The sequence below is a fragment of the Dysgonomonas sp. Marseille-P4361 genome (assembly GCF_900343125.1).
In the GTDB taxonomy this organism is placed as follows: domain Bacteria; phylum Bacteroidota; class Bacteroidia; order Bacteroidales; family Dysgonomonadaceae; genus Dysgonomonas.
The window spans coordinates 1-57,671 of record NZ_OPYL01000002.1 but is presented as its reverse complement, the minus strand read 5'-3'; the positions used below and the strand labels follow the sequence as shown (position 1 = coordinate 57,671).

The 57,671-nt window shown below is 39.3% G+C and carries 54 protein-coding genes, 1 tRNA gene and 2 pseudogenes (1 of these 57 running past the window's edge); 30 read left to right on the top strand and 27 right to left on the bottom strand.

Going from position 1 to position 57,671, the window contains the following annotated elements; all coding sequences use genetic code 11:
* The 9 genes from DHU68_RS04055 to DHU68_RS04015 all read left to right on the top strand — a co-directional run.
* Positions 1-415: the 3' portion of a glycosyltransferase family 2 protein gene (locus tag DHU68_RS04055; RefSeq protein WP_108821708.1), read on the top strand. The gene continues 650 nt to the left of window position 1, outside the view; 415 of the gene's 1,065 nt are visible here — the last part of the coding sequence; the start codon falls outside the window, past its left edge; it ends in the stop codon at positions 413-415.
* A 6-nt stretch (positions 416-421) separates the two neighbouring features.
* Entirely contained in the window at positions 422-1,702 is a 1,281-nt protein-coding gene (locus tag DHU68_RS04050; protein ID WP_108821707.1) for a hypothetical protein, read from the top strand.
* Complete coding sequence (locus DHU68_RS04045; protein ID WP_108821706.1) at positions 1,699-2,403, top strand: nucleotidyltransferase family protein; 705 nt, start codon at positions 1,699-1,701, stop codon at positions 2,401-2,403. Before DHU68_RS04050 ends, DHU68_RS04045 begins: the two co-directional genes overlap by 4 nt.
* The gene (locus DHU68_RS04040; protein ID WP_108821705.1) at positions 2,400-2,939 is read left to right on the top strand and encodes an HAD-IIIA family hydrolase; all 540 of its coding nucleotides are present in this window, start codon (positions 2,400-2,402) and stop codon (positions 2,937-2,939) included. Before DHU68_RS04045 ends, DHU68_RS04040 begins: the two co-directional genes overlap by 4 nt.
* Positions 2,940-2,961: 22 nt before the next feature.
* A complete protein-coding gene (locus DHU68_RS04035) occupies positions 2,962-3,990 on the top strand; it encodes a dehydrogenase (protein WP_108821704.1) in 1,029 nt (342 codons plus the stop codon).
* 5 nt (positions 3,991-3,995) lie between these two features.
* Positions 3,996-4,832: a glycosyltransferase family 2 protein gene (locus DHU68_RS04030; protein WP_108821703.1), complete on the top strand. Its 837-nt coding sequence runs from the start codon at positions 3,996-3,998 to the stop codon at positions 4,830-4,832.
* An 82-nt stretch (positions 4,833-4,914) separates the two neighbouring features.
* Positions 4,915-6,282, top strand: a complete 1,368-nt coding sequence (locus DHU68_RS04025) for an MBOAT family protein (protein ID WP_255412442.1) — start codon at positions 4,915-4,917, stop codon at positions 6,280-6,282.
* A 5-nt stretch (positions 6,283-6,287) separates the two neighbouring features.
* Positions 6,288-7,394 carry a hypothetical protein gene (locus DHU68_RS04020; protein ID WP_108821701.1) on the top strand — a complete coding sequence of 369 codons (1,107 nt, stop codon included), beginning with the start codon at positions 6,288-6,290 and terminating at the stop codon, positions 7,392-7,394.
* Positions 7,395-7,396: 2 nt separating this feature from the next.
* Positions 7,397-8,458, top strand: a complete 1,062-nt coding sequence (locus DHU68_RS04015; RefSeq protein ID WP_108821700.1) for a glycosyltransferase family 1 protein — start codon at positions 7,397-7,399, stop codon at positions 8,456-8,458.
* A gap of 69 nt (positions 8,459-8,527) precedes the next feature.
* Here the strand turns inward: DHU68_RS04015 and DHU68_RS04010 are convergent, their stop codons facing one another.
* From DHU68_RS04010 to rfbB, 5 genes are read right to left on the bottom strand one after another with little or no spacing between them, the layout of a single operon-like run.
* The gene (locus tag DHU68_RS04010) at positions 8,528-9,169 is read right to left on the bottom strand and encodes a hypothetical protein (RefSeq protein WP_108821699.1); all 642 of its coding nucleotides are present in this window, start codon (positions 9,167-9,169) and stop codon (positions 8,528-8,530) included.
* 48 nt (positions 9,170-9,217) lie between these two features.
* The gene (murA, locus tag DHU68_RS04005) at positions 9,218-10,522 is read right to left on the bottom strand and encodes a UDP-N-acetylglucosamine 1-carboxyvinyltransferase (protein ID WP_108821698.1); all 1,305 of its coding nucleotides are present in this window, start codon (positions 10,520-10,522) and stop codon (positions 9,218-9,220) included.
* A 26-nt stretch (positions 10,523-10,548) separates the two neighbouring features.
* Positions 10,549-11,556: a UDP-N-acetylmuramate dehydrogenase gene (murB, locus tag DHU68_RS04000; RefSeq protein WP_108821697.1), complete on the bottom strand. Its 1,008-nt coding sequence runs from the start codon at positions 11,554-11,556 to the stop codon at positions 10,549-10,551.
* Between the two features lie 32 nt (positions 11,557-11,588).
* Positions 11,589-12,197, bottom strand: a complete 609-nt coding sequence (locus DHU68_RS03995; RefSeq protein WP_108821696.1) for a hypothetical protein — start codon at positions 12,195-12,197, stop codon at positions 11,589-11,591.
* A gap of 12 nt (positions 12,198-12,209) precedes the next feature.
* Positions 12,210-13,346, bottom strand: coding sequence for a dTDP-glucose 4,6-dehydratase (gene rfbB, locus DHU68_RS03990; protein WP_108821695.1), 1,137 nt, complete (start codon positions 13,344-13,346; stop codon positions 12,210-12,212).
* A gap of 305 nt (positions 13,347-13,651) precedes the next feature.
* Between rfbB and DHU68_RS03985 the strand changes: the two genes are divergently transcribed.
* Complete coding sequence (locus DHU68_RS03985) at positions 13,652-14,986, top strand: NADP-specific glutamate dehydrogenase (RefSeq protein ID WP_108821694.1); 1,335 nt, start codon at positions 13,652-13,654, stop codon at positions 14,984-14,986.
* 78 nt (positions 14,987-15,064) lie between these two features.
* Here DHU68_RS03985 and DHU68_RS03980 read toward each other — a convergent pair whose 3' ends face one another.
* From DHU68_RS03980 to DHU68_RS03970, 3 genes are all read right to left on the bottom strand, one after another.
* Positions 15,065-16,033, bottom strand: a complete 969-nt coding sequence (locus DHU68_RS03980; protein ID WP_108821693.1) for a TraB/GumN family protein — start codon at positions 16,031-16,033, stop codon at positions 15,065-15,067.
* A 7-nt stretch (positions 16,034-16,040) separates the two neighbouring features.
* On the bottom strand, positions 16,041-17,285 hold the full coding sequence (locus DHU68_RS03975; RefSeq protein WP_108821692.1) for a DUF1015 domain-containing protein: 1,245 nt from the start codon (positions 17,283-17,285) through the stop codon (positions 16,041-16,043).
* A 131-nt stretch (positions 17,286-17,416) separates the two neighbouring features.
* A complete protein-coding gene (locus tag DHU68_RS03970; RefSeq protein ID WP_108821691.1) occupies positions 17,417-18,487 on the bottom strand; it encodes an Sb-PDE family phosphodiesterase in 1,071 nt (356 codons plus the stop codon).
* Between the two features lie 311 nt (positions 18,488-18,798).
* On the opposite strand from DHU68_RS03970, the gene DHU68_RS03965 reads away from it, so the two are divergent.
* The 3 genes from DHU68_RS03965 to DHU68_RS03955 all read left to right on the top strand — a co-directional run bounded on the left by DHU68_RS03965 (position 18,799) and on the right by DHU68_RS03955 (position 21,877).
* The gene (locus tag DHU68_RS03965) at positions 18,799-19,620 is read left to right on the top strand and encodes a glycerophosphodiester phosphodiesterase (RefSeq protein ID WP_108821690.1); all 822 of its coding nucleotides are present in this window, start codon (positions 18,799-18,801) and stop codon (positions 19,618-19,620) included.
* A 184-nt stretch (positions 19,621-19,804) separates the two neighbouring features.
* Entirely contained in the window at positions 19,805-20,878 is a 1,074-nt protein-coding gene (gene serC, locus DHU68_RS03960; protein ID WP_108821689.1) for a 3-phosphoserine/phosphohydroxythreonine transaminase, read from the top strand.
* A 75-nt stretch (positions 20,879-20,953) separates the two neighbouring features.
* The gene (locus DHU68_RS03955; RefSeq protein ID WP_108822130.1) at positions 20,954-21,877 is read left to right on the top strand and encodes a 3-phosphoglycerate dehydrogenase; all 924 of its coding nucleotides are present in this window, start codon (positions 20,954-20,956) and stop codon (positions 21,875-21,877) included.
* Between the two features lie 53 nt (positions 21,878-21,930).
* On the opposite strand, the gene DHU68_RS03950 is transcribed toward DHU68_RS03955, so the two are convergent.
* Complete coding sequence (locus DHU68_RS03950; RefSeq protein ID WP_108821688.1) at positions 21,931-22,854, bottom strand: putative 2-dehydropantoate 2-reductase; 924 nt, start codon at positions 22,852-22,854, stop codon at positions 21,931-21,933.
* A 70-nt stretch (positions 22,855-22,924) separates the two neighbouring features.
* On the opposite strand from DHU68_RS03950, the gene DHU68_RS03945 reads away from it, so the two are divergent.
* From DHU68_RS03945 to DHU68_RS14335, 3 genes and pseudogenes are all read left to right on the top strand, one after another.
* Positions 22,925-23,866: a hypothetical protein gene (locus DHU68_RS03945; RefSeq protein ID WP_108821687.1), complete on the top strand. Its 942-nt coding sequence runs from the start codon at positions 22,925-22,927 to the stop codon at positions 23,864-23,866.
* Positions 23,867-23,986: 120 nt separating this feature from the next.
* Positions 23,987-24,979 (top strand): annotated as a pseudogene (locus DHU68_RS14340) (alpha-L-fucosidase); the annotation flags it as partial.
* Between the two features lie 6 nt (positions 24,980-24,985).
* Positions 24,986-25,774 carry a discoidin domain-containing protein gene (locus DHU68_RS14335; protein ID WP_255412462.1) on the top strand — a complete coding sequence of 263 codons (789 nt, stop codon included), beginning with the start codon at positions 24,986-24,988 and terminating at the stop codon, positions 25,772-25,774.
* Between the two features lie 78 nt (positions 25,775-25,852).
* On the opposite strand, the gene DHU68_RS03935 is transcribed toward DHU68_RS14335, so the two are convergent.
* Genes DHU68_RS03935 through DHU68_RS03925 form a run of 3 tightly spaced genes read right to left on the bottom strand, consistent with a single transcriptional unit; the run spans position 25,853 to position 29,340 of the window.
* Complete coding sequence (locus DHU68_RS03935; RefSeq protein ID WP_108821686.1) at positions 25,853-26,608, bottom strand: succinate dehydrogenase/fumarate reductase iron-sulfur subunit; 756 nt, start codon at positions 26,606-26,608, stop codon at positions 25,853-25,855.
* Positions 26,609-26,620: 12 nt separating this feature from the next.
* Positions 26,621-28,594, bottom strand: coding sequence for a fumarate reductase/succinate dehydrogenase flavoprotein subunit (locus DHU68_RS03930; RefSeq protein WP_108821685.1), 1,974 nt, complete (start codon positions 28,592-28,594; stop codon positions 26,621-26,623).
* Between the two features lie 50 nt (positions 28,595-28,644).
* Complete coding sequence (locus tag DHU68_RS03925; protein WP_108821684.1) at positions 28,645-29,340, bottom strand: succinate dehydrogenase cytochrome b subunit; 696 nt, start codon at positions 29,338-29,340, stop codon at positions 28,645-28,647.
* A 365-nt stretch (positions 29,341-29,705) separates the two neighbouring features.
* On the opposite strand from DHU68_RS03925, the gene DHU68_RS03920 reads away from it, so the two are divergent.
* The 7 genes and pseudogenes from DHU68_RS03920 to DHU68_RS03890 all read left to right on the top strand — a co-directional run bounded on the left by DHU68_RS03920 (position 29,706) and on the right by DHU68_RS03890 (position 38,090).
* Complete coding sequence (locus tag DHU68_RS03920; RefSeq protein ID WP_108821683.1) at positions 29,706-31,304, top strand: sulfatase; 1,599 nt, start codon at positions 29,706-29,708, stop codon at positions 31,302-31,304.
* 113 nt (positions 31,305-31,417) lie between these two features.
* A complete protein-coding gene (locus DHU68_RS03915; RefSeq protein ID WP_108821682.1) occupies positions 31,418-32,167 on the top strand; it encodes a DUF3667 domain-containing protein in 750 nt (249 codons plus the stop codon).
* Positions 32,168-32,244: 77 nt separating this feature from the next.
* Positions 32,245-33,357 (top strand): thioredoxin-like domain-containing protein, encoded by a 1,113-nt coding sequence (locus DHU68_RS03910; protein ID WP_108821681.1) that lies wholly within the window; start codon positions 32,245-32,247, stop codon positions 33,355-33,357.
* Between the two features lie 9 nt (positions 33,358-33,366).
* A complete protein-coding gene (locus DHU68_RS03905) occupies positions 33,367-34,557 on the top strand; it encodes an anaerobic sulfatase-maturation protein (protein WP_108821680.1) in 1,191 nt (396 codons plus the stop codon).
* A gap of 515 nt (positions 34,558-35,072) precedes the next feature.
* Positions 35,073-36,239, top strand: a pseudogene (gene pncB / locus DHU68_RS03900) (nicotinate phosphoribosyltransferase); the annotation flags it as partial.
* Between the two features lie 112 nt (positions 36,240-36,351).
* A complete protein-coding gene (locus DHU68_RS03895) occupies positions 36,352-37,626 on the top strand; it encodes a peptidase U32 family protein (RefSeq protein WP_108821678.1) in 1,275 nt (424 codons plus the stop codon).
* A gap of 53 nt (positions 37,627-37,679) precedes the next feature.
* Positions 37,680-38,090 carry a hypothetical protein gene (locus DHU68_RS03890; protein ID WP_108821677.1) on the top strand — a complete coding sequence of 137 codons (411 nt, stop codon included), beginning with the start codon at positions 37,680-37,682 and terminating at the stop codon, positions 38,088-38,090.
* 26 nt (positions 38,091-38,116) lie between these two features.
* Here the strand turns inward: DHU68_RS03890 and DHU68_RS03885 are convergent, their stop codons facing one another.
* The 10 genes from DHU68_RS03885 to DHU68_RS03840 form a co-directional block, all read right to left on the bottom strand.
* A complete protein-coding gene (locus DHU68_RS03885) occupies positions 38,117-38,362 on the bottom strand; it encodes a hypothetical protein (RefSeq protein ID WP_108821676.1) in 246 nt (81 codons plus the stop codon).
* A gap of 17 nt (positions 38,363-38,379) precedes the next feature.
* Positions 38,380-40,050 (bottom strand): M56 family metallopeptidase, encoded by a 1,671-nt coding sequence (locus tag DHU68_RS03880; protein ID WP_108821675.1) that lies wholly within the window; start codon positions 40,048-40,050, stop codon positions 38,380-38,382.
* Positions 40,051-40,061: 11 nt separating this feature from the next.
* Positions 40,062-40,424: a BlaI/MecI/CopY family transcriptional regulator gene (locus DHU68_RS03875; protein ID WP_108821674.1), complete on the bottom strand. Its 363-nt coding sequence runs from the start codon at positions 40,422-40,424 to the stop codon at positions 40,062-40,064.
* A 146-nt stretch (positions 40,425-40,570) separates the two neighbouring features.
* Entirely contained in the window at positions 40,571-41,611 is a 1,041-nt protein-coding gene (gene gldN / locus DHU68_RS03870) for a gliding motility protein GldN (RefSeq protein WP_108821673.1), read from the bottom strand.
* Between the two features lie 7 nt (positions 41,612-41,618).
* On the bottom strand, positions 41,619-43,031 hold the full coding sequence (locus tag DHU68_RS03865) for an SUMF1/EgtB/PvdO family nonheme iron enzyme (RefSeq protein ID WP_108821672.1): 1,413 nt from the start codon (positions 43,029-43,031) through the stop codon (positions 41,619-41,621).
* Positions 43,032-43,124: 93 nt separating this feature from the next.
* Positions 43,125-44,072: a type IX secretion system membrane protein PorP/SprF gene (locus tag DHU68_RS03860; protein WP_108821671.1), complete on the bottom strand. Its 948-nt coding sequence runs from the start codon at positions 44,070-44,072 to the stop codon at positions 43,125-43,127.
* 197 nt (positions 44,073-44,269) lie between these two features.
* Positions 44,270-44,764 carry a hypothetical protein gene (locus DHU68_RS03855; protein ID WP_108821670.1) on the bottom strand — a complete coding sequence of 165 codons (495 nt, stop codon included), beginning with the start codon at positions 44,762-44,764 and terminating at the stop codon, positions 44,270-44,272.
* Positions 44,765-44,843: 79 nt separating this feature from the next.
* Positions 44,844-45,746 (bottom strand): tRNA (adenosine(37)-N6)-dimethylallyltransferase MiaA, encoded by a 903-nt coding sequence (gene miaA / locus DHU68_RS03850; RefSeq protein ID WP_108821669.1) that lies wholly within the window; start codon positions 45,744-45,746, stop codon positions 44,844-44,846.
* Positions 45,746-46,297 carry a hypothetical protein gene (locus DHU68_RS03845; protein WP_108821668.1) on the bottom strand — a complete coding sequence of 184 codons (552 nt, stop codon included), beginning with the start codon at positions 46,295-46,297 and terminating at the stop codon, positions 45,746-45,748. Before DHU68_RS03845 ends, miaA begins: the two co-directional genes overlap by 1 nt.
* Before the next feature lie 86 nt (positions 46,298-46,383).
* The gene (locus DHU68_RS03840) at positions 46,384-47,847 is read right to left on the bottom strand and encodes an ATP-binding cassette domain-containing protein (RefSeq protein ID WP_108821667.1); all 1,464 of its coding nucleotides are present in this window, start codon (positions 47,845-47,847) and stop codon (positions 46,384-46,386) included.
* A gap of 205 nt (positions 47,848-48,052) precedes the next feature.
* On the opposite strand from DHU68_RS03840, the gene DHU68_RS03835 reads away from it, so the two are divergent.
* Entirely contained in the window at positions 48,053-48,718 is a 666-nt protein-coding gene (locus DHU68_RS03835) for an OmpA family protein (RefSeq protein WP_108821666.1), read from the top strand.
* A gap of 147 nt (positions 48,719-48,865) precedes the next feature.
* Here DHU68_RS03835 and DHU68_RS03830 read toward each other — a convergent pair whose 3' ends face one another.
* Positions 48,866-49,891, bottom strand: coding sequence for an energy transducer TonB (locus DHU68_RS03830; RefSeq protein WP_108821665.1), 1,026 nt, complete (start codon positions 49,889-49,891; stop codon positions 48,866-48,868).
* 153 nt (positions 49,892-50,044) lie between these two features.
* Between DHU68_RS03830 and DHU68_RS03825 the strand changes: the two genes are divergently transcribed.
* Genes DHU68_RS03825 through lipB form a run of 3 tightly spaced genes read left to right on the top strand, consistent with a single transcriptional unit; the run spans position 50,045 to position 51,596 of the window.
* Positions 50,045-50,353 carry a DUF4286 family protein gene (locus DHU68_RS03825; protein WP_108821664.1) on the top strand — a complete coding sequence of 103 codons (309 nt, stop codon included), beginning with the start codon at positions 50,045-50,047 and terminating at the stop codon, positions 50,351-50,353.
* Between the two features lie 4 nt (positions 50,354-50,357).
* Positions 50,358-50,921, top strand: a complete 564-nt coding sequence (gene ruvC / locus DHU68_RS03820; RefSeq protein WP_108821663.1) for a crossover junction endodeoxyribonuclease RuvC — start codon at positions 50,358-50,360, stop codon at positions 50,919-50,921.
* A gap of 6 nt (positions 50,922-50,927) precedes the next feature.
* A complete protein-coding gene (gene lipB, locus DHU68_RS03815) occupies positions 50,928-51,596 on the top strand; it encodes a lipoyl(octanoyl) transferase LipB (RefSeq protein ID WP_108821662.1) in 669 nt (222 codons plus the stop codon).
* 9 nt (positions 51,597-51,605) lie between these two features.
* Here the strand turns inward: lipB and DHU68_RS03810 are convergent, their stop codons facing one another.
* On the bottom strand, positions 51,606-52,826 hold the full coding sequence (locus DHU68_RS03810) for a thioredoxin-like domain-containing protein (protein WP_108821661.1): 1,221 nt from the start codon (positions 52,824-52,826) through the stop codon (positions 51,606-51,608).
* 200 nt (positions 52,827-53,026) lie between these two features.
* Positions 53,027-53,653: a biopolymer transporter ExbD gene (locus DHU68_RS03805; protein WP_108821660.1), complete on the bottom strand. Its 627-nt coding sequence runs from the start codon at positions 53,651-53,653 to the stop codon at positions 53,027-53,029.
* Between the two features lie 146 nt (positions 53,654-53,799).
* Here DHU68_RS03805 and DHU68_RS03800 point away from each other — a divergent pair, with 146 nt between their 5' ends.
* Positions 53,800-55,620, top strand: a complete 1,821-nt coding sequence (locus DHU68_RS03800; protein ID WP_108821659.1) for an LTA synthase family protein — start codon at positions 53,800-53,802, stop codon at positions 55,618-55,620.
* 9 nt (positions 55,621-55,629) lie between these two features.
* On the opposite strand, the gene DHU68_RS03795 is transcribed toward DHU68_RS03800, so the two are convergent.
* Together DHU68_RS03795 and DHU68_RS03790 are read right to left on the bottom strand one after the other, a co-directional pair.
* Entirely contained in the window at positions 55,630-55,839 is a 210-nt protein-coding gene (locus DHU68_RS03795; RefSeq protein ID WP_108821658.1) for a hypothetical protein, read from the bottom strand.
* Positions 55,836-56,729, bottom strand: a complete 894-nt coding sequence (locus tag DHU68_RS03790; RefSeq protein WP_160111072.1) for a retropepsin-like aspartic protease — start codon at positions 56,727-56,729, stop codon at positions 55,836-55,838. The genes DHU68_RS03795 and DHU68_RS03790 overlap by 4 nt, the downstream gene beginning before the upstream one ends.
* A gap of 91 nt (positions 56,730-56,820) precedes the next feature.
* Between DHU68_RS03790 and DHU68_RS03785 the strand changes: the two genes are divergently transcribed.
* Positions 56,821-56,892 (top strand) — tRNA-Arg (locus tag DHU68_RS03785).
* 523 nt (positions 56,893-57,415) lie between these two features.
* The coding region (locus DHU68_RS03780; protein ID WP_160111090.1) for an Arm DNA-binding domain-containing protein at positions 57,416-57,671 on the top strand (256 nt) is incomplete at its 3' end.

The window sequence follows — 57,671 nt, the reverse complement described above, 5'->3', positions numbered from 1 at the left end:
TGAAGATCTTCAAACTGAGAATAAGAAAAAAGTTTTCAAAATACATTGCAAACAGCTAGGCTTCCCTACCGACGAAGATTTTATCAATGTATATGCTTCGGTAGCAGAGTGCGTTCCTCTTCATCCTACGTTTGAATATCTTAACAAGTGTGAAGAATTTATACTTCAACTTATCGACCTGAATAAGAGATCTCCTTTTTGTGACAAAGCTTACCTCCAACGAATGCTGTCTATTCATTGGTTACGCTTATGTGCAAACTCGCGCATAGGGCTGAAGGTTATAAATAGGCTAAAGGCTTCCCCGCTTTATATGGAAGAGAATTATACATCCAGAGATTTGGCTATTTTTTACACAAAGTGTACTTTTAAGCTTCGATACAAAAAGTCGCTTATTTACAAACTTGTGTTTAGATAATTCCGTATGCAAAAGATAAAAGAAACAATCCCAATGCTTCTGCCTATGATAGTCACATTCTATCATATATATCCTCAGGCACTGAATGTAGCTGGCTCCTCTTTTATTTTATTATCAGGACCTCTCGGACTGGCACTGTATGCCTATCATCGGTTTCCATTCAAAGAAGCGATACTATTACTTGCCGGACTGGCTATTATGTTTCTTACGTTTTATATGTCCGGATGGATCAACAACACCACTACCCATATGATGTTTGGTTACCCCAGAAGTCAGGTTGCGTGGTTCTTCTCTTCCTACTTGATAGTATTCCTCATTTTCGCTATACACAAAAGACCTACTATAAATACAGTCTTGCTCTATATATCGGCTGCAGTCGGACTACAAGCACTGATTGCTTTAGGGATGAATACCAATGAGGCTATACATGACTTTTTCTTCTCGCTTCAGATGCAGGTAGAATATACCGAAGCCATTATGGAAGAAGGAGGTAGTCAACGGGTTATGGGATATGGTATCGGCTTCTTCGGAGCAGGGGCTCTAAGTGGACTCGGACTTGTCACAATATCTTACCTATTGATACGAATGGATCTCAAACCAATCGGTTTCTTCTTGCTAGTTACAACTTATGTACTAATTTTCTATATCGGAGTATTTATGGCCAGAACTACCATTGTAGGGATGGCTGTAGGACTAGGACTTATAGGAATTCTATACCTCTGGGATAACAAGGCAAATATAAAACAAGCAAAAACATTCTTCCTTTCTTCCATATTCTTGATGATAGGTGGATATTTCTTCGTTATGGCCACTTTCCCTCACTTTGCTGATTGGGCTTTTGAGTTATTTATCAACTTTGTTGAAAGAGGAGAGCTTACAACCACTTCATCTCAAGGTCTGTCGGGAATGTTTAGAATACCCAAAGATGTACACACCATACTATACGGAACTGGATCAATGGACTTCCAAGGTACCGATGTTGGCTATTCGCGTATGATGTATTGGGTAGGAATACCCGGAGCTTTGTATTTTTACCTATATCAATTCTACATTGCTAAATTATCTTTCACCAAAGATTGGGGAATTAATTCCATATCAATAGCTATTTTCCTTTATGCTTTCATTTTAAATTTCAAAGGTTGGATTGACCTAAACCTTGTTTTATTTATAATTTTCTTCTATTTCATGTTTTACAAATATTATGTATATCTCCCTAAACAGGAGGCTTTGCAAAAAACAATAGGTGATATTAAAAGAGAAAAAAGGGCACTAAACAAAATGCGATGAAAGAAGGAATTATTTTAGCAGGAGGTTTTGGTACCAGACTACAATCTGTAGTAAACGATGTGCCCAAAAGCATGGCTGAAGTAGCAGGAAAACCATTTTTGGAACACCTCTTTAGTTATCTGACAAAGCAAGGCTTTGAACATATCATCTTGTCGTTAGGCTACAAGGCTGAGATCATTATAGACTGGATAGAAAGTAATCAACAGCCTTTCAAAGTATCCTATGTCATCGAGAATGAGCCTTTAGGAACTGGAGGTGGTATAAAATATGCCTTGCAAAAGAGCGAATCTGACAAGGTTTTTATCATAAACGGAGATACTTTCTTCGATGTCGATTGTTCTGCATTTCAGGCTTTTCATCAGACGGAGCAAGCTGATCTGTCGATAGCCCTGAAACCAATGACTGACTTTGACAGATACGGATCTGTTGCTCTCGATGGCGACAAACGTATAATAGCTTTCAGAGAGAAACAGCACTGCGAAAGCGGACTAATAAATGGAGGAATATACCTTTTCAATAAAGATATTTTTTCAAAGCTGAATCTTCCTGACAAATTTTCGTTCGAGAAAGACATCATGGAAGCTCATGTAAGTTCGTTGAGAATCTATGGTTTTGAACAAGACAATTATTTTATAGATATCGGTATCCCTAGCGATTTTGAAAAAGCTAACGTTGATTTTAAAACCGGAAATTTGAAATGAACGAATTGAGTCAATACAACTATCTTTTTCTCGACAGAGATGGTGTTATCAATGTAGAGAGACCAAATGATTATGTAAAAAACATTGCTGAATTCGTCTTCATCGAAGACTCGCTGAAAGCAATGGCGATACTTACTCAGAAGTTTGATCGTATCGTTGTTGTTACTAACCAACGGGGAATAGGCAAAAGCATTATGACAAACTCTGATCTGGAAATAATACATCAATATATGATCTCCGAAATAGAAAAAGCAGGGGGACGTATTGACAAGATATACTACTGCACCGATCTCAGCAACAGATCAATAAACAGAAAACCTAACGTAGGTATGGCATTTCAGGCTGTGGCCGATTTCCCGGAAGTAGATTTCACCAAGTCGGTTATGGTTGGCAATAGCTTTTCGGACATCCAATTTGGACAAAAACTGAGTATGCATACCATATTGGTAGGCGATAAATACAAAAAAGAACATAAAATACACAATAACATAAACGCTTATTACGAAAATCTGTATAAGTTTGCAGATTCGTTATAAGACTTATAAAACTCGCTGAGATATGCTTATAAGAAGTAAAGCACCATTTAGATTAGGACTTGCCGGGGGTGGAACAGACGTTTCTCCCTACTCCGACATATATGGAGGCTGCATACTGAATGCAACCATCAGCTTATATGCTTATGCTAACATAGAGCCCAGAAACGATAACAAGATTGTATTCCGAATACCTCAAACAAATGAAGAATACATCTTCGACTCGTCGCCAATGCTTCCTATATGTAACGACAAGGCCGACTTGATGAAAGGCATTTACAACCGCATTGTAAAAGACTTTGTAAAGAAGCCTCTTTCATTTACTCTGACCTGCGCCCTCGAAGTCCCTTTTGGGTCGGGTTTGGGCACCTCATCCACGCTGGCAGTAGCCATATTGGGAGCTTATGCCGAATGGCTGACTCTTCCTTTAGGAGAATATGATCTGGCTTATCTGGCTTATCTTATCGAACGTGTAGATCTGAAACAGGCAGGAGGTAAACAAGACCAATATGCGGCAGCTTTTGGCGGGTTCAACTTCATGGAATTTTATGCTGACGACAAAGTTATTGTCAATCCGTTGCGTATCAGAAATGATATTATCAACGAGTTATCTAACAATATGCTCCTGTACTATACAAACTCGAGCCGAAATTCGGGAGACATTATAGAAAAGCAACAAAAAAACGTAAAGGAGCAAAAAGCTAAATCAATAGAGGCTATGCACAAAATAAAAGCGCAGGCCTACGAAATAAAAGAAGCCATCCTCAAGAACGATCTTGATCAAATTGGTCATATTTTGCACGAAGGATGGACATACAAAAGAAATATGGCTGATGGCATAACAACTCCCCTCTTTGAGGAGATATACGAAACTGCCATCAATGCAGGATCGACGGGGGGTAAAATATCCGGAGCCGGAGGTGGAGGCTATGTATTCTTCTACTGCCCGGGCAATACCCGTTATGCTGTTGTTAAAGCATTAGAAAATTTAGGAGGCACAGTTCAACCCTATTCCTTCACTAAAAAAGGATTGGAAACCTGGCACACGAAATAAGTTAGATGGAGATTACAGTTCTTATACGTGTATATGATCGGATCGATGATTTGAAGTACAATCTTCAGATCATTCGTGATACGTGGAAAGATAACAATTACCATGTCATTGTAGTCAGCAATGGCAAGTCGAAGGGCTATGATATTCCGTCGGACAGTCTCCGGCATATAGACAAGCTTGTAGTGTTGGAGGAGAATGCCGGACATCGTAAAGGTAATTCTCAGCTACTGATGGAGGGCGCAAAGTTTATCCCTGAAAGCAGTCAATTTACACTGATTCTGGAAGCCGACACATGGGTATATGGCGATGCCATCATATCTAAATATGCAAAGCGATTGGCTGAAACACCCAATGCCGTATGGGCAAGTGCCGACTGGTACGATAAATACTATGCACTTGCTACGGATTTTGCCCTTATCAAGACAGATTACATAAGGAAGCACCCTGGTATATTCGATTTTGAGTTATTCCCCGAATGTCATATTACCAATTTCTTGCGTGATACGAATTCCGATTTTATCTGGATTACAGAAAATATGCCGGTACATGTACCAAGTTATATCAGTTACAAGTACCCTTATGTTCCTAATATTAAGGAAGGGCGTTTCTATGTATTCCCAAAATCAAAGACCGTAACTCACCACATCGAATTCTTGAAGGACGGTATCGAACAAAAGAAAGGCTACTTCAACATTGTTTCAGATACAGATTATTTTCCCGAAGCTAAAATTTCGGCAAAAGCCTGGAACCGTTTCAAAATGAGATTCTGGATTGGATTAACAAAATGCTTCGTAAAAAGAAGCTGGTACAGTAAAAAAACATACAAAGAAATAGAAGAATAAAGTTCACTTTTACTTTATGGTATTTTCTACATATATATTTGTTTTCGTCTTTTTGCCAATAGTATTGCTCCTCTATTTTGGGATGTCGCGATTTGTGTCCCGAAAAGTGCAGCATTGTTTCATCATATTGGCTTCTCTTGTATTTTACGGATACAATAATATTTCATATGTTCCGCTTATTCTCACATCGGTTTTTGTCAATTACGCTTTGGCAACTAGCATAGAGAGGTCTCAAAAAGCAATCTACAGAAAGCTGTTTTTTGTTGGCGGCATATTATTCAATATAGGGCTATTAGGCTATTATAAGTATTATGATTTCTTTCTCGAAAACATAAATATAGCTTTCGATACCCATTTCGTCCTCAAAGGAATACTTATACCTTTGGGTATCAGCTATTATACTTTCCAGCAAATTGTTTTTCTCATCAGCGTTAAAAACAGAGAAGAGAAAGTTCCCGACATTGTTGATTATACGCTATTCATAACTTTCTTTCCTCAGCTGGTAGCAGGACCTATTGTCTTCTCGCAAGATGTAATGGCGCAGTACCAAAACGATAAAAACAGATTCTTCAACATCGACAACTTCTCCAAAGGACTGTTTATATTTGTTATCGGACTCTTCAAGAAAGCTGTTATAGCCGATACGCTGGTCATCTTTACCGACAATGCTGCCTACAATCCCGAAGGGCTGTCTTTTGGCGCAGCTTGGGTAGGATCGTTAGCTTATACATTCCGTCTTTTTTTCGATTTCAGCGGTTATTCCGATATGGCAATAGGACTGGGTAAAATGATGAATATCGACCTCCCTGTCAATTTCTATTCTCCATACAAATCGAAAAGTATTACCGAGTTTTGGAAACGTTGGCATATCACACTGGGACGCTCATTATTCAGAATAGTCTACATCCCTTTGGGAGGGAACCGCAAAGGACTGACACGAACTTGTATCAATCTTTTTATCGTATTCTTTGTCAGTGGCATATGGCATGGTGCTGCATGGACTTTCGTTATATGGGGTATTATGCATGGTGTAGTCAGGGTGTTTGAGAAACTGACCGAAAAGCAATTGGATAGAATACCCGACCTGATTCGTATATTCTTCACTTTTATATTTGTCAATGCAGCATGGGTACTTTTCAGTTCTTCGACTATGGAAGTGGCACTGACAATACTACAAAAAATGTTTATCCCCGACGCGATAGCCTTTGATGGTATTGGCATTTTAGCCTACAACTCTACCCTAGCCTATCCGGATATATTGCGAATAATATTCGTTGTATCGGTTTTACTGTTCGCTGCATTCCTATCTTTCTTTGTTCCAAAGAATAGTATAGATCTGTATAATGAGTTTAAACCAAAGAAAAGAAATGCCATTGCGATTGCCTTTTTATTTTCCATTGCAGTCATTCATTTCTCGAAAGTAAGTTCTTTTATCTATTTCAATTTTTAACGACAATGACAGAGAAGAAGAACAAATATTCATCAATCAAATACCTGAAAGTTTTCATACTTTCTTGTATTGCTTTCCTTTTCTGTATAGGGTTTGTCAGCTACATTGTAGACCCATTCTTTCAGTTCAGAGTAAATACAGATGGACGCTACATTTTAAACCCTCGATTTGTAAATGGAGGACTAGCCAAACATTACGATTACAACACCGTTTTCTTGGGATCTTCCATGTTTCAGAATCTGGATATGTCTGTTTTCAGAGATAACTTTCCCGGAACTAAACCTGTCAAATTATCTTCGGGAGGGATGAACATTACCGAGATGCTTTACCTCTATTCATTTGTACAAATGGATTCGGTAAAAGATATGGTTATCAATATAGATATGCCTCTGTTTGCCCGCATGGATAAGAGCATGCGCTACCCTGCCTATTTGTATGAGGATAAGTTGATCAATAAACTAAAATACCTTTACGGATACGAAACCCTGGTTCAATTTGTCCCTGCCGATATAGGTATGACACTCTATTTTAAGAATGCTGAAGACATTCCTGAATCTTTCAAGATGAAAACCGACATAGATAATATCGGAAGCGACAGACTTGCTTCGGTATTTAGTGCCGACGAGGTTAAACATCAATACCTGAACAATATAAGAGGAGTTTCTTATCTTATACTGGATAGTATGAACTACCGTATGGAGAAGAACTGGAATGAAACTCTTGAAAAGCTGGAAATAGAAAAATATCCCGACATTAATCACACCTTCTTATTCCCTTCTTACTCTGCCCTTTACTGGCATCACACCAGAGAAAGTGGCTATTACCACAACTTTATGAAGTTTGTTCATTACTTTGTGCAGTCGGTAGAGAAATATAAGAATGTAAAAGTTGCTTTCTTTTTCGACAGAGAAGAGATTACAGATTTGAATCATTACAGTGACATTACTCATTTCGGACCTCTATTATCCGATTCTATTGCACTGAATATATACAATCCTAAGTATGAGCTGACAACAGCTAATATAGGCGATAAAATACAACGTACCGACAGCCTGATCAACTCTTTCATAGAACAAAACAGAGACTGGCTGAGATTTAAAAATAAAGAATAAACATGTTTGTTGTAAACGGAAGATATTTAACTCAGAAAGCTAGTGGAGTGCATCGTTATGCATTCGAAATCTGCAATAAACTGCATGAAATGGGAGTCGACTTTCATGTGGCTATACCGCAAGAGATACAGCCTGATTATAAATTCGACTTTAAAACAGTAAAGTGTGGCTCGCTCGATAATCACCTTTGGGAACAAATATCGCTTCCTAAATATTTAAAAAGCATAGGCAGTCCTCTTCTGATAAGCTTTACGGGATGTGGACCTCTGACCTACGACAATCAGATAATGACCATCCACGATGTTTCACACGAACGCTATCCTGAATGGTTTTCGAAAAACTATTATCGTTTTTACCATTTTATGATGCCTCGCATAGGCAAAAAAGCTCATGCTGTGCTGACTGTAAGCGAATTTTCGAAGAGAGAGATTGTTGATACCCTCGGAATAGAAGCTGATAAAATACACATTGTACATAGCAATGTTCCTTTTCACAACAAGCCGACAAAAGAGGAAATTCTAAATTTTGAAAGAGATCCCAATGCTGACAGATACATTCTGGCTGTATCGAACATGGATCCTCGCAAGAATTTTGCACGCTTGGTCGAAGCCTTTCAGAAGATAAAGGACAAATCTGTCAAACTGTATATTATTGGCATGTCTTTCAAGGCATTCAATACACCCGACCTGCAAAAGTTGGTAGGAGAAAATATATACCTGCCTGGATATATAGCTGACGATACGTTGCAAAGCATGTATCAAAATGCTTCATTATCTATCTACCCATCCTTGTACGAAGGTTTCGGACTTCCTCCTTTAGAATCTATGACCTTTGGCTGTCCAGCTATCAACTCCGATATTCCGGCACTACGTGAAGTGAGCGAAGATGCTGCACTATATGTTGATCCTTACGACATTGATGACATTGCTGCGAAAATAGACCTTTTGCTCGAAGACAACGAGCTGCGAAGAGAACTTCAACTGAAAGGATTGGAACAAATCAAAAAATATTCGTGGGAAAAGTCGGCAAAACAAGTTTACGAATTGGCTAAACTGTATACGTAATTTGCTTAGAAAATAAAAAAGAGGGAGGCTATATGAAATAGCCTCCCTCTTTGTATAAATTGATATTCTTTATTCTTTCATCAATTCTATTGCCCGGTCGTATCCCCATTTTTCATCTACCTCATCGTAAGAGGTGAACACATTCTTCCATTCAAAATTTTGGATCTCTATACGTTGAGAAGCTGAACAATTCCATTCTACAGTGAAACCTTCGGCTTCGAATGCTTCTACAACCTTACGTCCTATCAGAATAGCTTCTTTATCGTTTTTCTCTTTCTCTCCATAAAAGCCAAGACACAATACACCGTCGGTAATCACCCTTTCGAGGTCTTGTCCATGATAGTAACAATAACCGATTGGTTTAACACCTTCATCTTCGATATCTTTCCAAACATCTTGCACATCGTATATAGCCTCCGACTGCGTATAGCCGGCATTATGCAATGCCAGGATTTTCTCTGTATTCAGTTTATCAAATATCTTATGCAGCTTTTCTACATGCGTGGGATGTTCCCATAGTTTACTTTCGGCTTCGTTTTTCGCATACTCTCTGCTCAATGTTTCTCTGATCCATTCTTCAGAGATTTCGCTCTCCCAGCCTTCGTCTTCAACAGCCTCCAGGGCATCATTAATAATATCCTCTAAAGATTCAAATCCGGACTTTATACTAATCAGGAAATGATCATAAAGATACTTTTCATTTTCAGTCATAGTGTAAAAAAAGTTGAATAATACTTTTGTTTATATCATGAATTAAAGTTAGTCAAGACGTAAAATATTTGCACCTAGCTGGTTGAGACGCAGATCGATATTCTGATACCCTCTGTCTATCTGGTCGATATTGTGTATTGTACTCTTACCATCGGCACACATTGCGGCAATCAGTAGTGCAATTCCGGCACGAATATCGGGAGAGGTCATTGTAGTTGCCCGCATAGGTCGTTTTCCTGTACCTATTACTGTAGCACGATGCGGATCGCAAAGAATAATCTGAGCCCCCATATCGATCAGTTTATCGACAAAGAACAAGCGGCTTTCAAACATTTTTTGATGAATCAGCACACTGCCTTTTGCCTGAGTAGCTACAACCAGCAGCACACTGATAAGATCGGGTGTTAAGCCCGGCCAAGGAGCATCTGCTATGGTCAGGATAGAACCATCTATAAAGGTATCTATTTCATATTCTTTTTGTGCAGGAATGAAGATATCATCTCCTCTACGTTCTAGTTTTATTCCCAGACGGCGGAATGTATCAGGTATAATACCAAGCTCGTCGTAAGCTACATTCTTTATCGTAATCTCTGATGCTGTCATGGCTGCCATACCGATAAAACTACCAATCTCGATCATATCGGGTAAGATGCGATGCGTTGCTCCTCCCAGAGATTTTACACCTTCGATGCGCAAAAGATTAGATCCCACACCGGTAATCTTGGCTCCCATCTTGTTCAATAGCTTACATAGCTGTTGCAAATAAGGCTCGCAAGCGGCATTATATATCGTTGTTTCACCTTCGGCAAGAACGGCCGTCATCAGGATATTAGCTGTGCCAGTTACCGATGCTTCATCAAGCAGCATGTATGCTCCTGTCAGTTTTTTCGCCGAGATATTATAGATCTGTTGTTCTTTATTGTAAACAAAGTCTGCACCCAGCTTTTGAATACCTATGAAGTGTGTATCCAAGCGGCGGCGACCTATTTTATCCCCACCCGGTTTTGGCAGCGAAGCCTTTCCAAAACGAGCTACTAAAGGTCCTATAATCATTACCGAACCGCGAAGAGATGCACTCTTTTTCAAAAACTCAGGAGTTTCCAAATAGTCGAGATTTACATTCTCGGCCTTGAAAGACCATGTATCTTCGCTAAGGCGACGGGTTTCTACACCCATTTCTCCCAGCAAAGCGATCAGGTTGTTTACATCTAATATATCGGGAATATTTTCGATTATTACTTCTTCGGGTGTAAGCAATACGGAACAAATTACCTGTAATGCTTCGTTTTTAGCTCCTTGCGGTGTTATTTCTCCACTAAGGCGGCAACCACCTTCAATAATAAATGACGCCATTTTATCTAATTTCTTATTATTTAGTTTTAATAAATTCTCACTTCGGGTTCTAATTCAATATCAAATATGCTTTTTACAGCATTTCTCACCTCGGTCATGAAAGCAACTATTTCATTGCCATCCGACGTGCCATAGTTTACTATAATAAGTGGCTGATTGGGGTAAGTACCGATATTCCCAATTCGTTTTCCTTTAAATCCTGCTTTGTCTATCAAGAAAGCCGCTGATGTTTTTATCAGTCCGTCTCTTTGATGATAAGCCGGAAGATCCGGATAGCTGGCTATCAGCAGATCGGCATGTTCTCTGGTTATACATGGATTTTTGAAAAAGCTACCGGCGTTGGGTAATGTTTTTTCATCCGGAAGTTTTCTTTTTCTGACACGTATAACAGCCTCTCTTACATCTTTGATTGTAGGTTCGGCAATATCTTCAAGTTCCTTGTTCAGGTCAAAATATTTAGGTGTGTATGTAAAAGTACGTTTCAGATGAAAAACAACTGAAATAATTACATACTTATTGGTGCGTTTGAATATGCTGTCGCGATAGCCAAACTCGCACTCTGCATTCGAAAAAGATACGACTTCGTTTGTTTCCATATCGATGGCTACAACTTCGCGAACGACATCTTTTACTTCAGCTCCGTATGCTCCTATGTTTTGGATAGGGGCTGCTCCTACCGTTCCGGGAATAAAGGATAGATTCTCCAATCCGGCAAATCCTTTATCTACACAGTAAGCCACAAGCTCATCCCAATCTTCGGATGCGTTTACTTCTATAAATATATCTTCATCCTCTTCTTCTTCGTCTGTGATTTTTCTTACTCCTCTTATTTCGGGGCAAATCACAACGCCATCAAAGTCTTTAGTGAAGAAGATATTACAACCTCCTCCTACTATTAGCTTCTTCTCGTTAGGATAATCGGATAAACACTTGCGCAGGTCTTCTACGCTTTTAGGGCAGCAAAGTATCTTTGCTAAAGCCTCTGTTCTGAATGAATTGTAATCTTTTAATTGGGTTTGCCTATAATATTCCATTTCAGGGATTATTGATTCTACTTTTTTGCAGGTTATTTTTGCTTTCGCTTATATCCTACAAATAATACTGCAAGAATAACTAAAATTCCTACAATTATCAAAATTGTTTGCCAATGAAGCATAACAAATTTCAAAATAAATATTAAAACGAAGACTGCCAGCACAATCGCCAGCACTTGAAAGACTCTACGAATTGTAGTATTGCGCTTTATCACAACCATCTCGTCTTCGGTAGGGAAGAACGATCCTTCCTCCTCCACCTCTTCTTTAACAGATTGTGTCTGATTAGATTTTAACTCCGGTATTACATTATAGTTTTTCGTTTCTTCCGCAACTGCATTTCTTTCATCATCAGAGTTATCAGTTGGTATAGTATCTTTTATTATTGTAGTCGGATTTTCAGCCAAGTCGACAATCTTATCCACACGGGACGAGGCCTCAGCAGTATCAAAGTTGTCATCCATGACCATTCCGATAAGCTCGCTCTCTATCCCCGGATATTTAGTCATCAAAGATTTACATGCATTTGCAAAATCTCTGAAACGATGTATTTTGTCCAATCTGGCTCTGATATCTCCTTCGCCTGCCTCGGTAGACAAGTCTAGTATTTTATCTGCAAGTATTGATTTTAACCGATCCATTGGGGAGGTATATTACCTGTTGCTGTACATTTGTTCGTAATACTTCATGTAGTCACCTGATGTTACCTCATCAACCCATTCCTGATTGTCAAGATACCAATAAATAGTGCGTACGATTCCTTTATCGAAAGTAGTTTCGGGCAACCAGCCCAGTTCTTTCGAAATTTTGTCAGGATTGATTGCATAGCGATGATCGTGTCCTTGACGGTCTTTAACGAAAGATATCAGATCTTCGTTTATCCAGCTTATATCAATAGACCCATCGGCAGCAAGCTCTTTCTTTTTCAGAACAGATCTGTATTCAGGTTTTTCGTTCATAATATCGAATATTGTATTCACTACAAGTTTTACTATTTCGATATTCGTTTTCTCGTTATGACCTCCTACGTTGTAAACCTCACCGACACGTCCTTTGTGAAGAACTGCATCAATAGCCTTACAGTGGTCCTCTACATAGAGCCAGTCGCGCACATTGCTGCCTGTTCCATATACCGGAAGCTGCTTGCCTGCCAATATATTCTTTATGATCAGAGGAATCAGTTTTTCGGGAAAATGGTATGGTCCGTAGTTATTCGAACAACGGGTTATATTGATTGGCATCTTAAAGGTTTCGCCATAAGCCTGCACTATAAGGTCACCTCCTGTCTTTGCTGCACTATATGGCGAGCGGGGAGACAGCGGGGTTTCTTCGGTAAAGTATCCTTCGTCTCCTAACGAGCCATATACCTCGTCGGTAGACACTTGAAGATACTTCACTCCTTCGCGCCAGATAGGATAATTATTTTCGTCTTTACCTACTGTCCAATATTTTTTTGCTGTATCAAGCAGATTTTGAGTACCTAATACATTTACCTGTAGAAACAACTGTGGATTTTCTATACTCCGATCGACATGACTCTCTGCTGCAAAGTTGACAACATAGTCGATAGTATGTTCTTCAAATATTTTTTCAGTCACTTCCCTGTCGCATATATCACCTTTAACAAACACTACGCGAGGGTCTTTCAATTCTTCGGATAGAGTTCCTAAATTTCCGGCATATCTGAGAGCATCCAAGACGATTAGTTTTGCTTCAGGATGTGCTTTCAACATGTATTTCACAAAATTTGAGCCGATAAAACCAGCTCCACCAGTGATCAAATAAGTCATGTATCAGTAAAAAATGTTAGTTATTAATACTTTTACAAAAGTAAGAAAAAAAGAATACAGATATCCACTTTCTGACAGAATAAGCGTGAGTTTATAAACGATTTTATAATTTCTGCTATACAAAACCATAGTATCGCCCCTCCACTCATTACAAAAGATCAAACAAACAGATTAAAAACTACCAATTATCAACTAAAACATTATTTAATAAAGATAAAGTCATTTTTATTTGTAAAATTTCGTCATTTTGATATTTTTTCATACTTTTGTAGTCTATATTATCAATCAATCCAATATATATTAAGATGAAAGCAATAGAAGTTTTAGAAGATTTGAAACGTAGATTCCCCCACGAACAAGAATACCATCAAGCCGTTTTTGAGGTATTAGAGTCTATAGAAGAAGTTTATAATCAACATCCTGAATTTGAAAAAGCAAATCTTATTGAACGTTTATGCATTCCTGACAGAATTTTCTCTTTCCGCGTAACATGGGTTGATGACAAAGGGAACACCCATACCAATATGGGATATCGCATACAACACTGTAATGCAATAGGTCCTTACAAAGGTGGAGTACGTTTTCACTCATCGGTGAGTCCTTCCATCCTAAAATTCCTCGCTTTTGAGCAAACATTCAAAAACTCATTGACTACCCTTCCTATGGGTGGTGCAAAAGGAGGATCAGACTTTAATCCGAAAGGAAAATCTGCAACCGAAGTTATGCGTTTTTGCCAGGCATTTATCTCAGAATTGTGGCGTCATATTGGTCCTGACACCGACGTACCTGCAGGAGATATAGGTGTAGGAGGTCGCGAAGTAGGCTACATGTTTGGCATGTACAAAAAACTGACCCGCGAGTTTACAGGAACATTCACCGGAAAAGGTCTTACATTCGGAGGATCGCTTATCCGCCCCGAAGCTACCGGATACGGAAATGTATATTTCTTACTGGAAATGCTAAAAACAAAAGGAATAGACATAAAAGGAAAAAGATGCCTTGTATCGGGTTCGGGCAACGTAGCTCAATATACATGTGAGAAACTGATAGAGATGGGTGCTATCCCTGTTACTCTATCCGATTCGAACGGATATATATACGACCCGGAAGGTATTACAACCGAAAAACTGGAATACGTAAAAGAATTAAAAGAACTATACAGAGGTCGTATCAGCGAATATGCAGAGACTTACGGTTGTAAATACGTAGCCAATGCTCGTCCTTGGGGCGAAAAAGGAGATATTGCTCTGCCTTGTGCTACACAGAACGAGATAAACGGAGAAGAAGCAAAAGCTCTTGTTGCAAATGGCGTAATAGCTATTTCGGAAGGAGCAAACATGCCATCCACACCGGAAGCTATTGAAGTATTCCAGCAAGCAAAACTTCTTTATGCTCCGGGCAAAGCTTCTAATGCGGGAGGAGTTTCTGTATCAGGCTTGGAAATGACTCAAAATTCGGAACGTATCAGCTGGTCTACAGAAGAAGTAGACTCGAAACTGAAATGGATCATGCAGAATATACACGAAAACTGCGTAAAATACGGAACTGAAGCAGACGGATACGTTAACTACGTGAAAGGTGCTAACATTGCCGGTTTTATAAAAGTAGCAAGAGCTATGATGTCTCAAGGAATTATATAATACGTTAAAAAATCAATCAAAAAGAACGGTTGCCTCTCCTAAGAAGCAACCGTTTTTTATTTTTCTATAACATAGGAATCAATTTACTGGCTCAACCTTATATCCCTCTTTCCTCAACAAACTTATTAGACCATCTTCGCCAAGCAAATGCCCTAAACCGACTGCAATGAAAGATGCTTTTTTGTTTATTAAATCAGGAATATATTCCATCCATTTATGGTTTCTTACAGTAGATATTTCATGTAAAACATGTTTGCTCTTAGGATCTTTCCTTAATCTTTCTTCATACTCCTTATCATATTTCTTATTTCTCTGATTAAAATACTTTTCGAATTCATTAAAATCTTGCCTACAATAAGCGTCGAATAATCTAGTAGATAAAGTGTCTGATTCAGACTCTTTAAACTCTTTTTCAAATGTTCTATTCCTTAACATTACAATCAAACTATCTGTAACATTTTTCACTGAACCTTCGGGCAAATGAGCATAATAATTAAACCTAATCAAGTTATCTAACCCTACAATTTTATATCCTCGATGATATGCCAACTCTTCCAAACAATAATCCATTGGCAAATATGTAATTATATCCTTATTTGTCTTCTCCTTTTTCTTATATTCATAATATAGATATCCCTTAATCCTTTCCAACAACACCTCTGGTTTACGAATATACTTCTTCGACGTCTGCCCCACTACCACCAGTAAGATTGAATCTAACAAGGCTAAGTCCTCTTTATTAAAAAATTTATCATAAGTAGAATCAGCAGGGAGCATTTCTGTATTTAAGGTATCAGGCTCATAATAATTATATTCTCCAATATATTGGTTTGTATTTTTTAAAGATTCATAAAACCCCGGAACACTATCCAATATAGAACAGCCCAAATAAAAGCCTCTACCATGTCCTGTTCCAAACAAATAAGAAGGAGCATTTAGTCCATTGCCTGATATTTTCCACAGCAAGCCCTCCTTATGCTCTTTTGCACAAGAAAGTAACAATGTAACAAATATTAGAGAAAAGAGAAGTATCAAATATTTTTTCATCTAGATTTTACTCTAGCTTATGTATAACCAGTCCCGAACGTAATTTTGGTTCGAACCAAGTTGTTTTGGGCGGCATAATATTGTCCGTATCGGCGATATCCATCAGTTGTTTCATGGTAACAGGATAAAGAGCCAATGCTAACTTCATCTCTCCACTATCAACACGCTTTTTCAGTTCGCCAAGACCTCTTATCCCTCCCACAAAATCGATACGTTGATCGGAACGTAAATCTTTTATTCCGAGTATTTCGTCCAAAATATATTTAGAAGAGATTGTCACATCCAGCACCCCTATAGGATCGCTGTCGTCATAAGTATCAGCTTTGGCTGTCAGGCTATAACATTTACCATCCAGATAGATAGAGAAATTATGCAAACCCGATGGGGCAACAATATCATTTCCCTTCTCTTCTACCACGAAGTGAGTTTTCAGTTTTTCTACAAATTCCGCAGGAGTCAAACCATTCAGATCTTTTACTACGCGATTGTAATCGATAATATTCAGCTGATTATCAGGAAAACATACTGCCATAAAGTAATTATACTCTTCGTCGCCCCTATGATTCGGGTTTTGCTTCGCTTTTTCTGCCCCAACCAAGGCTGCTGCTGCCGAACGATGATGTCCGTCGGCAATATACAAAGAGGGAATAGCCGCGAATAATTCGGTTATTCTCTTTATTACTTCCTTATCTTTTATCACCCAAAAGTGATGCCCTACTCCATCATTTGCTACAAAATCATATTCGGCAGGAGTATCTATCGTACGCTGCACGATGGCATCCAGCTCTTCATTTTCGGGATAAGCAAAAAACACCGGCTCTATATTTGCATTATTCACACGCACATGCTTCATTCGGTCTTCTTCCTTGTCGCGGCGAGTCAATTCGTGCTTTTTTATTTTTCCTTCCATGTAATCTTCCACATGCGAACAAACAACCAAACCATACTGCGTTTTTCCATTCATTGTTTGTGCATATACATAGTAATATTCTTCGGGGTCTTGTACCAACCAGCCTCGCTCTTGAAACTTGTTAAAATTTTCGACAGCACGCTCGTACACTTCGGGATGATGCTCATCGATCATTTCTTCAAAATCGATCTCTGGTTTTATGATACGGTAAAGAGATTTTTCGTTTCCTTCGGCTTCCAGCCTGGCTTCCAACGAACTCAATACATCGTAAGGCCTTGACACTACTTCTTTTACTATTGCTTGCGGAGGTCTTACACCCCTGAAAGGTTTGATTATTGCCATTGGTATTCTATTTTAGGATTACAACTTTCTATATCAAGAAACAGATCGTCAATGTTAAATAATCGACAATCTGTTACTTTGTACTAGAACAAATATATAAAAACTAATGTAATTTGTAGCAAAAGTCTCTTCTAAAAGTTAAATTGGTATTCCAAGCCTTTATTTGGAGCTGCATAGAGGTTCGCTATTTCGAAACTCACAGTAGAAGCATTGGCATCTGCCGCAACTATTGCCTCAATACTGATCTTACTCATTGCCGGTATAGTAAAGTCTTTGCAACGGAAATATGGACTAACATTTTTAATATGGAATGGCAGATCTGACTTATTCAACAGAGTCACTTTCACAGCATTTCCTTTTCTTTCTACTTCAAGAACCTCAACCGAAGCTTCGAATATAGCCTTCAAATACATAGGTTCGGCAACTACAATATCTCTGAAATAAGCTGCTGTACGACGAGCCTCAAGAGCTTCTCTTATACCAGCTTCACTACGTTCTTTGGCAAAAACAAGTGTCATCGGTCTATGCCCTTTGACCAAATCATACGACATAGCCGAAGGGTCGTGCATATCTGTATTACACAGTATTGTCAACTTCTTATCCAATGCCCATTGGTGTGCTTCGGGATAATAATCTCCACTGTTTACCACTTCTATGCCCTGCATCAAACCTTGATTATATATTTCGGTATGCACATCCCACCATACGGTTTCTTTCTGTTGAGCGCGCCATCCCGGATGATTCCAAAAGATGAAGCCATTTTGACTTTTAGCCTCTTTCAACTGCACCATGTAATCTTCGTTGTCCATCTTATCTGCATCGTTTATAAACAGTGCATTAAAATGTCCCGGAGGCATTTTAGACTTTGTCACCTCTGTTCCTTTTATCAGTATCACACCTTTTTTCGTAGCATCTGGCTTAGCTATTTCATGCGAACGATTGTGCGATGCAGGGATATCCGACTTGAAAGGTCTGTATTCCAGATGGTCTGTAATTGCTATTGCATCAAGACCTTCTCTGTAAGCTTCTTCTATTCGGGTTGTAGGCCATACCTTACCATCCGAGAACACTGTATGCACGTGCAAATCGGTCTTCAAGGTTTTATATCCGAGTATGTCAGGAATAGCGATTTCTTTCTTTACTTGGGCATTTGATCCTACAAAAAAGAACGTGAGAACAAGAAGGGCAACTAATTTTTTCATGTTGTATAAATTTTTAGAAGGTTAATCTGTTATCGAGTGATAAAAAACACACTATACAGATAAGGCATTTATTTCTTATTTCTACAAATATAACAATTAAAGACTACTCATATTTAACATTCCATAAATTTTATTACCCTAATATTCTTCTATTTTCACTCAAGAACTATTTTTTTTAAAATACCCAAGCAACACTCTAACTAGAATCTATGAATAGATTGATAAAAATACCTTATTTTTGTTTTCTAATACCAACGAAAGCTCTTCTACAGCTTTTATATACTCTATTTTTGTTAACTAAAATTCTACAGATGAAAAGACTTATTCTAATTGCATGTTTTTCGGTAATTGTATTTACCATGAATGCCCAAATACAAGAGATTCGCGTTTTCTCTCACAGAGGTGGACGTATGGAACATGACGAGAACACACTTTCTGCATTTCAAGCCAGTTACGATGCCGGTTATCGAGGATTCGAAACAGACATAAGAATGACCAAGGACGGCGAACTGGTTATTACGCACGATAGCCGTCTGGAACGGACGACTAATGGAGTCGGAGTTCTGGAAGAGAAAAACATGAGCGAAATAGAAGCTATGAGAACAAAGCAAAACAACAAAATACTTTCACTCAACGAACTTCTGTCTTGGCTCGACGGAAAATCCGGATTATATGTAGAGTTTGAATTAAAAACTAATCCAGAAGATCTTTATCCAGAAGAGAGATTGCACGAATTTTGCGACAAGCTATACAAGTCCGTTATGGCAATAAAACCAGCGGATGCTGTTTTCGTTTTCACATCGTCCGACTATAGAGGATTAAGATATCTCCAACAAAAGTATCCGGGAGTTGATCTACTTATGATTACATCAGAACCTTGTAACGAAAAGACAATAGCTATGTGTAAAGCCCTAGGCATCAAACGAATTGGAGCCAAAATGGAGGGTACATCGCGTCAAAGTGTAGAGTTGGCTCATAAACAAGGACTTATCGTTAGCCTTTGGCCCGGACTAAGCACAGCAGACTTTATGCTCGGAGCTTATTTAGGTGCAGATTTCATGTGTACCGACATCCCCATTGAACTCAAAAAGTTTATAACAGACCATACCCCCTGGCTTAATGTAAAATATTAAAAAACCGTCGAAAACTGAAAATTACCACCCATCTATATTGTTACAAAACAGAGTCTGTTTTTTATCATTTTACTTGTTTACTATGAATATCCACTTCAAAAAAGATATTTTATGATATATAATTCGTAATTTTGGTAGCTTTATTATGAGCATATACAAATAACAATATCTAATTTAAATAACAATGAAGAAGTATAATTTTAGCGCAGGTCCGTCAATCTTGCCTCAACAAACCATAGAGGAAACAGCGAAAGCTATTTTGGACTTCAACGGCTCATCATTCTCTTTGATGGAAGTTAGCCACAGAGGAAAAGATTTTCAGGCTGTAATGGACGAAACAGTTGAATTATTCAAAGAATTACTAGATATACCTGCCGGCTACTCGGTACTTTTCCTTGGGGGTGGAGCAAGCCTTCAATTCTGTATGGTTCCTTTCAACCTGCTTGAGAAAAAAGCGGCTTACCTGAATACCGGAACATGGGCTAACAAGGCTCTTAAAGAAGCAAAATTATTTGGTGAGGTGGTAGAAGTAGCAACTTCAAAACCTGCTAACTATTCATATATTCCTAAAGATTATGTAATCCCTACGGATGCTGATTATTTCCACATCACAACCAACAACACCATCTTTGGTACAGAGATTCATACAGACTTGGATTCTCCTGTTCCGTTGGTAGCAGATATGTCTTCCGACATCTTCTCTCGTCCGGTTGACGTTTCTAAATATGCGTTGATTTATGGTGGTGCGCAAAAGAATCTGGCTCCTTCGGGTGTTACTTTCGTTATCGTTAAAGACGAAATCCTTGGAAAAGTAAACCGTCCTATCCCAACGATGCTAGACTATCGCACTCATATCGAAGGCGGATCAATGTTCAACACTCCTCCGGTAGTGCCTATTTATGCTGCAATGCAGACATTGAGATGGTTGAAAGCAAATGGCGGAGTAGCTGCGATGTACAAACGCAACAAAGAAAAAGCAGCATTGCTTTACAATGAAATAGACCGCAACCCTGTATTCAAAGGCACATGTGCTGTTGAAGACCGTTCGTTGATGAATGTATGTTTTGTACTTTCAAGCGATTACGAAGGATACGAGGCTGACTTCTTAGCATTTGCTAAAGAAAGAGGTCTTGAGTCGTTGAAAGGACACCGTTCGGTTGGAGGATTCCGTGCATCTATCTACAACGCTATGCCAATCGAGGGTGTACAAGCGCTGGTGGATGCTATGCAGGCTTTCGAAAAGAAAATTGCAAAATAATTAACTAACCCAAATATCAAAAGCCTTTTGAACAAACAAAAGGCTTTTGAATTAAAAGGCAAAAGCTATAAAAAAATGAAAGTATTAGTAGCAACAGACAAACCTTTCGCAGCAGAAGCCGTTAGCGGTATAAGAGAGGTAATCGAAAAAGCCGGATACGAACTGGCATTGTTGGAAAAATACAGCACAAAGCAAGAATTATTGGATGCTGTCGCTAGTGCAGACGCAGCAATTATTCGCAGCGACATTTTCGACAAAGAAGTATTAGAAGCAGGTAAAAACCTAAAAATAGTTGTTCGTGCAGGAGCAGGGTTCGACAATATCGACCTTGATGCTGCAACTGCAAACAACATCTGTGTGATGAACACACCGGGACAAAATGCAAACGCGGTAGCCGAACTTGCTTTCGGACTTGTGGTGTATGCTATTCGCAACTTCTACAACGGCACCTCAGGAACTGAATTGCTTGGCAAGAAACTAGGTATCCACGCATACGGAAATGTAGGTCGTAATGTGGCACGCGTGGCAAAAGGATTCGGCATGGAAGTATATGCTTTCGATCCGTTCCTTAGCGCAGAGCAAATAGAAAAAGAAGGAGTGAAAGCGGTAGCAACTGTGGAAGAGCTATACAGCACTTGCCAATATGTATCGTTACATATCCCCGCTACTGCCGAGACTAAAAACTCGATCAACTATGCACTATTAAGCAGAATGCCTAAGAATGCACTATTGATCAACACAGCTCGTAAAGAGGTGATCAACGAAGCAGAAGTAGTGAAATTGATGGAAGAACGCAAAGACTTCAAATATGTAACTGACATCATGCCGGGCAACCATGCAGAAATGGCTGAAAAATTTGCAGGTCGTTATTTCTCTACTCCTAAAAAGATGGGAGCTCAGACAGCAGAAGCAAACACCAATGCAGGTATTGCCGCAGCAAATCAGATCGTGGACTTTATCCAAAACGGTAACGAAAGATTCCGCGTAAATAAGAAATAAGAATCTCTTATATACCAAAAGAAAACTCCGGCTCATAAAGTCGGAGTTTTTTGTTATTCGATATAATTCGATTGCACAAACTTCAGTTGCCGTTCGAGCATCGACACTTTTGCCATATCGTAGCCATGCTGACGGGCAATCGCTACGGGACGAGAATAGATATACTCAATCTCCAGAGGACGACGAGCATCGTAGTCGAGCTTCATACTAGGCAGGTAAGGAACCATATTTTCGGTCATTTCCAAAGTCTCTATGGCATACGACTCATCTATCTTGTGTTTCAAGCCCGAAGCATTTGCCGCCCCTATTACTTCCAGCATCATTTCATGCAACAGACTTCTAGTTGCAGTATTATTCATCAGCGCTTCGGTACTTGTATCCAGCACCACAGTCATTCCATTGTAAGGAATATTCCACACCAACTTGCGCCAGCGAGCTTCGTCAAGATCAACAGCATTGGCTTCTACTGCCGACTCGCTAAAGTCTGCAACGACCTTTTTTATCAGTTCCTCATCGGGACACGAATACGAACCAACATTCAACTTCCCATAGTCCATATGAAAGACATGCCCCTCTCCTACCTTGCTGGAGCAGATAAAAGCCAATCCACCCGCAATGCGCAGATCAGGCATCATATTCTGCAAGTCTTCCTCTAGTCCCAATCCGTTTTGGATAAGGACGACCAAAGTATCTTTGTGCATAATAGGCGGCAGCAAATCTTTCAGCAGATGATTGTTTGTCGATTTCAAGCCCACAAGCACCACATCGCACACCGGCATATCCGACGTCTGATTATACGCATTGATCGAAGTCAGATAAAAATTGCCTTTCACCGAATCTACTCTCAACCCATTCTTCCTCACATAGTCATAATCGGAATGAAACAAGAAATGCACATCCTTGCCCGCATTTGCCAATCGTCCGCCATAGTAGCCACCGATTGCACCAGTTCCTATTACTGCATATTTTAAAGACATTGTTTTTAAAGACTATTTTTTATAAATATATAAAATAATATCTATTTTTGTTAAAAACAAAACAAATACTATGAGATTAATTGATATTAAAGAAAAAATTAAAATAGCGCATGCTAATAATCTGTTTAGATACGACTATAGCTCTTCTACTGGTTTATTTACCTTATATAATATTCACAATCTACAAATTGTATTAGAAACATTAAGAGATATAAATTTTTTCTCTGAGACTGATCGCATTTTACATTTTCCTGTCTTAGGAAGTACGGATCATGCTTTTAGGTCAATTGATATTGACTATGTATATGATAATATACTTTCAACTAACTTAGAAAAGTTCTCTTTCGACAAAAAATCTTTCGATCCTATCCGTCTCTTTTTTTTAAATTTAGAATCTATACTAAACCTTCTATACAACTGGTTTGAATATCTTATTCCGGAAGAACAAGATAATCAAACATTAAACATCAAATTACCTGTAATAAAAGGCTTGGATAATCTGAGTAAAGTAGCTAATGATCTAAAAATATCTATATCTACAGTTGTTAACAGTTTCCCTAACGGAAAGGTAGAAATTAAACAATTTGATCATGGTTCTTTTTGGCTCGTCTTAGGTGTTGGAAGCGCATTGACTTTAATTGCTAGCTTAACTTGGTCTGCTGCTGTCATTGCGAAAAAAATAAATGAGTTCAGATATACAAATGGGTTAATTGAAAATCTTAATATAAGAAATGAAGCATTGAATGAAGTGAAAGAAGCTTTAAAAGAAAAAATTAAAATAGACACATCACTAGAGGCTGAATTAATAAAAAATGAATTCTTCTCAGAAGATAAGAACAATAAAGAGCAAGCTGTAAGAATCGAAAAATCAATAACAATCCTTGCTGAATTAATATTAAAAGGGACTGAATTCCATCCAGCTATCACCTCCTCTGAAGATGTAAGTAATCTATTCCCTAATTATAAGAACTTATTATTAAATGAAAGTAAAATTAAAAAGATAGAAGAATAAAACTCACAATCGACTATTTATCTAAAGTTTCTTTATATCCGTATTATTGGAACTAAAAGACTTAACAAATAAAATTCTTTAACAAAAAAGTGATATTTTAGCTTTTCCAAATACAATACTATGAAAGAAAGACATTTATCAATCGTACTTTTACTATCTATTCTTGCTATCATTGGATACTCATGTTCATTGGATGTACCACCTCCAAAGAGCGTTGGAGCATTGCCGACCGAGCACCAGCTAAAGTGGCAGGAACTGGAATATTATATGTTTATTCACTTCGGACCAAACACCTTTACCAATGTGGAATGGGGCGACGGCAAAGAAGATCCCAAGGTATTCAACCCTACCGAACTGAACACCGATCAGTGGGCTTCGATAGCCAAAGATGCAGGTATGAAAGGTATCATCATAACAGCAAAGCATCACGATGGCTTCTGTCTGTGGCCAAGCGAATTTAGTACACATACCGTACGCGAAAGTCCTTGGAAAGAAGGGAAAGGTGATATCCTGAAAGAATTATCCGAATCGTGCAAGAAATATGGTTTACAGATGGGTGTATATCTTTCTCCTTGGGATCAGAACCATCCGGCTTACAATACATCGGAATACAATCAGGTATTTGCCAACACATTAAACTAGGTGTTATCAAATTACGGACACATCTTCGAGCAATGGTTCGACGGAGCTACAGACGGCACTTCGCGTCAAGTATACGATTGGGACTTATTTCACAAAACTGTGTACAACAAGCAACCCCATGCAATTATTTTCAGCGATGTGGGTCCCGGTTGCCGCTGGATAGGAAACGAGAGAGGTTATGCCGGTGAAACAAACTGGTCGACACTCAATGTAGAAGGTTTCACTCCCGGGAAAGGCGCTCCGGCGACAGATATACTAAACAAAGGAGATATCAACGGAGAGAAATGGGTTGCAGGGGAAGTAGATGTTTCTATTCGTCCGGGATGGTTTTATAGTCCGGCGACCGACGACAAGGTAAAATCTGTAGAACACTTGATGGATATTTATTATTCTTCGGTAGGGTCCAATGCAAACCTACTATTGAATGTTCCGCCCGACAGAAGGGGACTTATTCACCCAAATGACTCCGCCCGCCTGATGGAGTTCAAAGCTGCCAGAGAAAAAGCTTTCAATACAAACTTGGCTGACGGCGCTACTGCTACTGCAAGCAATGTGAGAGGCAATGCGAAAAAGTATTCGACTGAAAATTTGTTTGACAATGATAATTCAACCTATTGGACAACTGACGATGGTATATCAACGGCTACAATTACCATAGAACTGAAAGAAGCAACAAGTTTCAACAATATTCTTCTGCAAGAATACATTGCTTTAGGACAGCGAATAGAAGAGTTTAAGATCAACTATTGGGATGCGGAACTTAATCAATGGGTTGATCTGGACAAAGGAACAACAGTCGGTTACAAACGTATATTGAGAACGCCAAGAGTCTCTTCGTCCAAAATACAAATAGAGATCAGCAAGTCGCTTGCCGAACAGATTCTTTCAAACATCGAAATATACGATGCTCCTGACATTCCTTCGTTTGATGTCAGCAAGTTTTCGAAACAAAGCTTAGACAAGAAAGATGCTATTGTATTGAACTTAAAAGAAGCGAGAGGTATCAAAGGCTTTGTTTTCACTCCTTTCCCTTCTGAACGTGAGACTACGATCCAACGTTACAACTGCTATGTCAGCGAAGATGGCAAGCAATGGGAGAAAGTGCAGGAGAATGCTATATTCAACAATATCAAAAACAACCCTATCCCTCAGCAAGTTATTTTCGACAAGGTTTATAACTCTTCGTACATTAAACTAGAGCCTACTCTACTGACGAATGATAATTCGGATAAATACACTTATGCAGAGTTAAAAGCTATTGAGTAATTATTAAACAACTATATAAAACAAAAAAGCGACTATCATTAAGATAGTCGCTTTTCTTATTATTGCTTAGTAAGACGATTAGTCTTTCAATTTAGCTTTTAGGAACTCACGGTTCAAACGAGCGATATTGCTGATCGAAACGTTTTTAGGACATTGCATTTCGCAAGCCTGAGTATTTGTACAGTTACCGAAACCTAGTTCGTCCATTTTAGCCACCATTGCTTTTGCACGGCGAGCGCCTTCTACACGTCCTTGAGGAAGAAGTGCCAACTGGCTAACTTTAGCTGAAACGAACAACATAGCCGAACCGTTTTTACAAGCAGCCACACATGCTCCACAACCGATACAAGATGCTGCATCCATCGCTTCATCTGCATCTTTTTTAGGGATAGGTATAGCATTAGCATCAGGTACACCACCAGTATTTACACTAACGTATCCACCTGCTTGCATAATCTTGTCGAAAGCTGTACGGTCTACCATCAAGTCGCGGATTACAGGGAAACCTGTAGAACGCCAAGGCTCGATAGTGATAGTTTCGCCATCTTTAAATTTACGCATGTGCAACTGGCAAGTTGTAATATCTTCGTCCGGTCCGTGAGGATGTCCGTTGATATAAAGGCTACACATACCGCAAATACCTTCACGACAGTCGTGATCGAATACAATAGGCTCTTTGCCTTCGTTGATCAACTTTTCGTTCAAAATATCCAGCATTTCTAGGAATGAACTGTCTACCGAAATGCCATCAAGTTTATATGATTCAAAGGCTCCTTTTTCTTTCGGACCTCTTTGACGCCAAACTTTTAAAGTTATATTGATTAATTTTTCCATCGTCTTCTTTTTTTAAGCCTTGTAATTACGTTGTTGTCTTACTACGAATTCATAATCAAGAGGTTCTTTGATAAGTGTAGGAGCTGAACCTTCACCTTCATATTTCCAGCAAGCAACATAAGAATAGTTCTCGTCGTCGCGCATCGCTTCACCTTCTGGAGTTTGGTATTCTTCACGGAAGTGACCTCCACAAGATTCGTTACGGTTAAGACCATCGTAAGCCATCAACAAGCCGATTTCGATGAAGTCGTCTAAGCGTAATGCTTTTTCCAACTCAGTGTTCAGTGTTGTAGCTTCTCCCGGTATGCGAACATTTGACCAGAATTCTTTCTTCACAGCTTTCAACTCTTCGATTGCTTTTTCAAGCGATTCTTTAGTACGAGCCATACCTACAAAATCCCACATGATGTGACCTAGTTGCTTGTGGATAGAGTCAACAGAACGTTGTCCTTTGATGCTCATCAATTTAGCAACCTTTTCTTTCACTGCATTTTCTGCTTCAGTAAATTCAGGAAGATCTGTACTGAAACGAGGAACAGTAATTTGGTCGGCAAGATAATTTTGAATAGTGTAAGGCAATACGAAATATCCGTCGGCAAGACCTTGCATCAATGCAGATGCTCCAAGACGGTTAGCACCATGGTCTGAGAAGTTAGCTTCTCCCAATGCGAATAATCCTTTGATAGAAGTCATCAATTCGTAGTCTACCCAGATACCACCCATTGTGTAGTGGATAGCAGGATAAATCATCATCGGAGTTTCGTATGGATTCTCATCTTGAATCTTTTCATACATTTGGAACAGGTTACCATATTTAGCCTCTACCACATCTTTTCCAAGACGGTTGATAGCGTCAGCAAAGTCAAGGTAAACAGCAAGACCTGTAGATCCTACACCGAAACCTGCATCGCATCTTTCTTTTGCAGCACGAGATGCCACGTCGCGAGGTACAAGGTTACCGAATGCCGGATAACGTCTTTCCAAATAGTAATCTCTATCTTCTTCTTTGATTTGAGTTGGTTTCAATTTTCCTGCGCGGATAGCTTCTGCATCTTCTTTCTTCTTAGGAACCCAGATACGGCCATCGTTACGAAGAGATTCTGACATCAACGTTAGTTTTGATTGGAATTCTCCGTGTACAGGAATACAAGTAGGGTGAATTTGTGCATAACAAGGGTTAGCAAAGTAAGCACCTTTCTTGTAAGCTTGAATAGCAGCAGAACCATTCGATCCCATTGCATTGGTAGAAAGGAAGAATGCATTTCCGTATCCACCCGTAGCGATAACTACTGCGTGAGCTGCGAAACGCTCAAGTTTACCTGTTACAAGGTTGCGTGCGATAATACCGCGAGCGCGTTCTTCTCCTTTGTCGTCTTTTACAAGAACAACGTCTACCATTTCGTAGCGAGTATAAAGTTTCACGCTACCTTTGTTTACTTGGCGACTTAGTGCCGAGTAAGCACCTAACAACAATTGTTGTCCTGTTTGTCCTTTAGCGTAGAACGTACGAGATACTTGCGCTCCACCGAACGAACGGTTGTCAAGCAGACCTCCGTATTCGCGTGCAAAAGGAACTCCCTGAGCCACACATTGGTCGATGATGCTGTTTGCTACTTCAGCCAAACGGTGTACGTTAGCCTCACGAGCGCGGTAGTCACCACCTTTGATAGTATCGTAGAACAAGCGGTAAACAGAGTCACCGTCGTTTTGATAATTTTTCGCTGCATTTACTCCTCCTTGTGCTGCAATAGAGTGCGCACGACGAGGTGAGTCCTGAATACAGAAGTTAAGTACGTTAAAGCCCATCTCTCCAAGAGATGCCGCTGCCGAAGCTCCTGCAAGACCTGTTCCTACTACAATAACATCTAGACGACGTTTGTTAGCAGGGTTCACCAATTTTTGGGCGGTTTTGTAGTTGGTCCACTTTTGAGCCAATGGTCCCTCAGGTATTTTTGAATCTTTTTTTGGATCTAGTATATTACTCATAATCTCTTTTTCTTTTAATCTTTAACAAAAATAATATGTATTTGCTCCGATTACAGGCAAATCATATGTCTTGCGTAGAAATAAATAGTCACAAAAGCAAATGCCAAACAGATCACGGTAGCAGTTACTTGTCCGATCACTTTCCAGCGATTTAGCCAAATTGTGTTATTCCATCCGATAGTTTGAATAGCACTCCAGAAGCCATGAGATAAGTGGAACCAAAGAGCCACATACCAAACCAAATAAGCTACAACAACCCATGTTTGGCTGAAGTAATACTTGATAAATTCTGCTCCATCCTGAGGAGATACTGTCGCACTACCTAGTTCTACATGATGATTTCCCAATAGTTCGGCAAACATCATTTTGTACCAGAATTGACTAAAGTGTAATAGCAAGAATCCGATAACGATAACTCCTAGAACAAACATGTTCTGAGAAGCCCACTCTACATTCTTTGGACGTACACTTACTGCATAGCTGTCATTTCCGCGAGCTTTACGATTTTGCATTGTAAGGATTAATGCATAGATAAAGTGGATAGCTACAAGAGCTGCTAATGCTGCTGTACCTGCCACTGCATACCAGTTAGCACCTAACAAAGCACAAATTGCGTTGTAAGCCTCCTCCGAAAAAACAGCCGTTACGTTCATTGCTGCGTGAAACAGCAAAAATAAGACAAGAGCGATACCTGTAACGCTCATTATCAACTTCTTACCAATAGAAGATTTTAGTAACCAACTCATAAATTAAAATTGTTTTAGTTATATAGATTAGTTAATTTAGATGATTATCACTTTAGTGTAATAGAAAGCACACATACTTAATTAGTTTTTTCTATTATAATGCAAAAATATATTAAATAAAAGGATTATCAAAGAAAAGAAGTGGCTTTTTACCCTACTCTGCTAATACTTTTAGCAGTTTCAAAAAAGTTCATTCAATTTTATTTTTCCCATCTTTTGTCAATCCTTACCCACAGTAGGTATCCACTCAGGAAAATAGCATTCCGAAAAAATAAGGCAATTTTACGCTTTCCATCGAAATGATATTATTGTATATTTGCTTTCTGGACTTATAAAGGCAAAAAAACATCTTATCCATTTACACTATGAATACACTGAAAAAAGTCTGCACCGTTATCATACCCGCAACATTATTTCATCCTGCTGCCGGCGAAAATATAGACATCCCGAAGAAAGATCCTTCGCGTCCTAACATAGTTTACATAATGACGGACGACCATTCGTACCAAACCATAAGTGCCTATGGTCACCCACTGTCGAAACTGGCTCCTACGCCAAACATAGACCGTTTGGCTAACGAAGGAATGCTTTTTCAGCAGGCTTTTGTCGAAAACTCATTATCTACTCCCAGCAGAGCATGCCTGATGACAGGTCTTTACAGCCATCAGAACGGACAGCGTCAACTAGGAAAAGGGATAGATACAACCAAAACATTCTTTTCGGAACTATTGCAAAAGGAAGGCTATCAGACCGGTGTAGTGGGTAAATGGCATATGCAATGCGAACCAAAAGGCTTCGATTTCTTCCACGTATTGTGGGATCAGGGACCTTATTACAACCCCGGCTTCAAGAGTCAGTATTCTAATGGTAAATACCTGAAAGAGGAAGGTTACACAACGACCTTGATTACCGATCATTCGATCCGTTTTCTTGAAGAAAGAGATAAGGATAAACCATTTTGCCTGCTTGTGCATCACAAAGCACCTCATCGCAACTGGATGCCCGAAGAGAAATACCTCGATCTGTATGAAGACATACAATTTCCTAAACCGGAAACTTTCTACGACAATTACGCAACACGTTGCTCGCCTGCCAAGACGCAGGACATGTCGATAGAAAAGACAATGACTATGATATACGACCTGAAAGTAACCGAGCTGAAACATAGTATGGATGAGCCTAATGCAAACGAATGGATACAGACTCTGGAGGAAATGACTCCATCGCAGCGCGAAGCATGGCACAAAAGTTATCATCCCAAAAACATGTTTTTCTTATCCCAAGACCTTAAGGGAGATAAGCTTGTTGACTGGAAATTTCAACGCTATCTGAAAGATTACCTGCGCTGCATAAAGAGTATCGACGATCAGGTAGGACGACTTATCGACTATCTGGAAAAAGAGGGGTTGATGGATAATACGATTATTGTTTACACCTCCGACCAAGGTTTCTACATGGGCGAACATGGATGGTTCGACAAACGATTTATGTACGAAGAATCGTTCAGAACACCACTAATCATACGCTATCCGAAGATGATAGAAGCCGGAAGCAAAACAGATGCTTTGGTACAAAATATAGATTATGCTCCAACTTTCTTATCTTTGGCGGGAATAGAGAAGCCTTCCGAAATGAGCGGGACATCGCTGGAAACTGTCTTTGATGGTGAAAAGCCTGACAATTGGCGCAAAAGCTTATACTACCATTACTACGACTATCCGGCTGTGCACAATGTAAGAAGGCACGATGGCGTACGCACCGACCGCTATAAATTGATCCACTTCTATGGCGAAGGCAAAATGAAGGATGATGTGGCAATCGACTGTAATGAGCTTTATGATCTGAAGAACGATCCGAACGAATTAAATAATTTATACGGTAAAAAAGGTTACGAAAAAATCACTGCCGAATTACAGAAAATGCTGGATGAATACAGAACAAATCTAAAGGTAGACGAATATTAAGCGAAACAAAAATTCTGACATCTGACTTTGACATACGACGACAGTTTTTCTTCTTCATACGAGAAAGGCTGTCGTCAACTAAATAAAAAAAGATACCGATACTCGAAATCATTATGAATGAAATAACTTGCAAAAATTGTAACAATGCGACAACCGGAAACTTTTGTTCCACATGCGGACAATCGACCAAAACCAGCAGAATAGATCTACACAACATTGTTCATAATTTTTTGCATGGCATCTTACATGTCGATCAGGGATTCTTTTATACGATGAAAGAGTTAACGTTTCGTCCGGGAAAAACGATACGCGATTACTTTGCCGGAAAGCGAGTGAGCTACTTCAACCCCTTTGGATACTTTTTCCTCATTGCTACCGCTTATGTTTTCATCAGTCACTTTGCGGGACAACCTCTCTTCTTAGATGTTAAAGTTGAAGTTAATGAAGCTAACGAACAGGCAAAGCAAGTAGAATCTCTTTTTCAGACAATAAGATATATTTTCGACAATCATTATAGCCTGATTATGCTAAGTATAATGCCTTTTACGGCATTCATTAGCTTCCTGTTTTTCAGAGCTTCAAAGTATAACTACGGCGAGCATCTGATGCTTAATTGTTATATCTTGGGGCATCAGATTCTGGCAAGTATAATCTGTATCCCGATTGGCTACTTTTGGGGTATAGACGAGATGTTTCAATGGAACAGCCTCTTACAATTTATCATCTTCATCTACATGCTGGCATCTGTTTTCAATTCCTATAAGTTATGGAAACGCATCTTATACCCAATTTGTATACAGACACTGATAACCTCTCTCACAATCTTAGCTGTAATAGCAGTAATCGTTATAAAAACGCTATAAAAAGAGTAATGTGACAAATAAGTTTTTTAATTCATTTAAATGTAGTTTTACGAAAAACAACCTAAAAATTGTCCATCATGAAAAAAACACATTTCTTACTATCTGCCATTCTAATGGCATTATTGATTAACTTTTCCTGTACAGAATCCCCAAAAGAAAGAATATGGTCTTTCGAATTGGGAGATGTCGCTTTTGATTCTGTCAAGGCTAATTTTATCGGACAATCTGCTCAGGAAATATATTTCAAAAAAGAAAATGACATTTGGAAAATAGACGTATCAGACAGTATCTACAAAGATTATACCCTTTTAGAGTTGTCTGGTTTTCAACCTGAAAAAGGCTGGCTAAACATTGCTATTGTAGATTCTCCTAAAATTGTCAAATATAATGTCTCCAATATCCTACTTTTTTCCGACGAGAAGCCTGTCAAAGTAAAAGCTTCTCTTCTTCAAACATTAGACAATGCTCTATTCTTTACTTCTGATTATTCCGACACAGAATACCTTAATGCAAAAAAAATGGCAAGTTTATATTCTCAATTAATAAGGGATGAGGTGTCGATAGAAGAAGCTACAAAGAATATATTCGAGTACATTGAATCTACTCCGAATTCACTTGCTATAATGAAGTATCTAGTACAATTCTATTACAGTTTAGATTTAGAAACGTCAAAGAAGCTTTTGGCCACCCTTGACGACGATGCTAAGAATACGCGTCACGGGAAAGCATTGGCTTCCTATATCGAAGATATGGAAGCATTCAAGTCAACTGATAAGTTTCAAGTATTCGACCTGCCTAGATGTGACAACCCCGAAAACATTGAACCTTTCGTCAAAGATGACGGCAAATATAAACTGATTATCTTTTCATCCGTAGGCTGTGGTCCTTGCCATGCTGCCATCCCCATCTATAAGGAGGTATACAATGATCTTTCCAACAAACTAGACATGCTTTATATTTCTATTGACAGAAGTGATCTCATCGAAAAATGGAATGAGATTCTGGTAAAATATGAAATTCCTTGGAGAAGCTATTTCTCCTACAATATAGAAAGTGGTATCTTACAAAAATATATGCTATACAGTGTACCTAGCTCATTTTTGGTATATCCTGACTTGACATACGAAAAAATTGACATACGAAAACAAGAAGATAAGGATAAGCTATACAAATTGATAAGGAACAGCTAAATCAAAAACATGAACAATACCACTATCGCCCCTTTTGCCAAACCACTCTATGTGATGCTAAAACCAATAGGTGCTGCTTGCAACCTCAAGTGTACTTATTGTTATTACCTAGATACAAAAAACCTGTACAAACAAGAGCACAACTATAAGCTTAGCGACGAACTGCTGGAGAAATTCATCGTACAATACCTAGAGTCGCAAACCATGGCTCTCGTATTATTCACTTGGCATGGAGGAGAACCCCTATTGCGAGATATCAGTTTCTACAAAAAAGCACTTGCACTGCAACAACGATACGGCAGAGGACGACAGATAGAAAATTCGCTACAAACCAACGGAACGCTGTTGACAGACGAGTGGTGCCGATTCTTTAAAGAAAACAATTTTCTAATAGGCATTTCCATCGATGGCACTCAACGCTTCCACGACAAATACCGCAAAGCAAATAACGGAGAGCCTACTTTTGGCAAAGTAATACATGGCATCGATCTGCTCCGAAAGCATGGAGTAGAATACAACATAATGGGGGTAGTCAACAATTACAACGTCGATTATCCGCTCGAATTTTATAATTTCTTCAAACAGATTGATTCGCATTTCATTCAGTTTGCCCCCATTGTCGAACGCTATCCGAACGGAGATGTGACCGAATGGAGTGTGTCGCCCGAAAAATGGGGAGATTTTCTCATCGCCATTTTCAACGAATGGGTAAAACAAGATATTGGCAATTACTTTATCCAGTATTTTGATGCCGCACTTGCCAACTGGATGAAGGTCGAACCCGGCACATGCATCTTTGCCGAAAACTGCGGACATGCAGGAGTGATGGAGTTTAACGGCGATGTATATGCCTGCGATCATTTCGTCTCACCCGAATATAAATTGGGAAACATCCGAGAAAAAACACTCACACAGATGATGTATTCATCCAAGCAACTCGACTTTGGCATGGATAAATCGAAAGGCTTATCGCAGCAATGCCACCAATGCAACTATAAGTTTGCCTGCAATGGCGAATGTCCCAAAAACAGGATAGCAGTTACAGCCGATGGCGAAAAAATTAATTATCTGTGTGCTGGATATTACAAGTTTTTTGACCATATTGCGCCCTATATGGATTACATGAAGCTGGAATTGGACGCAAAACGCCCTCCGGCAAACATCATGTGCAACTTGGATAAGATTAAAAGAGCGCTTTAAATCTTAATTGATTTTTTGGAGGATTAACATTCATTTTGGCATTGCCCAAAACGAATCAAAAGGCTAGTGCTGCATTCCTCGGCGACCTGTCATCGACTTGCCGGATAAAGCAAATACACGGCTATCGCCCATTTGCTTTTTTATCCGCCTGCATCGGTCAGGTACCCGCCTGCGAAACAGATGCACGGATAACTGACGCTTAACAAGGATTCTGTTTTGTCGCATTGCGGATACGGCATCTAAGTAGCAGCAGGGAACACACCCTGCGAAAGAGGCGTAAAACAAAATTCTGTTCGAAGCCCCTTAGGGCAAGTTTATTTTGTTTAGCCATCTGAGCAGCTGGTGAGTCTGCGAGACTTATAGCCTTGATTTTTTGTTTCGTTTTGTATCAAGACAAAATAAAAAATAAACTAGACAGCAATGCCAAAATAAGCAAACAAAGAAGATATGAACGTATAAATAAACAATAATACAAAAAACAACGTTTAAATAAATAATACAAAACAGAGACAAACGATATGATAATAAAACACTTTACAGACAACGATATGTACAAGTTCTCGGTAATGCTTGCCATACAAAAGCTTTACCCTTGGGCTTATGTAAAATATGCATTCACCAACCGTGGAGGAACACAGTTTCCCGAAGGATTTGCCGAACGGATGCGAGAGGAAGTGAATCAGATGGCTAAACTCCGCATGACGAAAGAGGAGAAAAAATTCATGAAGAAAAAATGCTATTTCTTCGATCCTGTTTTTGTCGATTTCCTAATGGGATTCACCTACGACCCCGAAGAGGTGACCATCACCCAAAACGGAGGCGACTTGTCTGTCGTAATAGAAGGTTATTGGTACAGAACCATCCTTTGGGAAGTGCCATTGATGGCTATTATATCTGAACTATACTTCAAGATGATGGGTGCCGAGCCTCAACTGGTGGAAGAAAAAGCTGTAGCAAAAGCTATTGCACTGAAAGATCTGCAAGCAGACTTCTCTGAGTTTGGAACACGCCGCCGCTTCTCGTTTGATGTACAAGACACTGTAATAGGCGCATTGCATACCAATGCCGGCGATTGCTTCAAAGGGACAAGCAATATGTACCTCGCTATGAAGTACGACACTACACCGATAGGCACTATGCCTCACGAATGGTTTATGTTTCATGGCGCATTGTTCGGCTATCGCTCGGCAAATATGAAAGCACTGGAAGCGTGGGTAGATGTCTACGATGGCAGTCTGGGGATTGCACTTACCGACACTTATACTACCGATTCGTTCTTCAACTCGTTCAGCCTAAAGCAAGCAAAACTTTTCGATGGTGTACGTCACGACAGTGGCGATCCGCTTAGCTTTGCCGATAAAACAATCGAGTTTTACGAAAAAAACCGCATAGAGCCAATCTCGAAAACAATCGTATTCAGCGACTCGCTCAACATAGAAACCATCAAGGCGATCAAAGACCATATTGGCGGTCGCATCCACGACACCTACGGAATAGGTACTTTCTTCTCGAACGATGTGGGTGTAAAAGCTCTGAATATGGTAATAAAGCTGACAGACATTAAAGCGCATAAAAAAGATACAGAGTTTCTTAAGGCTGTGAAACTGTCTGACGTTGCAGGAAAACATACGGGCGATGTGAGCGAAATTCAGCTCAGCAAAATGACTCTGGGTTTGGAATAAACATCATAAGTTCTATCTATAAAGATTCAGACTGATTTATTTTGTTTGTGGCTCTCGCTATAAAATGGTAATTTTGCACACCGATTTTAAACAACGATCGGGAAAATAAAAAATGAAACATACTATATCAGAATTTGAGATAATGGCTCCGGTAGGGTCTTACGATTCGCTGGCTGCAGCCATACAAGGTGGTGCCGACTCTATCTATTTTGGCATAGAGGGATTGAATATGCGTGCCCGTTCGTCAAACAACTTTACGATTGACGACCTTAAGAACATCGCATCCATCTGTAAAGAAAACGGACTAAAAAGCTATTTGACGGTCAACACGATCATTTACGACAACGATATTTCGTTGATGCATCAGATAGTGAATGCGGCAAAAGAAGCCGAGCTATCGGCTATTATTGCTGCCGATGTGGCGGTGATGATGTATGCACGTAGCATTGGCGTAGAAGTCCACCTTTCTACTCAGCTGAATATTACAAATACCGAATCGCTTAAGTTTTACGGACAGTTTGCCGATGTGGTTGTTTTGGCTCGCGAGCTTAACCTCGATCAGGTAGCTGCTATTTACAACGATATAGTAGAACAACAGATAAAAGGTCCTAGCGGTGAATTGATCCGCATCGAGATGTTTGCTCATGGTGCTTTATGCATGGCCGTTTCGGGTAAATGCTACCTCAGCCTTCACGAGAAAGATATATCTGCCAATCGTGGCGCTTGCAATCAGATTTGCCGTAGAGGCTACATCGTAAAAGACAAAGATAGTGAGATAGAGCTAGAGATAGACAACGAATACATCATGTCACCCAAAGACCTGAAAACAATCCACTTCATGAACAAGATGATGGATGCAGGGGTGCGCGTATTTAAGATAGAAGGTCGTGCCCGTGGTCCGGAATATGTACGTCTTGTGGTTGAGTGTTACAAAGAAGCTATCCATGCCTATTGCGATGGCACATTCAGCGAAGAAAAGATTGCAGCTTGGGACGAACGTCTGGCAACAGTCTTCAACCGTGGTTTCTGGGATGGTTATTATCTGGGACAACGCTTGGGTGAATGGTCGAGCAATTACGGTTCGGGATCTACAAAACGCAAGGTATACATCGGCAAAGGTCTTAAATACTTCTCCAATCTGGGTGTTGCCGAATTCCTGATGGAAAGTCAAACGCTGAAAGTAGGTGACGAAATCGTCATCACCGGCCCAACTACGGGTGCAGTTTTTCAGACCGTAGAAGAGATTCGTGTCGATCTACAACCGGTGCAAGAGACCGTAAAAGGAGAGAAATTCTCCATCAAAGTGAATGAGAAGATACGCCCATCGGACAAACTCTTCAAAATGGTGACTGTAGAGAAAAAGAAACGATTTGTAGAGAAAGCATAAACACAGAAGAAAGGCTGCTTTTGCAGTCTTTTTTTATTTTAATCCGATTGTAAATGAAACAAAACAGACTTCGCTCGTTTTTCATAATATTAGTTACCCTATCAATATTCCTACCATCGTGCAATAGCAAAGACAGGGCGAAGGATATTGAGATAAAAGACGAAAAGGAATTCACCTATATCCACCTCATCTCCGACAGCCTGCAAACTCCCGAACAAAAAGCCTTTGTGGACAGATTGAACAGAATAGTTTCGGAGAATACAAAGATTGAAAACAACCACTTCTGTCTGACAATTTCGGAGGATGATTTTGTAAAACAAGGCTTTCCCGCAGAATACTATACGCTGATGAAGAAGAATTATGAGGAAATGAATAATTTCATCGACTCACAACTCATAGAAGATCCGCGAAAGATCTGGCTGGATGCTGTATATGAATATAACAATAGAAAAGGCAACCGTTAATTGGCTGCCTCCCCTTATTAATAACTCTATTTTTTATCTGTCGCTTTTTGAGGTGAAGAAGTTATAGGTATACTTGTCATTTCATAGTGCTCATCATTCTTGCCCGATTGCTTTGCAGATTTCGTTGGCACCGGATACGATTCAACAGGTATACTTGTCATTTCATAGGACTCATCATCTTGCTTTGCTGGAGACATTAACTCTAATCTATTTCCCGTACCTCCTTCTTTTAGTGCATTTCTCCAATCTTTCCCCTCTCCTATTTTCACCATATACCAAGTTGGGGTTTTCAAGCTTTTTGCGTAATACAATGAAATTCTAGAATATCCTTTTCAGTGGGATTAATATCCTCTTTATTTTCGATAAATTCTTTATCATTAACTAGTTTTTCAAACTCATTTCGGGTATATTCTTTGCCTTTTACTACATACTTTACAAAATCGTCCGGTTTAGGAGCCTCTCCCTCTTTTGATTCGTCATAAAATGCGGGATAGGTAAATAGCACCTCTCCGTCACTTCCCACACGAGTAAACTTAACGATTTTCTTTTCGGAATTATTTGGTTTATTATCTTTATTCCTCATTGTTATTTCGTAGGTAAGTATTGGTTCCATATCCTTTGTGAATGCCGGAGGGATAAATGGAGTCTCATCTTCTATTTTCACCATACACAAAACAGGAGTTTTCAAGCTTTTCTGAGTGATACAATGAAATTCGAGAACAACATTATCTTTCGACTTTATATTTGTCTCTGTTTTGAAATACATTTTCCCTTTTATCAATTCTTCAAAACCTTCACGTGTATATACTTTATTGCCCACCATGTATTTCACAAATTTGTCATGCATTGGCTTTTCGCCTTCTTTAGCCTCATCATAGGCTATCGGATAGTAAAGTAGGTTTCTTTTATTCTCTGTATTTATGTATACCACCATTCCCTTTTCGGAATTATCATTTTGCATCTGAGATTGTACAATTTCGTTTTCTTCAAAATTAATTGTACTTTCGTAATCAGCGGATGAGCTTGCTAGTTCATTCGCTTCGGGACGGGCAAAGGCAAACACTGTGAGTGCGCCTAACGGGAGCAACAATAAGAGCTTCAACCGTGCCCATTTGCTTGATTTTTCTTTTAACATCATAGTAATTCGCTTTTTAATTTTACTGTGATTGAAGCTGTTGGCTAGAGTGTAGGAGCTTGCGCCAACGGCTTTTTTCACTAATAATAGTTGATATTTGGTTGTATCGATACCAGATTCTAAAACACTCATATCGGCCTGATATTCGTGCATATCTTTCAATTCTCTTTTCAGAAGCCATGCAGCAGGATTGAACCATTGCAACAACAGCACACATTCCATGAAAATTATATCCAACGAGTGACGATGCGCGATATGCGCGATTTCGTGTGTCAAAATTTCATCCGGATTGTCTTTAAAATCACTAACAGAAATAACAATATACTGTCCCCAACTAAATGGCACTATGCGATCCTTGACCAGGACTAATTTATATCCTTTATAATCTTGCTTGGGGTTAGTTCTTATTAAGCGAAACATCAGATAAGCTGATCGACCCAGCAGAAACAGATTTACAAAAAGACCAACAAGGTAAATAATCAGCAACACCTGACTAAGGCTAATATCTACTAACGAAGTCTCTGCAACATCTGCCATGTACTCTGTAGTTATTGTTTCGGAGTAGGCATAAGAATCTGCAATCGCTTCTTCTTGAGCCTCTTCTGCGAAATATTTTTCGACAAGAGCGCTAGGCAAGAGAGCAGCCAGTTTTTCACTTACTGTCACTTTCAACAAAGGCAACAACAAGCAAACTCCTACACCAAGTAGTAATACCCAGCGATTGAAACTAAAGAACGTTTCGCGAGACAAGAAAGCTTTGACACAGATGTAAAGGACTGTGAGAAAAACAGCCAGCTTTAATGAATAGATTAGAAAGGCATCCATCGCGTAGTGTTTTATTTACCCTTATTCTTTATTTGATGTATCAACTCTTGCAATTCTTCTATCGACAGCTTCTCTTCTTCTATCAACGTAGAGACTACACGAGTGTATGAGTTTCCGAAATACCTGTCGACAACGGAGGTCAATGTACTTTTTTCATATTCCTCTTTCGACACCAAAGCATAATACTGGTAGGTATTTCCATATTGCTTATAGCCTATATATCCTTTTTCTTCCAATGTGCGAACGATAGTAGAAAGAGTGTTGTAATGAGGCTTTGGCTCGTCTTGCAATTCCAACAGGTCGCGAACAAACATGGGACCATGTGCCCAGAAATAACCTAAAATCTCCTCTTCTTTTTGTGTCAGCTTTTTCATAATGATTAAATTCTATAAAACAAATATAACTATAATTTATAGTTAAGCAACTAAAAAATATAGTTATTTTAAATTTTAACACAAAACAATAAAAAAAGGCAACCGTTAATCGGCTGCCTTTCTCTCTAGAATTTACAGATTAAATTCTACTGTCTCCTATCTCTGGCTGAATAAGTTGCTTGTGATTGTCCACCTTTAGAGGCTTTAGGTTTAGAAACCTTTCCTTTCGACTTTTGCTTCTTCTTACTGTCTTCTCTAAAGCGTTCTTTTATCGAATCGTTGATTACCCACAGGTTATCATCGAACTGCTGCAATTGCTTTTCGATGCTGTCCTGCGCATATTTCAACTCTTCCGGTGTTTTGAATTTTTCGTTCAAAAATGCATTTGCCATATTCGTTGTCTTGTAGATCTTTCCATCATACAATCGCATTTGGAAATAATCGTCGATCGTCTTATTCACCACATTGTTCATGTCCGATGCCATAATAGGCATACGGGTGGCATAAGGGCGAATATCTTCGTAAGGTATCCAAAACAATGGCTCGCGGTACGATGTACTTGCACCCGAACCTTCATCATCGAAGTATTCCTGACGCGAGAGTACCGGACAAAGAGCGATAGTCTTCACTCCCATCACTGAATTTGCCTGATCGAAGTACCATGCTTCTTTCAGATAATAACCGAGAATCTCGTTTGCCGGGATATTATATTCATCTATGATATATGCGTTTCCGTTTTTCTGATAAGGGATTTCGAGACGGTTCAGCACTTCTCCAAAGTCTTCGATCTGATCTTCCGAGAACATTTCCTGCCCTCCATTCCATTTATATCCTACTAGGTTACCATCTGCCATCAGCTTGAATATCATGGTAAACAAATTCATCTTACCTCCTACCGGCTGCATAGGATAAAGCAAAGCTGCATTAGAGCCTTCCTTCAAGTCTAGTTCGCGATACACCTCACGTATCCAGGTGGCAGTAGTAAGATCTCTTGTCTGATTTCTATTCATCATCTCGGCACGAACCGATACTTGCGATACTTTAGTTCCCGCATTAGCCGAAGCTCCTTGTTGTTGCTGTTGTTTCTTAGCCAGCCTGTCGCGCAAAGATTCTTGCTGTGCCGACGCCATCAGAGAACAGCATAATCCGCAAAGCAACAATATTGATATATGATAAATTCTTTTCATTAGCTTCTTACTTTTTAGATTTAGCAAAACCAATTTGTTTTCTCACACATCTAAATCCGATATACGAACGTGGCTGATTCTGAAATTCTCCTTCGCGCATATCTCCTCTGATATTGCGTCCGGTATCTTTCCACGAACCACCTTTTACCACTTTTTTCTTCACAGCATAAGGATCTTCCTTAGCTGCATGGTATTTATACTCCGGATTAATATCATCCATCAGCTTGGTTCCCGCTTCGGTGTAGGCTGTGGAAGTCCATTCGGCAACGTTACCCGCCAAGTCGTATATTCCAAAACGATTTGGCTGATAAGAAGCTACCTTCGAAGGAATCAGATTACCATCTTTCGTATAATTTCCCTCGCCCGGCTTAAAGTTTGCCATAAAGCAATCGTTGTCGTCCATCGTATCTTCTTTATCCCACGGATATTTATTCTCGGTACGTCCGTTACGGGCTGCAAACTCATATTCTGCTTCTGTAGGCAAACGGAAATCCTCAATCGGACGTGCGCCTTTTGGCTGCCCCATGCGATAATATTTAGTTCGCCATGCAGCGAAAGCCGTAGCCTGCTCCCATGTTACTCCCACCACCGGATAATCGTTATACCCCGGGTGCGAGAAATACATTCGCATATAAGGCTCGTTCAAGGCATTATTAAAGTCATTTACCCAAACTGTTGTATCGGGATAGATGTTTACAATCTTGGTATGTACAAAGTCGTACAAGGAACTCAGCGGTCTCACGATAGTCTCGTTTACAGGCAGTCCTTCTTCGTTGAAGTAGGCTGTATCTTTCGATATCATAATCACCTCATTGGGGTCGATAGTGATATCCGTATTGCGTGTACGTTCCTGAGCATTCAGTCTGTAACGTAATTTTGCCGCCTCGGCATGATCGAACCATTCGTAGATGAAATTCAACTGAGAAGGGTCTATTCCACGCTCTCCTGTTATCGGATGCACTGTAGTCAAGCCGTTCATTATTTCTTCTTCGTCTTCCAGAGGTCTTTTAGGAAGCGGTTTTTTCCAGTCCAGATAGGGTTTGATAGGGTCACCGTAACGGTCTTCTGTAATTTTGTAAGTTTCGTCTATCACAGAGAGACGTTCGCGAAGGATAGAGTCGCGCACCCAATAAACGAACTGACGGTATTCCGAATTGGTAATCTCCGTTTCGTCCATCCAGAAGTTATCTACCGACACTCCTTTAGGATTTGCTTTAATATCCCATAATGAATCACTCTCGGCAGGTCCCATTTCTATCGAACCTAATGACACCAACACCATTCCATGAGGTGCAGGTTCGGCCCACGAAGAGCCTTTTTCTCCGACAAGTTCGCCACCAACACTACTTCCGGACGATTTGCCGCAAGATGTCAATAACACTACCAAAGAAATTATCGTTGCAAAAAACAATTGTTTCATAGTTATCTTATTAGCCTTTAGCCGACTACTTTGTTTTTTTATCGCGTCTGTAATTTTTGTATTAATATATAAACCTGTAAAGATATAACACTTTTATAATATTCTTATGCTTTTACTGACCTTCCTTACCTTTCTCTTTTCCAGCGGAAAGCTATATCGTATAAATACCTCGTGGCTACCATGACTGACTTTCGACAATTCGGATGTAGACAAATCGTATGAATAACCGGCATCTATACTGCGTATTTTTACACCCAGCAAAAATACAAAACCTTCGTCTTTTCTCCAAGACACCCCACCTGTGAACATCTTGTTGTACTCCACCTTAGCTGTAAGATCGACCTGATAGGTGACGGCATCTGTTTTGAAAAAGGCAGAAGGCTGCAATTCTATCAACGGATTACTAAGCTTAATATTGTATCCCCCCATCAAAAAATAAGTACGGGCAATATAGGCATCGCGCGAATCGTCCAACGCAAATTTTGGTTCCCACAAGTGATTTACCGACAGTCCGACATAGTAAGCGGGTGTTATCCATGCCACACCTAAACCTGCATCGGCTACTTTATCGCCTGCCGCACCGGGAATGGCTATATCTTGCTTATCGTGTTCGGAGCTTTCGGGGATAAATATTCCGCCTGCATCGAAGCCTACATCGAGCATCCCTCCTTGTAATCCGATATGTAAGCGTTTATTATTCTTAAACTTGATCTTGTAAGTATATTGCCCTAGTATAGATGTATTGGTAAACAGTCCTGCCTTTTCGGTCGTCATTATCGCTCCTATTCCATGATCCTTCCCCAAAAACGAGATGGGCATATTCATAGATACAACGGAAGTCACCGGAGCATTGGTGATACCCACCCACTGGCGACGATGAATCAGGGAACTTTCTACATGGCTGGTTTCGGCAATGAACGAAGGGTTGTAAAAATTCTTCATCTTCCAGTACTGACTTATCTGAGCATCCCACTGCCCGTAAGCAGTGCCGAAGCCAACAATCAGAAAAAGAAAAATCAGCAGTGTATATTTAAACCTCATTCGTGATAAAGTAACTAAAGATGTGCAAAGTAACGACTATTTATTCATTAATAACGCAATCAACCGCCAGAAATTGTATAACAACGGCAAGACTGACAACAAAAAAGCAGACATCTATTACAATGCCTGCCCTATTTTGTATTATAAAATAATTCTAAAATAATTCTAAAAAAATTATCTTGTAGCCTTTATCAATTCTATTCAGTTCTATAAATAAAATTTATTTTAAAATCATAATCATCAAGATACTCGCTTACATCACTCAAGTCGCTAGCTTGTATATAAAACACAATTTGTTTTTCAGGAGTCAGATAAAGATCGTAACCAATAGTTTCGGAATATGTATATGTATCTCCGTCAGGATATGATTGCACATAAGGACATTGAGCTAACACTTTATGATCTTTCTCTCCAAAACTTTTCCAGATATACACCCATCCCTGAACAGCTCCTTCGTCGAACATATATTGGTCAAAATCAGGAAAAGAGAAAGCATATTCGTAACGATTCATATCTGCGTTCCATTCCCATTTATCTTTAGCTACTTCAAAAATATAAGTAGCCATATCCGCACCTGTTTTATTCGTGATATATTCTTCTGTAATGTATTCTTTTGTACAGCCGGTGAAGCCAGTCAGCGCAAGAACCGAGACAAGAGCTAAGGCCAAAGAGTTGTAAAGTTTTCTTTTCATATGATATTATTATTTAATTTATCTCAAATATAAAGCTTTTGCAACAAAAAACAAATCGACATGAACGATTTAAGATAATTCAGAGCAGGCTTATTACCTTTATCTGTGCTTCCTCGGTGGTTACTTCCGAAAGGTTTATCCAATTTATTTCCTTGTCGCGCTTAAACCACGTCATCTGCTTGCGGGAATAGATACGAGTATTCTGTTTAATCTTTTCTATGGCAAAGTCGAGCGTCCACTCACCTTCGAGGTATTTGAATAGTTCTTTGTACCCAACCGTATTCAACGAATTCAGATGGCGTCTGTCAAAGAACAATTTAGCCTCATCCAGTAAGCCTTGCGCCATCATTTCATCTACCCGCTGATTGATACGGCTATACAATTCTTCACGCTCGCGCATCAGCCCTACTTTTACAATATTGAAAGGGCGGTGTTTTTTTGTATTGGTACGAAACGAAGAGTATGGTTTACCCGTCATCAGGCAAACTTCGAGTGCATGAATCACCCGCTTATAGTTTTTCAGATCTACCTGATCGTAAAAAACGGGGTCGAGCATTTTCAATTGAGCTTGTATCGCTTCCAATCCTTCGCGTTCGTACTGCGCATACACCTCTTTGCGAAGCTCGTCGTCGATGGTTGGTACATCGTCAATCCCGTTACACAGGGCATCAATATACATCATCGATCCGCCCGATACGACTACCACATCGTGTGTCTGGTGCAAGTCGGCAATAATACTCAATGCATCGCGTTCAAACTCGCTGGCACTGTAATAGTCTTCCACCTCGAGCATCCCAACCAAATGGTGAGGCACACGAGTAAGCTGATCTGCTGTAGGCGCAGCAGTACCGATGGTAAGTCCTTTAAAAAATTGCCGGGAATCGGCAGAGATAATAGGAGAATTATAATATGTTGCCAGGTCGATACTCAGGGCGGTTTTTCCCACCCCGGTAGGACCAAGCAGCACTATTACTTGTTTCATTAAAATTCTTCGTCGCTAGGCAGAGCAGCATCGCCCAATCCGTCGAAGCCTTCTGCGTCAAGTTCGTCCATGTCGTATCCTTCGTCGCCGTAGAAGCTTTCACCAACATCAAGAGTTGTACCTACTACTGCTTCTTCGTCGAAGTCGACAAATTGCGGCGGTGGCACACCTTCCGATTTGGTACAGACAGGCTGATCCAAATGCTTTCCTGTAATGATTTCGCGTAATTCCATGAAGAAAGCACGCTCGGTCATATAGTCGAACACGTACATCAGCTTTTGTCTTTCGTCTTCCAAGAAATCGTTCAGCACAGAATCTTCCATGATATACGAATCTTCATCCGAGCTTGTATCCATTTCTACAAGGGTGATTTCTTGTTCTTTTTCCCAATCGTCGGTACACAAGAAGAATGATGTCATCTCACCTTCTTTGAACCCAACCGATTTTATTATTTCCTTGTGCAAATCGAGGAATGTGGCGTCTGAGTCTATTTGAATTTCTCGTTTGAAGCCTTCTACCTCATCCGATAAAAGTAAAAATCTAAATACCATTGCAACTTTTTTTTATTCTAATTCAAAATTAGTGTTTTTTTGATAAAATACATAACAGAACAACTAAATAGCAGCTTCAGCTTATGTTATTCATAAATTTTCTGCAAAAGTAAACGTTTTTCTATAATAGAAGGAATTTCTTCTTCGTAATGTGTGACATAAATGAGCGATTTGTCTTCTCCGCAATATTCTTCGATTAGTTTTTTCACAAATTGCTTATTTGCCACGTCCAATCCATGCAAGGGTTCGTCCAGAATAAGCAGGTCGGGGTTCTTCACAAACAGACGAGCCAGCAAGACCAAACGTTGTTCGCCCGACGACACGTGCAAGAAAGAAACCTCGCTCAGATGAGAAACACCAAATACCTGCATCCATTGCAGGGCAAGCCGTTCTTGTTCAGCACTGCATTTACGATACAAACCCACAGTATCGAAGAAACCCGAACCAACGACATCCAGACAACGGACATTTTTCATATAATAAAGGTGCATTTCGGGAGAGATATAGCCTATTCGTTTCTTTATATCCCAAATGCTTTCACCCGTTCCGCGCTTGCGGTCGAAGAGCGTAATATCATTAGCATAAGCCTGCGGATTATCGCCCGCTATGAGACTTAGCAGTGTGGATTTTCCCGAACCATTGGCTCCAAGTAATGCCCATTTTTCGCCGTGCTTTATTTCCCAGTTCAAATCTTTCAGAATGGTTTGTTCGCCATATCTTACCGATATATTTTTCAAAATAGCTGCATAGTCGAAGATCGAAGAATTGTCATTGCTGACTTCTTTCAACTCTGCAAGATTCTCAACAGAAGCATTCTTTACAAATAACCTGTCGATCAATTCTTTATTATCAAAAAAGGCTTCACGCGACATGGCAGGAAGTTGCTCTTTATTACAGACTGGCTGCACGTGTGTAATAAAATCGGGAATATCGTTAGGATTGGACAGCACCAGAACGATTTGCAGATTGCGATGTTGCGACAAGCTGACAAACAAGTCGCTGAGCATAGTACGCGATGGAGCATCGAGCCCGATGAAGGGATTGTCGAGAACCAGCAAGCGAGGATTGCTCAACAGCGATCGTATAATCAAAAACTTACGTAGTTCGCCACTCGAGAGCATATCTACTTCCTTGTCCATCAGCTCCGATACACCAAACCAATGAAGCAGTTCTTCCAAATATTGACGGTCTGCTTTGTTCACCAAGTCGCTCACCATCGGGGTGTCTTGTTTACTCCCTTTGTTCCAACGTTGCTGGTAATAACTATTGTCGGCATCTACCATACTGTAAATATCCCTGAAAGCAACACTCTTGGCAACCGACATCGGTGATACATACTCTCCCTTCTCGGAGAAACATTGCACCTCGCCCTCTTTGAAGGCGTATCGATTGAGCAACATATCGGTCAATATCGTTTTGCCACTACCATTAGCACCTATTACCGCCCAATGTTCACCTGACGAAATCTGCCAGTTTACGGGGGATTTGAATTGTGCATATTCGTGACGGGGAACTCCGTTTATTAGGTGTATGATGATCTGTTTTTTCATTCGCGTCATTTAATAGAAAACAAAAATAAGGAATTATAAATAAGTCTTTTACTCTACAGATGCCGAAAAAATCCTTTTCAGCCAAAGCATTTTAGCCAAAAAAGAATCTTTTATCGAAAAAATTGAAAAATATTGAGAATAATGTATAAATTTGTACTTTCAAGACTATTATGGGTATAATCCATCTTAACACAAGAGTTACATTATGAAAATAAAATTTTTACTTATTACATTTTTCGCACTTTTCATAAGCTTTTCTATCAATGCTCAAGAAAAGAAATCGCCTAAGGAAGTAAGGGAGTTGCTTAAATCAGATAGCAGACCTGTTTCGTTGACATTGAATAATGGTGAAGAAATCGTTATTGCTAAACAAAGTATGCAACCGATTGATGTAAGTGCATCGAAACAAGCTGAACATAGAAAATCATTCGATTGTCCGGATATTTTTGCAAAACCTGAGGTTGAAAAAGAACCTGCTCCGGAAGTAGTTCAACCAACAATCGATCCAAAACCAGAAATCAAGCAACCGACTAAAGCTCCGTTCTTTTTACCTGACCCTGTATTCTTCCGCATCAACAAATCGGTTATCGATGCTTCGGAATGGGCTAAGATCGAACTGGCTGTTAATTATCTGAGAGAACATCCAACTGCTACTGTTGTGGCTACCGGATATGCGGATAAGAAAACAGGAAACCAGACAATCAACCTTCGTCTGTCCAAAGAGCGTTCGAATGCTGTAGCTAAAGCAATGGAAGAGAAATACGGTATCGAAGCTCACAGAATTACTGTTAACTGGAAAGGTGACGGATTGCAACCATTCCAATTGGATAATGACAAGAACCGTGCGGTATTGTTCTTGATTAACCCATAAGATATATAATAACTAGGCTCTACTAGTTTCTAGTACAGATATACAGTTTTTGTTTGATAGCTACAGGAGAAGTCTTGTAGCTATCTTTTGTTATGGAGGACATATTAAATTGATTTAGCAATAGGATTCATTTAGTATCTACACAAACTAAAAGCGAATCCTTATAGGTAACGAAAATTCAGAGTCGACATTCTTCCCATCCAAACTTCCCGGTATCCAATCGGGCATGAGAGATACTACGCGCAGCACTTCGTTATCAAAAGCGGAGTTTGAGCTCTTTACCAAGTGAGGATTTTTCACTTTTCCTTCTTTGTCAACCGTAAATTTCACAACAATTTTTCGCTCTCCCTCAAATGGTTGTTCGCCCGAAAAAGAAAAATTTTCATAGACAAACTTATACATAGCCTCTTCGCCTCCGGGAAATGTTGGCATTGGAAGATCAATCAGATACATAAATTCTTTTTTCTCGAACGACAGAGGTAAGACCACAAAGGAATCGACAGGCTTACCATCACGAATAGCTGGTTGCCATGTTGTCATGGAATTAATAGTTTTTAAAAGCTCTTCTTTTTGGTGAAAAGGTCGTGTTTCTTTCACCACAATGGCATCACGTACTGTGCCGTCTTTGGCAACAATGAATCGCACCAGCCCTTCTCCATCGAGGACATTTCTACCCACTGCATCTTCTATATATTGAGCAACAGATTTATTGCCACCTATAAAATTGGAGTTTAAATCGGTTTTCCAATAGATCGTATCTCCATCAATTTTCTTGAATTCGGAAAAGATGATAGGCAAAATGTAATTTATGGGTACATAATATTTTTTCCCTTGACTGATCTGATAACCGGGTTCCCATTTAGGCATCGAACTTACTATACCTATACTCACACTGTCGCAATTGGGATGAATACCTCTAAAAACTCTTACATCTTCTATATCTCCCGTCTTACTGACCACAAAGCGGAGTGTAACCCTTCCAAAAATTCCTTTTTCCAGTGCATCTTCAGGAAAATAGAAGCGATCCTGAATAAACTGATACATTGCCTCTGTTCCTCCAATATACGAAGGCATGACTTCATAATTCACGAAAGAAACTTCCTTCTCTTGCCCCGTACAGGGTATTGCAACAAAAGAAAAAAGGAAAAGAAAGGTTATGTACATATTTTTCATAGCAACGAGAGAGGTTTCAGTCTTTTATTATAATAGAGGTTTTTAGAGCGTTTTTTCCATAAATGAATTACCAAACAACCGTTAACTCAATCGGATATTGACCGACTGTTGCAAACTTTTCGTATTTTTGTTTTTCCAATAAAGATATGCATAATGATTATATTCAATACCACCTTTCATGTAGAAGATGATGTACTAGACGATTACATCCGCTTTATGAAAGAGACTTACATAAGCACGGCTGCCGGTAGCGGCTTTTTGCACGAACCTCGCTTTTGTCGCATACACGCTCAGCACGAAGAAAGCGGAAGCAGTTACTCGCTACAGTTTAAGGTGAAAAATGTAGATACGCTGAATCACTGGTTTTCGACACAAGGGCAAGAACTGCAAGAGAAACTGGTCGAACGATTTGGCAACAAGGCAATGGGGTTTGTTACCCTGCTGGAAGAAATAGACCTCTAAACCGATGTTACAAAAAGAACGAATAATATTGGGTATCGACCCCGGAACGCAAGTGATGGGTTACGGAGTGTTGCGCGTGGTAAACAACAAACCCGAACTGATGGCGATGGGTGTTCTCGTACTCAACAAGGACGATGACCATTACCTCAAACTTCGCCGCATCTTCGAACGCATCATCACGCTGATAGATGAATTTCTGCCCGACGAACTGGCTATCGAAGCTCCTTTCTTTGGCAAGAACGTGCAGAGTATGTTGAAACTGGGACGGGCACAAGGAGTGGCTATGGCTGCCGCCCTGTCGCGCGATATTCCCATATTCGAATATGCCCCGCTGAAAATAAAAATGTCGATCACCGGAAACGGACGTGCAGCAAAAGAACAGGTTGCTTATATGCTTCAGAACTATCTGAAAATTCCGAATGAGAGCATGCCGAAACAGATGGATGCTACCGACGGACTAGCTGCGGCTGTTTGCCACTACTTCCAGACCAACAATCCTGCCAACGAAAAGAAGTTCACAAGCTGGAAAGACTATATCAACAAGAATCCGGGAAAAGTAAGCAAATAATACCTTATGATATACCAAGATTTACATACCATAGAATACGGAAAGGCGTGGAGTCATCAGGAAGAACTTTTTGATAAATCCTTGGCTCAGAAAGCAAATAAGGAGCAGACGGAAAACTACCTGCTCTTTTGCGAACATCCGCATGTGATCACTATCGGCAAACACGGAAAGACCGAAAACCTGCTTTATCAGGAGAGTTTCTTGAATCAGCGTGGAGTCTCTCTTTTTCAGATCGATCGCGGCGGTGATGTTACTTATCACGGTCCGGGGCAGTTGGTAGGCTACCCTATCTTCGACCTCGAATCGTTCAACATAGGTCTTCGCCAATACATTCACAACATAGAAGAAATTATTATCCGATTGGTAGCCAAATACGGCATCACAGCCGAACGCTTGGAAGGTGCTGCCGGTGTATGGATAGATACCACAATGCCCGGACGTACCCGAAAGATTGCAGCTATCGGTGTACGCAGCAGCCGGTTTGTAACGATGCACGGCTTTGCCCTCAACGTGAATACCGACCTCAACTACTTTTCACTGATCAATCCTTGCGGCTTTGTAGACAAGGGTGTTACCTCGATGGAGAAAGAGCTAGGCTATGCTCCGGACATGGAACAGGTAAAACAAGAGACAAAGCTACTGTTTGAAGAAGTGTTTGGGGAAGAAGCAAAATAGGTAAATCTTTTATTTAGCTTCCAATAATTTGTATAATTCCTTCTTATCTTCTTCTGTATATACATTAAATATTTGCCCTTCACCATCGGGACTAATAAGCATCATATAAGGTATTCCATATAAGCCATAATTCTTTGCAATGCCATGTTCATCGTAGAGCAAAGAAAGACTTCGCCAAGGAATACTTTCTTTTTCCAATAACTTTCTCCAGTAATCCATATATTTTTCTTCATCTATAGTGATGTAAATCAAATCTATTTCTTCACGTTTTTTCTCATATATTTCTTTCAATAGAGGAATAGCTTTATGACACCATTTACACCAAGATGCAGAAAACACAATTAAATTATATTTATCTGGATTTGCTATTATTTTCTCTTTCTTTCCCGTAAGCGAATTTTCTAGTTCTACATTTTCGAATGAAAAACTTTGAGGATTGAATTCCAAATATTTTTTTAGAATATTATTATAAAAACTCACTTCTTCATCTTGTGTGTTGGTAAACGTTCTATATATTCTATTAAGATCATCTTTATCTCCATAGCTTACATTGTAATAAGCTAATTGGGCTAATAAGTATTTAGAATAAGAATATTTACTAGCCAAATTTAAGACCCTAGCTAAATCTTTTTCATACTTATCTTTATTTAGTTCTTTATTGTGGTAGATTCCAAAATCGATGTGATGCATTGCTGCCTCCAGCTCTGTTTGAGGATAGTTTTTCAAATCTACAAAGAACTCGTCTGACTGAATAGTGACTTCTTCGCTACCTGATTCATTATCTATAATACCTATTGGAAGTTCATATTCACTTTGCCTTATAAAAGTAGCTTCTATCAGACTCATGTTCTTATCATATATAAAACTTTCTGTCGACAATGTATCTCCTCCAACAATAGCTCTAAAGGTTATTTCTGATGTCGTTTTCGTTTTTTCATCTAAAGGTATGGGTAAAAGCTTAAAACTAAGAGCTCTATTATTCACAGAATCAGGTATCTCAAAAACCCAATGATTTTTATTTTGCTTCTTTCCTTTCACATAAAATACTCTATTCATTCCCTGAGGAAGACCGAAGTCCTTTATTCCGAGAGTCAGGTCGTCATAATTTTTACCTTTCAACACGACTTCGAGTAAAACCGAATCTGCTGATTCAGGCTCTATTTTGTGAGTACAAGAAAAGAATAGAATGAATGTAATAGTAAGACAGATGAGAAAAAAAGCTTTTTTCATAATAATACAGTTTGGGTTAACAATAGGTATAAAGATATACAAAAAGAGGCAGAGCTCCGAGAAGTGCTCTGCCTTTTTTCGACAAACTGTATAACAATAAAACGTTTATTTAGGTCTCGGACCCTTGTTATATATTCGTTAAAGTGTTGTATCGTTATCAATATTAAGCAAAAATATCTATATATCAAAATATTAAGCTATCATTTTTCTGCCATTGCAGTCAGTTTTCCTTCTGTTTTCAGGTTTTCCATCAAGAATTCGTCAGCTTCTTCCAAGTCTACAATCGAGTATTTATCGATGCCGCAAATATGCATTTCGTCTAGAGCATCTACTAAGTTACGATAGCTGGAAGCTTTTGTCGGCTTGATCAGAATATTAAATCCTTCTTTCGATTTCTTGATCTCTTTTACTTGCAAATTATATTCTTCTTTCGAGATCTCCTTATTTGCATACACTTGTCTCAGGTCTTTCAGTTTCGACATGATGTAAGCGTTTCTGTCCATCAATGCTTTACGCAACTCTTGCTGGTTCATTACCTTCAGCGATGTATAATCTTCATAATTTGGCATACCATCATAAAAATATATTTTGTCGTCTTCTCCTAGAATAACGGTGGCTGATCCGGATTGCGGCACCTTTTGTTCACCCTCATCCGTTGGCATCGCCAGTTTCATTATCTGTGGCATGCTCAATGTTGTACAGAACATAAAGAATGTGATCAGCAACATATTCATATCTACCATCGGAGTGAAGTCAACCCTTAACAATTGTTTTTTTGGTTTCCCTTTCTTCTCGTTTCCCCTGTTGTTTACATTTATGTTAGCCATACTATTAAATTTTAAAAATGTTAAACTTCATCTTTTACCTTATAGAGAAGAAGTATGTTGAAATTCCATAAAATAGATTTACTTTTTTACATAAAGCCCTATCTTTGTTCTACAATTGAGCTTTTTCTCTATTATTCCTATAAAAAATGAAACAACGTCTACTCCTTTTTTTTAGCATATTTTTCTATTTCGTACTGATATTCTTGGTTCAGAAGACAGCCTTTACCCTTATTCATGCTTCTATCGACGGAAATTTGACCATTAAGGATGTGTTCGACGTATTGTATCACGGATTACCACTCGACTTATCGATAAGTGCTTACCTTACAGCCTTGCCGGCACTGATTCTTATCGCATCCGTTTGGGTAAGAAGAGGTGTTATCTGCCGTATATACAATGTATATTTTATGCTATTTCTGACCATTATAGCCATTATAGGAGTGGTTGATATTGTTGTCTATCCGTTTTGGGGCTTCCACTTCGACTCCAGCGTGTTCCTTTACTTGCAAAAGCCGAAAGAAACCTTTGCAAGTGCTACGGCATGGCAAATGATAGGCGGCATAGTGGCAACAATCGTCTACGCTGCACTTGCTATAACGGGTTACATATACCTTATACGCAAGCAAGTAATGGAACTTACTGTTCCTAAAAAGATTGGTGCAACAGCAATCGTTCTCACCTTATTGACCGCCGCTTTGTTCCTCCCTATCAGAGGAGGGGTGAGTGTGTCGACAATGAATGTAGGTAAGGTTTATTTCAGCGATCGCATGTTTTTGAATCATGCTGCCATCAATCCGCAGTTCAATCTGATGTACTCTTTCTTTAAGTCTGACAACTTTGCTTCGCAATACCAGTTCTTCGACAAAGATGAAGCCGAGAAACTGTTTGCTGAGATCAACCGACAACCTTATTCTGACAGTATTCCCCGTTTGTTGAAAACCGACAAACCAAATATTATATTATTCATCCTCGAAAGCTTTTCGGAGAAAGTAGCGAATGATTCGGTCATTGCTCCTAATCTGTGCAAACTGGCAAAAGAAGGGATTACATTCACCAACTTTTATGCTAACAGCTTCCGCACCGACAGAGGATTGGTCTCCATTATGAGTGGGTATCCGGCACACCCTACGGTTGCCATTATGAAATATCCAAGAAAAACGGAGAACCTACCGACAATCACCAAAACGCTAAAAGATGTTGGCTACAATAATCTTTCGTTCTACTATGGAGGAGATGCCGACTTTGCCAATATGCGTTCGTACTTTGTTGGGGCTTGTGGTATCAGTCATGTGGTTTCTGACAAAGATTTTCCGTTGAGCGAACGAATGACTAAATGGGGTACTCCAGACAAATTTCTTTTCGATCGGGTTTATGATGATCTGACTACCACAAGACAAGAGCAACCCTTCTTCAAGACAGTGCTAACACTAAGCAGTCACGAACCTTTCGACGTGCCGGTAACTACCTTCGGTGAACCTTACCTCAACAGTGTGCATTATGTAGATCAGAATATAGGTCATTTTGTAGAACGATTGAGAACGACTCCGATGTGGGATAATACACTGCTGATATTTATAGCCGATCATGCCATCCAGTCTTACCCGCAGGGGCTGAACAACAGTGATGCTGAACGCTTCCGCATACCTATGATTTGGGCAGGTGGCGCAGTAAACGATTCTACGGTGATCAGTGAATATGGTTCGCAGAACGATCTGGCAGCAACGTTGTTGTCTCAACTAAAGGTTAATCATGACGACTTTAAGTTTAGCAAAGATATGCTCAACCCCGAAGGTCGTAAATTTGCCTATTACTCGTATGTAAATGGTTTCTCAATGACCGACAGCATAGATACTGTGACCTACGACAACGATAGACAAAGCATTATCCATCAGGAAGGCAGCCCCGAACTGGAGAAAGAAGCTAAGGCTATTTTCCAGATGATGTATCTGGATCTGGGAAGCAGGTAGATAACTTTCTTATTCTTCTTTTATCTCAACTTCTTTGATATTCCCGTCTTTGTCTTTTAGCTTGAAGATATTGGTTTCTTTTGTTATTGAAGTAAGTTTGAAAAATAAAAGCTGGCACTCATCCAGTTCCTCAAGATTAAAGTCATTTATAGATAATATTTTATCACCAACACTTACTTTGTCCGATAAAGATTGATCCCAAACGGCTCCAATTATCAATTTGTCAAAACATCTTTATTATTTAGCCACAGACGTGAAACTCTAAATCGGTATAATGTAGTATCCTCAAATTTTCCATGAAAACCATAGCCTAAACTACCGACACTTTGCTTGATGGTGTCAGAAAAAACATCATATTCTTCAAACTCAACTAAGTGCCTCAATGCTATATCAAAGACACCACTACTCATACCACTATCAAACATGGCTTGAATTTGTGCTTTTTCATTATCTTCAATTCCTAGCCATACATAAGGTGAATTCTGAATAGGATCCAGAAATAGTTCACTTCCTAATTCCAGCTTTGACTGCAAGTCCAACTTGTCTTCCTGATCAGTAATAGTTATTGTTTTTTCTTTTGAAGAGAAGCGGACAATAGACTCTCTCATTTGATTACTACCTATAATACCATCTATTCCTAAACATTTTATAAAATGAACATCGTCTTTTATTGTACAACATGGAATGCCTTTGAAGAGAATACCTCCTATTGTGATTTCGTCTATAAGGAAGATCTTAGAACTATCAACCTTCCTTTCCGCATCTTTCATTGTACTTCTTTCAAGAAAATCTAAATTTAATAGCTCTGCAAGACTCTCTCTTACACAAGTTGGTGCTCCCGTATCGAAGATAAAGCGGTATTCTTTTTCTTGTATTTCTACCGTAATAACAGGGAAGCCATTCTCATCATCGTAGGGTACGACCGTATAATAGTTGTCATATGCAGCTCCCCCTTGTAGTAAAATAGACTTTTCTTCTTGCTTTTCATCCCCTCTCCCTTCGTTATCTTGCTCTTGGGCTGCAATAAGGATAGGAATAAAGTATATCAGCAACGTTAATATTCTTTTTGTCAGAAGAAGTTTATAATAGATCATGTTTGAGTTTTTCATAGTATATAGCGCTACATCTGATGCCAAAGATAGGTTTTAGAGACGAAATGGCAAAAGCTAAGAATATTTTTATACTTTTGTGAAGTTTTATGGCCCCGTAGTTTAATGGATAAAATGAAGGATTCCGGTTCCTTAGCTGTGGGTTCGATTCCCGCCGGGGTCACAAAAACAAAATGCTTTCGCATACTAGGAACCCCTACTTACAGGATATTAACTAAAAACCAACCATCTCAACACCCTGTATATATCGTCTTTACACCTATATCTCAAAACAGACGCATATATTTGAATATGATAATATACTGCAAACTTTAGTCTATAAAAAAGAAAACTACAAATAAAGAAGATGTTAAGTATTATATAGTGAACAAACATATCTAACTGTTAAAATACAAAATCTACTCATTCATCAAACACATATAAACCAAATAATTACAAAATTATCCTAACATTTAACTTATCATTCAAATAGAATTCTAAATTCTTCTAAAAGTTGCAACTACTACACAGACATTATTTTAGGATAAGTGGATCAATCCATAAGTCTCTTTTATATTAAGAGAGCATCGTTTTTTTGTCCTATTTTTGTCTCTTATTTTTTAACCTAAAAAACATACCTATGAGTATCCGTATAGTATTCCGACCATCAAAAAAAAAACAAAGAAGAAGGTTTTCTCAGTCTCCGAATTTATCATAAACGTCAGACGCGTCAGGTTGCCACCGGACTAAAATTAATGCAGGAAGAATGGGATGATGAAAATTCACGCATAGTTTTGAGAAACTTCTCCTTGGAAAGAAAAAACTACCTATATCAGCTCAATGCTATATTAAAGAATAAGATTTTATACCTGAAAAAAATACTTAATGAGCATCGACGAAAAGAGATGAATAATATTGATCAGTTAATAGCTGATTTTAAACACAATGCTTTTACCAGTAGCT

Bases quoted from the DNA above. Each gene is read 5' to 3' on its own strand.
- DHU68_RS03895 (WP_108821678.1), top strand. From the start codon at position 36,352: ATGAAACATACTATATCAGAATTTGAGATAATGGCTCCGGTAGGGTCT.
- gldN (WP_108821673.1), bottom strand. From the start codon at position 41,611: ATGAAAAGAATTTATCATATATCAATATTGTTGCTTTGCGGATTATGC.
- DHU68_RS03925 (WP_108821684.1), bottom strand. From the start codon at position 29,340: ATGAGTTGGTTACTAAAATCTTCTATTGGTAAGAAGTTGATAATGAGC.
- DHU68_RS03890 (WP_108821677.1), top strand. From the start codon at position 37,680: ATGAAACAAAACAGACTTCGCTCGTTTTTCATAATATTAGTTACCCTA.
- DHU68_RS03905 (WP_108821680.1), top strand. From the start codon at position 33,367: ATGAACAATACCACTATCGCCCCTTTTGCCAAACCACTCTATGTGATG.
- DHU68_RS03875 (WP_108821674.1), bottom strand. From the start codon at position 40,424: ATGAAAAAGCTGACACAAAAAGAAGAGGAGATTTTAGGTTATTTCTGG.
- serC (WP_108821689.1), top strand. From the start codon at position 19,805: ATGAAGAAGTATAATTTTAGCGCAGGTCCGTCAATCTTGCCTCAACAA.
- DHU68_RS03970 (WP_108821691.1), bottom strand. From the start codon at position 18,487: ATGAAAAAATTAGTTGCCCTTCTTGTTCTCACGTTCTTTTTTGTAGGA.
- DHU68_RS04025 (WP_255412442.1), top strand. From the start codon at position 4,915: ATGTCGCGATTTGTGTCCCGAAAAGTGCAGCATTGTTTCATCATATTG.
- DHU68_RS03800 (WP_108821659.1), top strand. From the start codon at position 53,800: ATGAAACAACGTCTACTCCTTTTTTTTAGCATATTTTTCTATTTCGTA.
- DHU68_RS04035 (WP_108821704.1), top strand. From the start codon at position 2,962: ATGCTTATAAGAAGTAAAGCACCATTTAGATTAGGACTTGCCGGGGGT.
- DHU68_RS04010 (WP_108821699.1), bottom strand. From the start codon at position 9,169: ATGACTGAAAATGAAAAGTATCTTTATGATCATTTCCTGATTAGTATA.
- DHU68_RS03810 (WP_108821661.1), bottom strand. From the start codon at position 52,826: ATGAAAAAAGCTTTTTTTCTCATCTGTCTTACTATTACATTCATTCTA.
- DHU68_RS03855 (WP_108821670.1), bottom strand. From the start codon at position 44,764: ATGAAAAGAAAACTTTACAACTCTTTGGCCTTAGCTCTTGTCTCGGTT.
- DHU68_RS03830 (WP_108821665.1), bottom strand. From the start codon at position 49,891: ATGAAAAATATGTACATAACCTTTCTTTTCCTTTTTTCTTTTGTTGCA.
- DHU68_RS03975 (WP_108821692.1), bottom strand. From the start codon at position 17,285: ATGGCAATAATCAAACCTTTCAGGGGTGTAAGACCTCCGCAAGCAATA.
- DHU68_RS03910 (WP_108821681.1), top strand. From the start codon at position 32,245: ATGAAAAAAACACATTTCTTACTATCTGCCATTCTAATGGCATTATTG.
- DHU68_RS03825 (WP_108821664.1), top strand. From the start codon at position 50,045: ATGATTATATTCAATACCACCTTTCATGTAGAAGATGATGTACTAGAC.
- DHU68_RS04020 (WP_108821701.1), top strand. From the start codon at position 6,288: ATGACAGAGAAGAAGAACAAATATTCATCAATCAAATACCTGAAAGTT.
- DHU68_RS03790 (WP_160111072.1), bottom strand. From the start codon at position 56,729: ATGAAAAACTCAAACATGATCTATTATAAACTTCTTCTGACAAAAAGA.
- miaA (WP_108821669.1), bottom strand. From the start codon at position 45,746: ATGAAACAAGTAATAGTGCTGCTTGGTCCTACCGGGGTGGGAAAAACC.
- DHU68_RS03885 (WP_108821676.1), bottom strand. From the start codon at position 38,362: ATGGTGAAAATAGGAGAGGGGAAAGATTGGAGAAATGCACTAAAAGAA.
- ruvC (WP_108821663.1), top strand. From the start codon at position 50,358: ATGTTACAAAAAGAACGAATAATATTGGGTATCGACCCCGGAACGCAA.
- lipB (WP_108821662.1), top strand. From the start codon at position 50,928: ATGATATACCAAGATTTACATACCATAGAATACGGAAAGGCGTGGAGT.
- DHU68_RS03950 (WP_108821688.1), bottom strand. From the start codon at position 22,854: ATGTCTTTAAAATATGCAGTAATAGGAACTGGTGCAATCGGTGGCTAC.
- DHU68_RS03860 (WP_108821671.1), bottom strand. From the start codon at position 44,072: ATGAGGTTTAAATATACACTGCTGATTTTTCTTTTTCTGATTGTTGGC.
- DHU68_RS03955 (WP_108822130.1), top strand. From the start codon at position 20,954: ATGAAAGTATTAGTAGCAACAGACAAACCTTTCGCAGCAGAAGCCGTT.
- DHU68_RS14335 (WP_255412462.1), top strand. From the start codon at position 24,986: ATGGAGTTCAAAGCTGCCAGAGAAAAAGCTTTCAATACAAACTTGGCT.
- DHU68_RS04040 (WP_108821705.1), top strand. From the start codon at position 2,400: ATGAACGAATTGAGTCAATACAACTATCTTTTTCTCGACAGAGATGGT.
- DHU68_RS04045 (WP_108821706.1), top strand. From the start codon at position 1,699: ATGAAAGAAGGAATTATTTTAGCAGGAGGTTTTGGTACCAGACTACAA.
- DHU68_RS03995 (WP_108821696.1), bottom strand. From the start codon at position 12,197: ATGGATCGGTTAAAATCAATACTTGCAGATAAAATACTAGACTTGTCT.
- DHU68_RS03805 (WP_108821660.1), bottom strand. From the start codon at position 53,653: ATGGCTAACATAAATGTAAACAACAGGGGAAACGAGAAGAAAGGGAAA.
- DHU68_RS03980 (WP_108821693.1), bottom strand. From the start codon at position 16,033: ATGAAAAAATATTTGATACTTCTCTTTTCTCTAATATTTGTTACATTG.
- DHU68_RS03865 (WP_108821672.1), bottom strand. From the start codon at position 43,031: ATGAAACAATTGTTTTTTGCAACGATAATTTCTTTGGTAGTGTTATTG.
- murA (WP_108821698.1), bottom strand. From the start codon at position 10,522: ATGGCGTCATTTATTATTGAAGGTGGTTGCCGCCTTAGTGGAGAAATA.
- DHU68_RS03965 (WP_108821690.1), top strand. From the start codon at position 18,799: ATGAAAAGACTTATTCTAATTGCATGTTTTTCGGTAATTGTATTTACC.
- DHU68_RS03930 (WP_108821685.1), bottom strand. From the start codon at position 28,594: ATGAGTAATATACTAGATCCAAAAAAAGATTCAAAAATACCTGAGGGA.
- rfbB (WP_108821695.1), bottom strand. From the start codon at position 13,346: ATGACTTATTTGATCACTGGTGGAGCTGGTTTTATCGGCTCAAATTTT.
- DHU68_RS03915 (WP_108821682.1), top strand. From the start codon at position 31,418: ATGAATGAAATAACTTGCAAAAATTGTAACAATGCGACAACCGGAAAC.
- DHU68_RS03845 (WP_108821668.1), bottom strand. From the start codon at position 46,297: ATGGTATTTAGATTTTTACTTTTATCGGATGAGGTAGAAGGCTTCAAA.
- DHU68_RS03935 (WP_108821686.1), bottom strand. From the start codon at position 26,608: ATGGAAAAATTAATCAATATAACTTTAAAAGTTTGGCGTCAAAGAGGT.
- DHU68_RS04015 (WP_108821700.1), top strand. From the start codon at position 7,397: ATGTTTGTTGTAAACGGAAGATATTTAACTCAGAAAGCTAGTGGAGTG.
- DHU68_RS03920 (WP_108821683.1), top strand. From the start codon at position 29,706: ATGAATACACTGAAAAAAGTCTGCACCGTTATCATACCCGCAACATTA.
- DHU68_RS04050 (WP_108821707.1), top strand. From the start codon at position 422: ATGCAAAAGATAAAAGAAACAATCCCAATGCTTCTGCCTATGATAGTC.
- DHU68_RS03880 (WP_108821675.1), bottom strand. From the start codon at position 40,050: ATGGATGCCTTTCTAATCTATTCATTAAAGCTGGCTGTTTTTCTCACA.
- DHU68_RS04030 (WP_108821703.1), top strand. From the start codon at position 3,996: ATGGAGATTACAGTTCTTATACGTGTATATGATCGGATCGATGATTTG.
- DHU68_RS03840 (WP_108821667.1), bottom strand. From the start codon at position 47,847: ATGAAAAAACAGATCATCATACACCTAATAAACGGAGTTCCCCGTCAC.
- murB (WP_108821697.1), bottom strand. From the start codon at position 11,556: ATGGAATATTATAGGCAAACCCAATTAAAAGATTACAATTCATTCAGA.
- DHU68_RS03835 (WP_108821666.1), top strand. From the start codon at position 48,053: ATGAAAATAAAATTTTTACTTATTACATTTTTCGCACTTTTCATAAGC.
- DHU68_RS03945 (WP_108821687.1), top strand. From the start codon at position 22,925: ATGAGATTAATTGATATTAAAGAAAAAATTAAAATAGCGCATGCTAAT.
- DHU68_RS03985 (WP_108821694.1), top strand. From the start codon at position 13,652: ATGAAAGCAATAGAAGTTTTAGAAGATTTGAAACGTAGATTCCCCCAC.